Raw genomic sequence first — 57379 nt, 5'->3', positions numbered from 1 at the left:
GCTTGACCGCCGCCTCGGCGAGGTCGGGGGTGGTCAGACCGTGCTCGGCGGAGAAGCCGTTGGCCGCGACGAACAGGACGTCGGCGCGGATCTCGCCGTACGCGCGCAGCGCCCAGGCGTCCACGGCGGCGCGCGTACGGTGCCGTACGCGCCCTCCGACCAGGTGGAGCTGGACGCTGGGGTGGTCCGCTAGGCGGGCCGCGATGGGCAGGCTGTGGGTGACGACGGTGAGGGACGCCTCCAGCGGCAGGGCGGCGGCGAAGCGGGCCACCGTCGTACCGGCGTCGAGGATCACCGTGCCCTCCGTGGGCAGCTCGGCGAGGGCCGCCTTCGCGACGCGGTCCTTCTCGTCGGCCGCCGTCGACTCGCGCTCGGCGAGGTCCGGCTCGAAGTCCAGCCGCCCGGCCGGGATCGCACCACCGTGCACACGGCGCAGGAGCCCGGCGCGGTCGAGGGCCTTCAGATCCCGGCGGATGGTCTCCGCCGTCACCTGGAACTCCTCGGCCAGCGACAGGACGTCCACTCGGCCGCCGTCACGAGCCAGCCGGAGGATCTCCTGCTGCCGCTCCGGTGCGTACATGTCCGTTCGCCTCCGAACTGTGCCCGAACTTGTGGTTTCGCTGGGAGGCTACGCCCGCATTTCCGGAAAGTAAACAGGTTCGGGCTTGATCGGGCACGAACGGGCTTCTGAAGTGGAGAAGTGCGGAACCCAAGAGGCCCGGCACAGAAGCGCCGGGCCTCTCACCCCTCCCCCGTCGTCATGACACCAGCGCCGGCTCCTTCTCCTCGGTCCGCGTCGGCTCCTCGGCCGCTCCCTCCACGTGCTGGGCCGGGCGGCCCGGGAGCGCGAACATCAGCAGGAAGATCGCGCCCAGCACCGCGGCCACCCAGCCCAGCGCGTGCTGGAAGCCGTCCCCGTAGGCCGCCGCGACCGCCTGCGGAGTCCGCGCGGCCTCGGACAGCCGGTCGTCGACGACTCCGAAGAAGACCACCGAGACCAGGCCGAGGCCCAGCGCGTTGCCCATCTGCTGCACCGTGTTGATCAGGCCCGACGCCGAACCGGCGTGCTCGCGCGGCACCTCGGAGAGGATCGCGTCCGTCAGCGGCGCCACGATCAGGCCCATGCCGACGCCCATCACGACCAGGGGCAGCGCCATCTGCCAGGGGGCGATGGACAGGCCGTAGCGGTTCGCCTCCCAGATGTAGATCAGCACGCCGAGCGCCATCACCAGCGCGCCCGCCTGGAGCACCTTGCGGCCGAAGCGCGGGACCAGCTTCTGGACCGACATGCCGGCCGCCGTCGAGACCGCGATCGAGAACGGGATGCCGGTCAGGCCCGCCTTCAACGGGCGCCAGCCCAGGCCGAACTGCATGTACATCGTCCAGACCAGGAAGAAGATGCCGAGCGCCACGCCGAAGACGGTCTGTACGGCGATGCCGGCCGCGAAGCTCTTCACCTTGAACAGGGAGAGCTCGATCAGCGGGGAGCCGTCGCGGGTGCCCTTCCTCTTCTCGTACGTCACCAGCGCCCCGAGGACGACGAGCGCGCCCGCCATCATCACGTACCCCCACGTCGGCCAGCCCAGCTCACGGCCTCGGGTCAGCGGGTAGAGCAGCATCAGCAGGCCCAGCGTGACGAGGAGGACGCCGACGAGGTCCAGCTTCAGGGCCCTGGGTGCCTTGGACTCGGTGATGAAACGGCTGCCGAGGATCAGGCCCGCGATGCCGACCGGGAGGTTGATCAGGAAGATCGGGCGCCATTCGAGGCCGAAGAGGTTCCACTCGGTGAGGAGGGCGCCGAGGAGGGGGCCGGTGACCGCGCCGAGGCCGACTACCGCGCCGAACAGGCCGAAAACCTTGCCGCGTTCGTGCGCCGGGAAGGTGGCGTGCACGATCGACAGGACCTGCGGGACCATCAGGGCCGCCATCGCGCCCTGGAGGATGCGGGAGGCGACCAGCATTTCCGGGTTCGCGGCGAAGCCGCACAGGGCCGAGGCGAGGGTGAAGCCGCCGATGCCGATCAGGAACAGTCGCTTACGGCCGTGTATGTCGCCGAGACGGCCACCCGTGATCAGGCCGGCGGCGAACGCGAGGGCGTAGCCGGCGGTGATCCACTGGATCTGGCTGAACGTCGCGCCGGCCTCGCGCTGGATCGACGGGATGGCGATGTTGACGATCGTGACGTCCACCAGGTCCATGAAGGCCGCGGTCATCACGATGGCCAGGGCGAACCAGCGACGACGGTCGCCTGCGGGGTCGCCTGCGGGTTCGCCTGCGGCGGGCTGAGCGGCCGGGCTGGGGTGGGGTACGGGTGCTGCTTTTGTCTCGGCTGAGGTCATGGGTCGAAGTTAGGCCTGCAGTAGGTCAGATCGTGTCCTATTTCTGCGGCATCCTCGGATTCATGACTACGGATACTCCGGCACGGCTGCTGACGCTCCTCTCGCTTCTTCAGACGCCCCGCGAATGGCCCGGCGGCGAGCTCGCCGATCGGCTCGGGGTGTCCCGGCGTACGGTTCGGCGGGACATCGACCGGTTGCGGGAGCTGGGGTATCCCGTGCAGGCGAGCATGGGGGCGGACGGGGGGTACCGGCTGGTCGCGGGCAAGGCGATGCCGCCGCTCGTGCTGGACGACGAGGAGGCCGTGGCCATCGCGGTCGGGTTGCGGGCGGGGGCGGGGCACGCCGTCGAGGGCGTCGACGAGGCGTCGGTCCGGGCGCTGGCCAAACTGGAGCAGGTGCTGCCGGCGCGGCTGCGGCACCGGGTGAGCACGCTGCAGGCCGCGACCACGCCGTTGACCAGTGGGGACGGGGCGAGTATCGCGCCCGAGACGCTGACCGTGATGGCGTCGTGTGTGGCGGGGCGGGAGCGGTTGCGGTTCGCGTACCGGGCGAAGGACGGGGTGGGGTCGCGGCGGGTGACCGAGCCGCATCGGCTGGTGTCGACGGGGCGGCGGTGGTACCTCGTGGCGTACGACCTCGATCGGGGGGACTGGCGTACGTTCCGGGTCGACCGGGTGAGTGAGCCGTTCGCCACGGGGGTGCGGTTCGCTGAGCGGGAGTTGCCGACGGGGAGTGCGGCGGAGTATTTGCGGCAGTCGATCCGGCCTCGGCAGGAGACGTACGAGGTGGTGGTGACGTTCGCCGCGGGGGTGGAGGTCGTGGGGGCTCGGTTGCCTCGGTGGTTGGGGGTGCCGGAGGCGGTGGGTGAGGGTCGGTGTCGGGTGCGGGCTGTGGTGAGTGAGCCTGTGGAGTGGCTGGCTGTGCGGTTGGCGATGGTGGGGTGTGAGTTCTCGGTGGAGGGGCCGGGGGAACTGGTGCGGTGCGTACGGGAGTTGGGGGGGCGGTTGAGTCGGGCGGCGGGGTGACGTGAGGCCTGCGGGTGCCTCCGGCGGTTCGGGCGGGGATGCCTGCGGGTGCCTCCGGCGGTTCGAGCCGGGATGCCTGCGGCGGCCCGTTGCGGTTTGGTGGGGGTTCGCGTAGCGCGGTTCGGTGAGGGGGTGGGTCGGGGCCGTGCCGGGGGGTGTCCGTCCTCGGTCGGGCGGCTCGGTTGCCTTGAGATGTGCTGTGTGTTGACGCCCGCCGCTGCGGGCGGACACCCCCCGACACGTCCCCTTGCCGCCGTACGCGGGTGCGGGCGCGTCCCGCCCCCGCCATCCCTTTCGCGCCGTGGACGGCTGCGGGTGCGTCTCGCCCCCGCCATCCCTTTCGCGCCATGGGCGACTGCGGGCGCGTCTCGGACACCCCGACATTCCCCCTCGCGCCGCGGTCGCCTCAGGGTGCGTCCACTGCAACCCCCTAGGGGCGCGGGGAACTGCGCGACCAACCACGACGCACCCGCAGACGACCTATCACCCGCGCCAGCCAATGCCCTTCACACCGCCCACTGCAACCCCCAGGGGCGCGGGGAACTGCGCGACCAACCACGACGGGCCCGCAGGCGACCTACTGCTCGGGCCCGCCCATGTCCTTCCACGGGAAGTTCCTCAGCGCGGCCAAGTTGGCCTCGGCCAGGGCTGCTGGGCCCTGGGGGCCCTCCGCGGGGGCGTCGCCGGAGGCCCAGGTTTCTACGGCTACCCGGACCGCGGCGGCGGCCACGGCGGCGGGGAAGTTCAGCGCGGCAACGTTGTCCTGGCCTGTTCTCGTCGCCAGGGCCCCGGCGAGGGCCCGTTCGGAGTCGTGGCAGGCCTCGGACCAGACCTTGCGCAGGGCGGGGTTGGAGATGGCGAGGCGGACCAGGGTGCGGACCCATTGCCAGGAGGACTCCGAGATGCCGGCGCCCGGGGTCAGGGTGTGGTGGAGGGCGTGTTCCAGGGCCTGGGGGACGGGGAGGTCGGCGGGGGCGTCGCGGACCGCCTCGGTCCAGCGGGTGGCGCCGGCCGTGTAGAGGGGGGCCACCGCCTCTTCCTTGGTGGCGAAGTAGCGGTAGAAGGTGCGCGGCGCGATACCCGCGGCCTGGGCGATGTCCTCGGCTCGGGTGGCCCGCAGCCCCTGCTTCACGAACAGGGCGGCCGCGGCTCGGGCGATCTCCATGCGGGTCGCCGCCTTGCGACGCTCCGTGAGGGAGGGGGAGGTGCTCACGCTCGGCAGGCTATGCCCATGTGGCACAATCTGCCATTCGGGTGGGCCACCCCGTGGTTCAGGTACGGGGTGGCCTGCCCTTCCAGCGTGTGAGGCGAGGTGGAGCCGGGCCCGGCACCCAGGGGGGATGGGCGCCGAAGCCCGGCTCGGGGAGAGTCCCGGCGCCGGGGGGAGTGCGTCGGGACGTGGTCGGTGGGGGTGGTGCGGGGTCGGGGCCCCGGGGATCCAGGGCCCGAACTCCCTTGCCCTAAGGGCTTGTTCCCGGGGGTCTGGCGGTTGAAGCGGCGTTACATCGCCATGTTTGCGCGGTCTTTCGCCACCCGGCGTACGCGAGCGGAGCCGGTCGCACGCCCCCGGTCCGCTACGCCGCCGCGTCGAAGCCCGTGCTGCGGGCCAGCTTCTTCAGCTCCAGCAGTGCGTGCTTCTCGATCTGGCGGATGCGCTCGCGGGTGAGGCCGTGCTCCTTGCCGACCTCGGTCAGCGTGCGCTCGCGGCCGTCGTCGATGCCGTAGCGCATCTTGATGATGGAGGCGGTGCGCTGGTCCAGGCGGCCGATCAGGTCGTCCAGTTCCTCGCTGCGGAGGAGGGTGAGGACGGACTGCTCGGGGGAGACCGCGGACGTGTCCTCAAGGAGGTCGCCGAACTGGGTCTCGCCCTCGTCGTCCACCGACATGTTGAGGGAGACCGGGTCTCGGGCCCAGTCCAGGACGTCGGTGACACGGTCCGCGTTCGAGCCGAGTTCGGCGGCGATCTCCGCGGGCTCCGGGTCACGGCCGTGCTCGCGGTTGAACTCGCGCTGGACCCGGCGGATCCGGCCGAGCTCCTCCACCAGGTGGACAGGGAGGCGGATCGTGCGGGACTGGTCGGCTATCGAGCGGGTGATGGCCTGGCGGATCCACCAGGTCGCGTACGTCGAGAACTTGAAGCCCTTGCGGTAGTCGAACTTCTCCACCGCGCGCACCAGACCGGCGTTGCCCTCCTGGATCAGGTCGAGGAGGGGCAGACCGCTGCGCGGGTAGCGGCGGGCCACCGCGACGACCAGGCGGAGGTTGGAGCGGATGAAGATGTCCTTGGCCCGCTCGCCGTCGGCGACCAGGGCTTCCAGTTCCTCGCGGGTGGCGTCCGCCTTGGCCTCCTCGTATCCGTCGAGGACCTGCCTTGCGAACACACCCGCCTCGATGATCTGCGACAGCTCGACCTCTTTGGCCGCGTCGAGAAGCGGCGTGCGCGCGATCTCGTCGAGGTACATGCCGACCAGGTCGCGGTCCGCGATCTCGCCGCCATGGGCGCGAACACTGCTTGCCGCGTCGACGGCCTCGCCTGTGGCGGACTGACGACGGGCGACGGCACGGGTTGCCATGCGTGCTCCCTTGCGAAGTGGGGCGGGCGGGTGGTTCGTGAACGGATGGGACTCTTCTCGAGTGCCCGCCGTTCGATGGAAACAACGACTGGAATCAGGACAGAATTCCCAACCCGCCCCCCTATTTTTCTGATCTTGCAGTACCCTGTCCGGCCACATGAGGAGGCACGATGTCGTCGGGACGCACAGAGATGCAGGTCAGGCCGGGAGCCGAGGGTGACCTCGAAGCCCTCACCGACATCTACAACCACTATGTACGTGAGACGCCCATCACGTTCGATACTGCCGTCTTCACGCCGGAAGAACGCCGCCCTTGGCTGCTCTCCCACCCTGAAGACGGCCCGCACCGGTTGATGGTTGCCGTGGAGGACGGTCCCGCAGGCGACTCACAGCGGATTCTGGGCTACGCCACATCCAGTGCCTTCCGACCGAAGCCCGCCTACCAGACCTCCGTGGAGGTCACCGTCTACGTCGCCCCGGACGCCGGGCGCCGGGGCATCGGCACCCTTCTGTACAAGGCGCTGTTCGAGGCCCTGGCGGACGAGGACGTGCATCGCGCCTACGCGGGGATCGCCCAGCCGAACGAGGCGTCCACGCGTCTGCACGAGCGGTTCGGCTTCCGGCACGTCGGGACGTACCGGGAGGTGGGCCGCAAGTTCGGCCGGTACTGGGACGTCGCCTGGTACGAGAAGGAGCTCTGAGCGACCGGGGGGCTCAGCCGAACTGCACCGAGCGCTTCGCCAGGCCCATCCAGAAACCGTCGATCACCGACTTCTGCGGGGTCTGAAGTTCGCCCGCCGCGTCCGCCGCGCCCATCGTCACGAACAGCGGGGCGAAGTGCTCGGTGCGCGGGTGGGCGTAGCGGCCGGCCGGGGCCTTGTGGAGGAAGTCCAGGAGCGAGTCCCAGTCACGGGTCTCCAGCGCCCGGCGGCCCCAGTCGTCGAACTCCACCGACCAGGCGGGGATGCCGCCCTGGCGCAACGCCGCCAGGTTGTGGGTGAAGAAGCCGGAGCCGACGATCAGCACGCCCTCGTCACGCAGCGGCGCCAGCTTGCGGCCGATCTCCATGAGCTTCACCGGGTCGAGGGTCGGCATGGATATCTGGAGGACAGGGATGTCCGCGGCGGGGTACATCTCGACGAGCGGAACGTAGGCGCCGTGGTCGAGGCCACGGTCCGGGATGTCCTGGACGGGCATGCCGGGGGCGCGCAGCAGCTTCCGCACGGACTCGGCGAGTCCGGGAGCGCCGGGGGCCGTATAGGTCACCTGGTAGTAGTGCTCGGGAAATCCCCAGAAGTCGTAGACGAGAGGAACGGTCTCGGTGGCACCGATGGCGAGCGGAGCCTCCTCCCAGTGGGCGGAGACCATGAGGATCGCCTTCGGGCGGGGCAGTTCGGCGGACCATGCGGCGAGCTCGGCGGGCCAGATCGGGTCGTCCGCGAGCGGCGGTGCGCCGTGGCTGAGGTAGAGGGCAGGCATGCGCTCCTGCGTGGCGGCGGACATGGCGGCGACTCCCTCCGGGGGCTTGAAGCCGATTTGCTTCAAATCTAAAGCTTCCCTGTAGAAGACCGTACGCCCAGGTAGTTAAAAATTCAAGGAGAGCTCTCGTACAGTGGAGTACATGAATACGGCATCGACCTCGGAACCACGCTGGCTCAGCGACGAGCAACAGCGCGTCTGGCGCTCCTACATCGACGCGACCACGCTTCTCGAGGACCACCTGGACCGCCAGCTCCAGCGGGACGCCGGCATGCCGCACGTCTACTACGGCCTTCTGGTCAAGCTCGCCGAGTCACCGCGCCGCCGGCTGCGGATGACCGAGCTGGCGATGTACGCCAAGATCACCCGCTCCCGCCTCTCGCACGCCGTCGCCCGGCTGGAGAAGAACGGCTGGGTACGGCGCGAGGACTGCCCCGACGACAAGCGGGGCCAGTTCGCGGTGCTGACCGACGCGGGCCAGAACGTGCTGCGGCAGACGGCGCCGGGCCATGTGGAGGCCGTACAGCAGGCGATGTTCGACCGGCTCACCCCCGAACAGCAGAAGGCCCTCGGCGAGATCATGCGGATCGTCGCCGAGGGCCTGCAGCCGAGCGAAGCAGGTGCGGACCTGCCCTGGCTCCGCTGAACCGCTCATTCAGGGAGCCGGGGCAGATCCTGGTGGCCGACGTACGGAGCGTCCCCATCCCCGTACGTACGCCAGGTCCCGAGAGTGACGGCCGGACGGTCGTCGTCAGTGCGCGACGACCGGCACCGCCAGTTCCTCCGCCGCGCCCTCCTCGGAGGACGCCACCGTCGTACCGCCCGGGCGGCCGGCGTTGACGAGGGTCAGGGCGATGGCCGCGGCCACCACCAGGATGCCGACGGCGAACCAGATGGCGCTGGTGTAGCCCTGCACCATGCCCTCCAGCTGGACCAGCTGCTGCTGGGACCGGCTGGCGGCACCGCCGATGTGGTCGGCGATGTAGGACGTGGTGGCCGAGGCGGCGATCGTGTTCAGCAGGGCCGTACCGATCGCGCCGCCCACCTGCTGCGAGGTGTTGACCATCGCGGAGGCGACACCGGCGTCCTGCGGCTTGACGCCCAGCGTGGCCAGGGACATGGCCGGCATGAACGCCGTACCCATGCCGAGGCCGAGCAGCAGCATCGCGGGCAGCAGCAGCGCCGCGTACGACGAGCCGATCTCCAGCTGGGTCAGCAGCAGCATGCCGAGCGCGGCGACCAGGAAGCCGGGGCCCATCAGCAGCCGCGGCGCGACCCGGGTCATCAGCCGGGTGCCGATCTGGGTGGAGCCCGTGATCATGCCCGCGATCATCGGCAGGAAGGCGAAGCCGGTCTTGACCGGCGAGTAGCCCTTCACGATCTGCAGGTAGTAGGTCAGGAACAGGAACAGGCCGAACATCGCGATGATCGCGAGGCCGAGCGAGAGGTAGACACCGCCGCGGTTGCGCTCGGTGATCACGCGCAGCGGCAGCAGCGGGGCCTTGACCTTGGACTCGACGAGGACGAAGGCCAGCAGCAGCACGCCGGAGGCGACGAACATGCCGACCGTCATCGAGTCGCCCCAGCCCTCGGACTCGGCGCGGGTGAACCCGTAGACCAGCGAGACCAGACCGAGGGTGGACAGGATCACGCCGGGGATGTCGAGCGCGGAGCGGTTGCGGCCGCCCTCGGGCTCACGGATGACGTACCAGGCACCGGCCGCGGCGATGATGGCGAACGGGATGTTCACGAAGAACGTCCAGCGCCAGTCCAGGTACTCGGTGAGGAAACCGCCGAGGATCAGACCGACGGCACCGCCACCACCGGCGATGGCGCCGTAGATGCCGAACGCCTTGGCGCGCTCCTTGGCGTCGGTGAACATCACCGCGAGCAGGGAGAGCGCGGCGGGCGCGAGCAGCGCGCCGAAGGCGCCCTGGAGCGCGCGGGCGCCGAACATCATCGCCTCGTTGGTGGCCGCGCCACCCAGCGCGGAGGCCGCGGCGAACCCGCCGAGACCGATGACGAAGGCCCGCTTGCGGCCCCAGAGGTCGGCGATCCGGCCGCCGAACAGCAGCAGGCCACCGAAGGCCAGGGCGTAGGCCGTGACGACCCACTGCTTGTTGCCCTCGGATATCCCCAGGTCCTGCTGGGCGGAGGGCAGAGCGATGTTCACGATGGTCGCGTCGAGGACGACCATGAGCTGGGCCAGCGCGATGAAGACGAGCGCTTTCCAGCGGTTGGAATCGGCGGCACCGAGGGTGCTGCCTGGAGCCTTTGCGGCCGTTTCGGACATGGGGGTACCCACTTCGGGACTTCGTGACGGAAAAAGTGAAAGAAAAGGGGACGGCTCGTCGGCTGTGACGACCGGTGAGATGCGGTTCGGTGAGTTGGTTACGTGGTGATGCGGTGACGTGATGACTGCCGTGGAGCCCTGAACTGATCGGTCAGCGGTCCGTCGGCCCGGTCAGGCCTGACGCAGGTCCTCCATGGTGAGTGCCGTGCCCGGCAGGACCGAACGGGCCGGGGCCCGCAGTCCGTCCAGGAACAGCTGCAGATGACGGTGGACATAGCGGTCGGCCATGCCGCACCCGGTTCCCGCCGGGGGCCTGCTGAGCTGGGCCGCGGCGATCATGAGGTCGCCGACGTCCACGTCGGAGCGGAGCTGGCCGGCCGCCTTGGCGCGGTCCATGATCGCCCCGACGAGGCTCTCGCACCGCTCGCGCGACGCCTCCAGGTCCGGGTGGTGCTGGTCGAACGTGCTCTGGACCATCGGGCACAGCGCGCTGATCCGCTCGTCGGCCGCGGTGTGCACGAAGCGCTCCAGCGCCTCGAAGGCGTCCCCGGTCTCGGTGAGCGCGAGCTCGGCCGCCGCCACCGTACGGTCCATGACGGAGCAGACGACCTCGCGGACCAGCGCGTCGCGGTCGGGGAAGTTGCGGTACACCGTGGCGTTGCCGACGCCGGCCCGGCGGGCGATCTCGTCGAGCGGCACGTCCGGGCCGAACTCGACGAACATCTCCCGGGCGGCGGTGACGATCCGCTCCCGGTTGCGCAGGGCGTCGGCGCGCGGCCGGGGCGCCTTGCGCGTTACGGGGGTCACGGTCTGCACGGCGTACTCCTGATGCTGCTGATGGTGCTGGATGGCGATCCGGGGAAGCTGTCCCCGTTTCGCTCGGACACAGGGCTAAACGGGGAGAGGGTCCCCGGTTATTTCCCGCCCCGCGGAAGATTTCATGTGACCTGAGTCACAAGCAATTGGCCGAAGAACCCACGTTCGGTCTCTTCCAGCGCGCGCCCGCACAGCCCTCGACACAGGGTGATCGAGAGGGTGCAGCGCGCAGTCCGGCGGCTGCCATGGACTGAAGGGCCCATGCATGCAGCCGAGCCGTCGGATACGTCCCCGCCGTGTGGCCGCCCTCGCCTCCGTGACCGTCCTGACCCTGGCGGTCAGCACCTCGGCAGGCACCGGACACCTCACGGCGGGTACCTCGACGGCGGCCGGAGCGAGCCCGATGCCCCCGGTCCCCCCCTCCGCACTCGGCCCCTGCCTGATCAGCGGCCGACCCACCATCCAGATGTCGGAGGGCATGCCCACCACTCGCGGCTACGCCCGCTCCACCGGCACCGTCCGCGCCCTCACCCTGATGGTCGACTTCTCCGACGCGCCCGGCCCGGGCAAGGCCCTCGACCGTTTCGCGGAGTTCTTCCCGCAGACCCAGAACTGGTTCCGCACCAGCTCCTACGGCCGCCTCGACTACCGCCCCGAGACCCCGATCCCCCGCTGGCTCCGGATGCCCAAGTCGTTCCGGGCGTACGGCATAGAGCGCGGCGCACCCTTCGACCCCGGGTACCGCAAGCTGGTCCAGGACATCGTGGTCGCGGCCGATCCCAAGGTGGACTTCCGCTCGTACGACTTCCTGAACGTGCTGGTCACCCCGAACGCCGGCCCCTCCGCCCTGGACACGGTCCTGTCGGTGACGTTCGCGGGCAACGCGGAGGCTCCGGTGGCCGACGGCGTCTCCGTGACCAACGCGTCCTTCGTCTACTCCCGCCAGGACGACGGCTCCGGCACCTACCACCGCACCGGCTACCGGGTCCTCCCTCACGAGAACGGCCATGTCTTCGGCCTGCCCGACCTCTACACCGCCGAGGGCGGCGGCGCGGTCGGCCACTGGGACATCATGAGCGAGGACTGGGGGGCCAACAACGACCTGCTCGGCTGGCACAAGTGGAAGCTGGGCTGGCTGGACGCCTCCCAGGTCCGCTGCGCGGCCACGCCCGGCACCGCCGAGTACGCCCTCACGCCGCTGGCCCGCGAGGGCGGCCCGAAGCTGGTCTTCATACCGCTGGACCGCCGCACCGGCTACGCCGTCGAACTGCGCACCCGCGAGGGCAACGACGAGGCCGTGTGCCGTCCCGGCGTCCTGATCTACAAGGTCGACGCCGACGTCGACACCGGGATGGGCCCGGTGAAGGTCCTCGACTCCCACGAGGACAGCGGCGGCTGCACCCGCAGCCCGAACGTCCACGCCGAACTCTCGGACGCGACGTTCGTGCCGGGGGAGGAGTTCCGGGACGAGAAGCGGGGAGTGCGGGTGGAGGTGGTGGGGGCGGAGCTGGACGGGGGGTATCGGGTGCGGGTGACGCGGGGGTAAGGCCATTGCGCATTCGGCCCGTACGTCGTCTGGCTCATCCAGCCCGTCCGGCGTTCGAGGACGAGGCCCTTCGGGCCGACGGGGGTCCAGGGGGCGGAGCCCTCTGCCGGGGTGGAAGGGACGGCGCCCCTTCAAGGATGGGAAGGGTAGGGGCGGCGCGGGCGAGAACCACTTACGGTTGGCCCTGCCGAGACCGCCGTACCGGAGACCCGATGCCCGCGAAGACACCCCTGGACGACCACCCCGTACCCACCGAGGCGGTCACCCCACTGATCCGCGGCGTCACGGTGCTCCGGCACCTGACAGACTCCGGCGGCACACTGAGCGCGAGCGGCCTGGAGCGAGCCACCGGCCTCGCCCGCTCCACGGTGGACCGAATCGCCGCCACTCTCGCCCGCATGGGTTACGTCCGCCTCGACGGCCGCGACGTCGTCCTGGCACCCCCCGTCATGGCACTGGGCAACGCCTACCTGTCCGCCCTCGGCCTGCCCGCCCTCCTCTCCTCCCACGCGGACGCGCTCGCCGACGAACTCGACGAATCCGTCTCCCTGGCGGTCGCCGACCGCGACGGCATCCGCTTCATCCACCAGGCAACCCGCCGCCGCGCGATGTCCCTCAGCTTCCGCATCGGCGACCTGCTCCCGGCCGAACGCACCGCACCGGGCCCGCTGTTCGCCACCGAGTGGACGGACGCACGGTGGCAGGCATGGCACGAACGCCGGGCGGCGGACCCGGAGGACCGCGGCTTCCCGGCCGTACCGCCCCGGGAGCACCTGTCCTCCGACGAGGACTTCGCCCGCCGGGCGGCGCGCGCACGGGAGGACGGCTGGGCGCTGGACGACCAGCTGATCGAGCCGGGGTTGGTGGCGGTGTCCGTGCCGGTACGTGCTCCACGCGACCCGCGTGACCCGCATACGGGGGGCGGCCGCATCGCGTGCGTGGCGAGCGTGGTGAGCCACACGAGCCGGCACACCGCCGCCGACCTGCGCGACACGCTCCTCCCCCGGCTGCGGACCACGGTCACGGAGATGGAACGCGAACTGCGCGAGGCACCGGACCCGCGTCCCGGCACGGCTCCGGCGGACCTCGCCGTCTGGACGGGGGCCTCCAAGCAGGAACTCGGCAGGGAGTTCGTCGAGTCGCTGGCGCGCGGTCTGACCGTACTGACCGCCTTCGGCGAGGGCCGGGCCGAGCTGACCCTGACGGACGTGGCCCGCGCCACCGGGCTGGCCCGGGCCACGGCTCGCAGGGCGCTCATCACCTACGAACACCTCGGCCTGGTACGCCAGTCGGGAAACCGCGGCTTCGCGCTGACCCCGCGCGTACTGTCCCTCGGCTACCCACCCCTCTCCCGCACCTCACTGGCCCAGATCGCGACCCCGCACCTGGCCGAACTGGCCGACCGCGTCCACGAGTCGGCGTCCCTCGCGGTACTGACGCCGTCGGGCGAGGAGATCCAGTACACCGCCCGTGCCGCCACCAGCCGCGTCATGAGCGTCAACGTCACCGTCGGCACCCGCCTGCCCGCGTACGCGACGTCCCTCGGCCGGGTTCTGCTGGCCGACCTCCCGCCCGGCGAACGGCAGTTGGGCGACCTGGCCCCGCTGACCCCGCGGACGACCACGGACCCCGCGACACTGCGGGCCGCCCTGGAGGACGTACGGACACGTGGATACGCCCTGGTGGACGAGGAGTTGGAGGCGGGACTGCGGTCGGTGGCGGTACCGGTGCGGGACCGTACGGGCCGGGTCGTCGCCGCGGTGAACGTGGCGATGCACGCCGCCCGGCGGTCGGTGGAGGAGTGCGTGCGGGACGTGCTGCCGGTGTTGGTGGAGACGGCGGGGCGGGTGGAGGGGGATCTGCGGGTGGCGGGGAGGTTCGCGCGGGTGGCGATGGTGTGAGGCCGGCCTGCGAGTCCTGCCTGTGGGGCCCGCCTGTGGGGCCCGCCTGTGGGGCCCGCCTGTGGGGCCCGCCTGTGAAGCCTGTTGACCTTCAGAGCCCGTTAGGCATTGAGGGGGCTCAGCCGTCGTAAGGCCTGACGGCGCGCCCCTCGCGCAGGGTCAGTCCCCACCAGGCGAGCTGGTCCAGCAGCACGGCGGCGGCCTTGCCGGTGCTGTCCTGGTCGTACGGATGGCCCTCGTCGTCGAACCGCTCCCAGGCCATGTGGAAACTGACGGTGTCGCGCAGGGTGACGGCGTGCAGTTCGGCGAAGACCTGCCGCAACTGCTCCACAGCGCGCTGCCCGCCGGCCATGCCCCCGTACGACACGAACCCGACCGGCTTGGCCCGCCACTCCCGGTAGACGTAGTCGATGGCCAGCTTCAGGGCGGCCGGGTAGCCGTGGTTGTACTCCGGCGTGACGACGACGAACCCGTCGAGGCCTTCGATGCGTTGGGCGAGGGCCGGCGCGTCGCCCGGGGCGTCGGAGCGCTCCAGGGTGAGCTTGAGTTGGTCGGCGAGGGCCGGTTCGGAGAGATCGATGACATGGGTCTCCATGTCGTCCCGCCGGCCGATCTCCGACACGAACCACCGGGCGACCGTGTCGGCGAGGCGGCCGGGGCGGACGCTGCCGATGAGGACACCGATCTTGAGCGGGGGCGTGGACGCCTGGGACGTGGGAGTGGACATGAGGGTGCCTCGATTCCGTGAAGTCGTGACTCCGTGAGGGGAGGTCGGTAGAGGCAACGTAAAATCTCAAGTTCACTTGAGGTCAACGCGGAACCTGGCCCGGTACTCGCTCGGCGTAGTGGCGAGGCGGCGCCGGAACGCCCGGATGAGGGTGTCGACGGTGCCGAACCCGCAACGGGAGGCGACGCGTTCCAGCGTGTCGTCGGTGGTCTCCAGCAGGCCGGCGGCTCGCTCGACCCGGGCCGACTCGACGTAGGCGTGCGGTGTCGTACCGAGTTCGGTCTTGAAGATCCGGGTGAGCTGACGTTCCCCGACGTGGAGGTGGGCGGCCAGGTCCGGGACGGTGAGGCGGCGGTCGAGGTTGTTCAGGATGTGATGCCGCAGATCCTCGACGCGCCGGGTCGTGGAGACCTGCTCCAACGGCACGCTGAACTGGGACTGTCCGCTGGGCCGCTTCAGATACATCACGAGCCGCCGGGCCACGCGCAACGCGACGCTCTCGCCGAGGTCCTCCGCGACCAGCGCAAGGGACAGGTCGAGGCAGGCGCTGATGCCCGCGCCGGTCCAGACCTCCCCGTGCTCACCCTGCTGACGGATGAAGATCGGATCCGGGTCGACCAGCACCGCGGGATGGTCGGCGGCGAGCCGTTGCGCGGTCGACCAGTGCGTGGTGGCCCGTTTGCCGTCGAGGAGCCCCGCGGCGGCGAGGATGTGCGCCCCGACGCACACCGAGGCCACCCGCCGGGCACGTCCGGCCAGCGCCTTCACCCGGGCCACCGTGCCGGGTTCGGCGACGGGGTGGACGCGCTGCTCGCTGTCGACCTCGACCGAGCCGGGCACCAGCAGGGTGTCGATCACCCGCGCGCCGACCTCGTCGAACGTGACGTCGGGCAGAATCCGCACCCCGGCCGCCGTGGTCACCGGCTCCAAGGTCTCGGCGGCCAGTACGACCTCGTAGCCGCCCTGTCCGGTGGCTTCCCCGGGGACGAGCGAGAACACCTCCGGCGGCCCGGTGACGTCGAGGAGGTCGACGCCTTCGAACAGCACGATCACGATCAACCGGTTCACGATCCCCACCCCACCCTGCGCCGCGCGCCCGCGTCCGCTCCCACACCCGCTCCGCCCCCGCCGGAGTCGGTTTCTGCAACTACCACGTCATTGCGGACGCTTCGGCCCGGACCGTAGCGTCACATACGGCTACAACGACCTCAACGAACTGTTGATCCCCACGCACCGAACCTTTCCCTGCCCCCTCCCCCTGGAGAAGACCGTGCCGAGCAAGACATTGCGCGACCTCGCCGGCGCCGACAGCACGCCGGCCGCCCTCGCGACCTCGACCCTCATCCTCGTCGACTACCAGAACACCTACACCCGCGGCGCTATGGAACTCGACGGCTGGCAGCCCGCCCTGGACGCCGCGGCGGACCTGCTGTCCCGGGCCCGCGCGGCCGGCTCCGCGATCATCCACGTCCAGCACGACGACGGCGAGGGCTCCCTCTACGACATCCGCCAGGACATCGGCCGCATCCACCCCAGCGTCGCCCCCGTCGACGGCGAGCCCGTGGTCGTCAAGCAGGCCCCGGACTCCTTCCACGGAACCGACCTCGGCAAGCTCGTGGACGAGGCCGGGAACGAGGCCGTGATCATCGCCGGCTTCATGACCCACATGTGCGTCGCCTACACCTCCGCCTCGGCCGCCCTGCGCGGCAACGTTCCCACGGTCCCGGCGGACACCTGCGCCACGAGGTCGATCGTCGACGTCAGCGCCGACGAGCTGCACCGTGGGGCGTTGGCGGCGATCGCGGATGCGTACGGGGTCGTGGTCGGGTCGGGGAGGGAGTTGGTGTGACGGGACGAGGTACGGGGGTCGGCTGGAGCCCCTTGACCTCAACCACGCTTGAGGAAGAACCCTTCCTCCCATGGACACCGAAGAGACGCAGCGTCGGCAGCAACGCCGGCTGCAGACCCTGACCGACCGCGCCGAGATCACCGACCTGCTGGACCGCTATCTGCGTTCCCTGGACGACGGCGTCCTCGACGAGGAGTGGGCGGCCGCCTTCCACACCGAGGACGTCACCGCGGAGATGCCCATCGGCACCGTCCACGGCCGCGCCGCCCTGCTGGCCCGCGTCCGCCAGGGTATGGCCCTGTTCGACCGCACCGTCCACCTCGGCACCAACAACGTCATCGAGATCGACGGCTCCCGAGCCACGGCCCGCGGCGCCCAGCTCAGCACCCACGTCCTGGCGGACGGCTCGGCCGACGTCTTCATCTCCGCCGGCCACACCGACACCGAACTGGTCCGAACACCCGACGGCTGGCGCATCTCCGCCACGTCCCTCCACGTGGTCTGGACCCAGGGGCCCCCTCCACGCCTCCCGGCCGAGCTCACCTCCGCGCCGCCAAGCAGCCACCCCTGACCTGCGCAAACGAGAACCCGCCCACGACCGATCCCGCATCCGCTGGGCTAGGCGCCGGATCTCCGCGAGATCCGTAAGTTCCTCGCCTTCGTTCTCTCCGCAAGATGTGACGGCCCGGATCGGGGCGGTCGCCCCACGTCGGTCGCTGTCCCCGCATTCAGCCGTCATCAGCTCGGCGACAAGCCCGCGGAGGAGAGCCCCTCGCGTTCGGCGCGGTTTCACCTTGCTGGTGCACCCCGGCCGCGTCGTGGTGAGCGCGCGCGGTGGTGGAGTCGACGCTGACCAGGGACAGAGCGATCTCGCCCCGCTTCGCGGCTTCCGCGATCAGGCCCTCCAGCAGGGCCTCGAAGACGCCGACGTCACGCCACTGTCGGGAGCGGTTGTGGACGGTCGGCCAGGCGCCGAACTCCTGCGGCATCTCCCGCCACTGCCCGCCGGTCTTGAGCCGCCAGATCCCCCCGAACTGCTGCCGCAGCCGCTCGGGATACGGGCCGTACTCGCCGATCGGTCGGTACGGCTCGATGAACTCCCATTCCTCGTCCGTCAGTTGCACGCGTGTCACGCAAGAAGGTCTACCGTTCCAGGCCCCGCCACGACAGCGAATCCCGCAGATAGATCACGACTCGATACGCGCCCTAGTGGATGGGCCCGGCGTACTCCCGCACAACCGCCGCCTCGCTCGCCGTCGTCCCGGCCCCCGGCTCGGCGCTCTTCTTCGCGAACCCGCGCCGGCCCGGCAGGATCGCGAGGACGATCAGTGTTCCGGCGGCCATGATGATCCCGCCGATGAGGCTGGTCTGGGCGACCCCGTGGGCGAAGGCCTGGTGGACGGCGTCCACGGCGGCCTGGGCCTGCTGGGGGCCGGCGGAGGGATCCTGCCCGACCCGCTCCGCGACGGCCAGGCCGGCGCCGACCGAGTCCTTGGCGGTCTCCATCGCCTCGCCCGGGAGCCGGTTGCCCACCAGGTCGGTCAGCTCGTCCCGGTAGGCCGTGCCCAGCAGCGAGCCCAGCACCGCGATGCCCAGCGCCCCGCCCAGCTCCAGCGCGGTGTCGTTGACACCGCCGCCGACGCCCAGCTCGGACTCGGGGAAGGAGCCCATGATCGTGTCGGTCGCCGGGGAGATGGCCAGTCCGAGCGCGAGGCCCAGCATCATCAGCGGCACCAGGAAGTCCCCGTACGTCGACCCCTTGTCGATCTGAGTGAGCAGGAACATGCCCGCCGTGCCGACGGCCAGGCCGGTCACGACCATCACCTTCACCCCCAGCTTCGGGGTGAGCATCCCGGTCAGCGCGGACCCGAGGAACACCGCACCGCCCAGCGGCAGCAGCCGTACACCCGTTTCCAGGGCGCCGTAGCCGAGGACGAACTGCAGGAACTGCGTCGAGTAGTAGATCACGGCGAACATGCCGAAGAAGAAGAACATCACCGCGAGCATCGAGCCGCTGAAGGGCCGCAGCGCGAACTTTCGGACGTCCAGCATCGGGTGCGGGTGCCGCAGCTCCCAGGCGACGAAGGCGACCAGACCGACACCGGCGACCACGGCGGCGATGACGGGGCCGACGCCCCATCCGGAGTGCGGGCCCTCGATGGCGGCGTAGATCAGGGAGCCGACCGTGACGATCGACAGCAGACCACCGACGTAGTCGATCCGGCCCATGCCCTCCGCCTTGGACGGCGGTACCAGGACGAGCGCGCCGAACACGGCGACGAGGGCGATCGGCACGTTGATCAGGAAGGTCGAGCCCCAGGCGTGGTCCTCGAGCAGCCAGCCGGAGACCAGCGGGCCGACGGCTACCGCGACCCCGGAGGTCGCGGCCCAGGCGGTGATGGCCTTGGCCCGCTCGCTCCGAGGGAAGGTCGCGACCACCAGGGACAGCGTGGCCGGCATCACGACCGCGGCACCGACACCCATGATCGCGCGGGCCGCGATGACCAGCGAGGTCTCGTCGACCATGCTCCCCATCACCGAACCGGCGGCGAAGATCAGCAGACCCAGCACCAGCGCGCCGCGCCGGCTGTACTTGTCGCCGATCGCGCCCAGCACCAGCATCAGCGCCGCGTACGGAACGGTGTAGCTGTCGACGACCCACTGCAGATCACTGCTGCTCAGGCCCAGGTCGGTGGTCATGTCGGGGGCGGCGACGATCAGCGACGTGTTCGCCATCACCGTGATCAGCAGGCTCAGGCACAGCACGAGCAGCGCCCACCAGCGCCGCGCGTACGGCCCGGTCATTTTCTCCACGGGGGTGTTTGCAAGGAAGGGCATCAATAGCTCCTGAGAGGGACGGGGCGGACGAGCGGAAGCTCTTATTTGCCCATCGATGTGCACACTAGTTTATTGCCCATCTATGTGCAACTATCGCGATGACTCCCTCCCCACACCCGCCCTCGAGGTACCGACGTGACGAGCCGACCAGCACGAATACCGACGACGAGGCCGAGACGATCTCCGGCCCGGCCCCACGAGACGCCGCCCCCTCCGGCGCCGCGTCGGGACGCGCGGGCCACCCGTGCCCGGATCCTCGACGCGGCCCGGCGGGAACTGACCCGCGACCCCGACAGCAGCCTGGAGGACATCGCCGGTGCCGCCGGTGTGGCCCGGCGCACCGTGTACGTCCACTTCGCCTGCCGCGCCGCGCTCGTCGAGGGCCTGGCCGCCGAGGCCGCGGAGGCGATCCGACGCGCCGTTGCGGGCGCCCCGGCCCCGACCCCCGACGCCGTCGCGGACCTGGCGCGATTCGTCCTCGTGATGTGGCCCGTCGGCGACCGCTACCGTGCCCTGATCCGGCTGGCCCGCGGCCATGACCTCGCACGCGCACGCGTCGACGAACTGCTGACCCCCGCCCGCGACATGGCCACGAGGGTCTTCGCCCACGGCCGCCGGCAGGGCGTCTTCCAGACCACCGTCCCGCCCGACCCGCTCGGCCGGGCCATCGAGGCCCAACTGCTGGCCCTGCTCGGCTGCGCCGACTGCGGCCTGTGGTCCGACGACGGCACCGGCGCCGCCACCGCCACCCTCATCGCCGCCGGAGTCGCCCCGGGCGCCGCCGCCGCGAAGGTCGATCAGGTACGGAAGTCCGGGTCGCTCCCGAGTCCCGTCTGAAACCCCGTGCCCGTACCCCACTCGCACTCACACATGGCCGCCCCCAACTCCCTGTCTCCTGAAGCCCTTCGGAGGAGGGCCGACGTACCGCCCCGCCCCCGAGCACGACCGTGACCAGGAGTGCGAGATTTCGTACTCGTACTCGCACGAACCCGCCGACGGTTCCGACCGCCCGCTGCCGGTGAGCGAACTCGCCCTGCGGATGGACGGGTTGACGAAGTCGGACGACGACAGCGAGGCCCGGGCGCGCTCGGCGGAGGCGATCGTCTTCCAGCCGTACGCGGACCTGTCCGACGCCCTGGGCCTGGAACTGACCTGGGGCTACGGTTGCGACCGGATCCCTTCAAGGACTTCAAGGTCGCGGGCCGCGTCGCCCTGCCGAGGCGGGTGAGAAGTTGCTCGGCCAGATCTTCGCCGAGCCGATCGCACCGCGGAACATCCCCGACGGCCTCCGACTGCGCTCGGTCACCACCAGGAAGGAGAACCTCACCGCCCGCTTCTCCGGCACGTCGGTCACCTTCCGCCGTGACGACGTCGAACGGTTCGGCCGGAGAGAAATCAGGTGCCGTCGGCGGGAAGAGCCGCAGCCAGCGCCGACGCAACCTCCTCGACCACCGCGCTCGCCCGATCCTCCGGCACGCCTGCCGCGATGAGGGTGGCCGTGGCGATCCGGTGCCCGTCGTCCTCCAGCGCGCCGGTGTTGACGGACTCCACCAGAGCCACGATCAACGCCATCAGGCCTGTGCTCTGCACGGCCGGCGGCAGATGGGAGTGGAAGACGCCGTCCCGCTGCCCGCGCTCCAGGATCCCGGTGACGGCCTCCCGGGCCGGCGCGAGCACCTCGGCGACGCGCTCGGAGCCGAGGTCCCGCCGGGTGAGCGCCAGCAGCATGCGGTAGCGGTCACCCACGGGCCACATCCGGAGTACGCACCGCGCCAACGCCTGCTCGGCCGACTCCCCCGGCTCCGGCCCGGCCTCCACCGTGTTCCGCAACGTCTCGGCGGCTTCCTCGGCGAGCGCCTCCACCAGCGCCGCCCGCCCCGGGAAGTGCCCGAAGAGGGTGCGCCGGACGACCCCGGCTGCCCGCGCCAGCTCCTCCAGCGTGACATCGGGGTTCCGCCCCAGCTCCTCACGGGCCGTGGCCAGGATGCGCGCCCGGTTGGACCGCGCATTACGGCGCAGCGGCTCGCGGCCCACGGGCTTGCTCACGGAGAACCTCGCAGCATCGAAGCACGGACGAACGGCCTCCCATTTTGTCACGCCGAGCCGAAGCCCCCGTATCACGCCCCAGCGGCCGCTGCCTCACGCGGGACCCGCCCCACCTCGTGTTCTGCTCCGGAGCGCTCAGTGGTTCGGAGCAACCGCCAGCTCGCGCAGGTGGGCATTGTTCTGCAGCGCCCACCGCATGGTCCGCGGCGGGTGCCCGAGCAGGGTTTCCAGTTGGTCGGTGACGACGTCGTACCGCCCGCCGGCGACCAGCCTGGTCAGGGTCCTCATGTGCGCCGCCACGTGCTGGGCCGCGGAGTCGCCCAGGGTTTCCCGCAGGAAGGTCTCGTCCACGAAGGCCTCGTGCCAGGCGTCCAATTCCTCGGGGATGTAGGTGACCTGGCGTCCCAGCGCGGCTGCGTAGTCCTCAGCGAACCCGTACATGTCCTTCAGCTCCGGACCGGTGAGCTCGTAGGACTTCGAGATGTGCGGTGCGGGGTCGACCAGTATCTTCACGCACACCTCTGCCACGTCGTGAGCGGCGATGGGCGCGAGCCGCTGGTTGCCGAAGGGCAGGCGCAGTTCACCGTTGCTCAGCGGGCCCTGTTGCATCCAGGTGATCAAGGCGTTCTCGACGAACAGGGTCGCACGCACGTTGACGGTCGGGAGGCCGGACCAGTCCAGCACCTGCTCGCAGACCCAGTGCGCCCGCTGCTGCGGTGACCAGTCCGTGACCAGTCCACCGAGCCAAGAACGCCGCTCCTCATCCGGTGTGGTCATCTTCTCGAGCGTCATGTACACCTGCTCGTAGTCGGACATGTGCACGAAGGCCTCGATGTCGCCCTGGGCTCGCGCCGCCGCGGCCATCAAGGTGAGGGCATCGGCGTAGTACGGCGACAGGCTCATGCTGAAGTAGATGCGCCGGACACCCTTCAGCGCGGCGGCCACGTCCGCGAATTTGAGCAGGTCGCCGACGAAGACCTCGGCCCCGGCCTCGCGCAGCGACTGCGCGCGCTCGTCATCCCGTCGCACGAACGCGCGCACCGGGTAGCCCTGTTCGAGCAGCATGTCGACCATCAGCCTGCTCACGCCACCGATTTGGCCGCCGGCGCCGGTGATCAGAATGGGATTGCGTTCCGTCATTGTTGTGTCCTCCATCTGGTGGGGGTGGGTCGGCCGTGCAGGAAGCCGAGGATGTGGAGTCGTCGAGGTGGGTGAGGAAGTCGAGGAGTGTGGCGCCGACCTCGGCGCGACGCTCCTGCCGCTTGCTTGCCGGCCATGACTGAAAACCGTCTGGAAGCTGATCAGCTTCCAGACCGGAAAACAGATCGGTTTCCTCGCCGATGAAGGTGAGGCGAGCGGGTGACGGGCTGAGATCTCACGGCTTCAAGATCATCGAGTGGCCGCTGTGCGGCTTGCCTCGGCGATCTCCTGGAGGGCGGCGTCGGTGTCCGCGATGGTCAGCATCCTGTTGATGTCGGCGCCGGCCAGTACGCCGGCCGCTGCGGAGGCCCCGACCTGGGCGACCAGATCGGTGGCGTTGCCGGCCACCCACACACCCGGCACCTCGGTGGCGCCGGCCGTGCCGGAGGCGAAACCGCGGCCCTTCGGCAGGTCCTGCACCGGCAGGCCCAGACCTTCCAGGCCCTTTGTGCGGGCCTGCAGCTGCGCGGCGACCGCGACGACGCGGCGGGCCACGACCTGCCCGTCGGCCAGGCGCACCCCGGCGAGGGCACCGCCGGTGTCGTTGACGACCTCGGTGACCGGGGTGTCGATGACGCGGATGCCGCGGGCGGCGAAGCGGGCGCGGCTGTCCTCATCCAGGTCGGTGCCGTGGGTGAAGTAGGTCAGGTCCTCGGTCAACTGGCGGAACAGATACGCGTGCTCGATGGAGACCGGTCCGGTGGCGAGGACGCCGATGGGCTCGTCGCGCACCTCCCAGCCGTGGCAGTACGGGCAGTGCACCACACTGTCCCCCCAGTGCTCGGCGAGCCCGGGCACCTCCGGCAGCACATCCTTCAGGCCGGTGGCCACCAGGATGCGGCGAGCGGTGATGCTGCGGCCGTCGGCCAGGGTGACGGTGAACCGCAGGTCCCCGTCCGCCGACGGGGCGGCAGGCTCGGCCGAGACCACCTCGCCGACCACGACGCGTCCGCCGTACTGGCGCACCTGCTCCCGGCCCCGTCGAAGGATCTCGGACGGCGGGGTGCCGTCCAGGGCGAGGAGGCCGTGCACGGCCTGGGCGGGCGCGTTGCGCGGGGAGCCGCTGTCGATCACGACGACCGAGCGGCGAGAGCGGGCGAGGATCAGTGCACCGTTCAGCCCCGCGGCGCCCCCGCCGATCACCACCGCGTCGACGGTCCCCTCGGCCAGTGCGTCGCTCGCGTACGGAGGAGTCGCCACAGCCATGGCCTCCTGCCTTTCCTTGTCCGTCATGGTTCGGTCAACCCTTCGAGTTCTGGGTGACTGGTGGAGGGGGTCAGCCCTTCAGGAAGCCCACGATGTGGTCGGCGACCGTCTTGGGCTGTTCGAGGTGCGGGAAGTGCCCCGCGCCGGGTATGACGATGCGTTCGAAGCCGTTCGTGAACAGGTCGTCCATGCCGTCGCTCACCTCCACGGAGAAGCAGTTGTCGTCGGCCCCGTGGAGGTAGAGCGACGGGACGGTGATGGCACCGAAGGCCCGGGCTTCCAGGGCTTGGGCCGCCTCGTCCGCGGGCGGCGGCGTGAACAACTGGCGGTAATAGCCCAAGATCTCGGTCAGCACTCCGGGAGCACCCAGGGTTTCCTTGAGCGCGGCACGCTCCGCGTCCGGCAGCTCGTAACCGGGTGACCATTCCCGCCAGAGCCGGTCGATGAAGGCGAAGTCGTCGTGCTCGACGGCCGCCTCCGCCAGGGCTGACTGGAAGAAGAACATGTACCAGCTGCGTCGCTGCTGGTCACCGTCGGTGACCAACGCGTTCATCGTTTGACGGCCATGGGGACCCGCCATGGTGACCAGCTTGCGGACACGCCTGGCATCGAGGCTCGCTGCCGCGTACGCCGCCGCGGCGCCGAAGTCGTGGCCGACGAGATCCGCCTGCTCGCGCCCGAGCGCTTCGATCAGGGCCAGGACGTCCTGGCCGGTCGAGGCAATGCGGTAGGAGCCGTCGGGAGCCGCGCCGCCGGGCCAGTATCCGCGCTGGGCGGGCGCGACCGCCCAGTACCCCTCCCGCGCAACACGGTCGAGGGTCCCGGCCCAACTGGCGGCATGGTCGGGAAACCCGTGGAGGAACACCACGAGCGGCCCGCTGCCGGCCTCAAGGATCGGAACCTCCAGCCCGCCTGCCTGAACCGTCCAATGACGGACGCGGTCGCTCGCCCGGGATCCCCTGGCCGGGGAGTCCTCGCCAGAGGACGGTCGCTGGGTCACCTGTGTCATGAGTTCAACCTCCAAGCCGCCTTCGCAGCGTCGCGGTCCGGCCATTGCGGACCAAGTAGCAAGTAAGCGGCGCAGGTGATCGCGTACGCGCCGAGCACCCAGCTCAGGTTCGACCGCGAGGACTCGCGGACACCGCCGCCGATGTAGGACAGCCCGACGTTCGTGATGTACAGATCCAGTACGGCGATGAAACTCGCCGTCGCCAGGATGGCGAGGACCAGACCGGGCCTTGCCGGCCTGGAAGGCGTCGCCACGCCGGGCGGCGCGGAGGAGTTCGAAGGCATGGGTTGCCCTCAATCGCGCCAGGCACGCACGCAGCCTGTCCGGGGAGCTCAGGACCGTTGTGGACTGAACAGTCAGAAACCTAGTGGTTCTGTACTTGGTTGTCAAATACGGCAGGTCGGCTTTACCTTCGATGTATGGCGAGACCACGAAGCTTCGACCCCGACCACGTCCTCCACGCCGCCGAGCGGCAGTTCCGCACCTCGGGCTACAACGGCACCAGCGTCGACGACATCAGCGCCGCCACCGGCCTGGGCCGCGGCAGCCTCTACGCCGCGTTCGACGGCAAGCACGGCGTGCTGCTGCAGGCCATGGCCGGCTACTTCGCCCGGCTCGGGGAGGGTCCGCGGAAGATGCTCGCCGGACCGGACGAGGGCGCCCTGGAACGACTGCACGCCTACCTGCTCCGCGCCGTCCACGGGGTACCACTCGCCCCCGACGTACCCCCCGCCGCCGACCGGACGGCCGCGGCCTGCTTCGCCGCCAAAATGGCCCTGGAGATCGGCGCCTCCGACCCCGAGGTGAAACGCCTGGCCAACGACTGCTTCTCCGTAGTCCGGACAGCGGTGGCCGACTGCGTGCGAGCGGCACAGCGCAACGGCGACATCGACCCCGACGCCGACCCCGACGACCTCGCCTACCTCCTGCTGACCATCATCCGCGGGACCGATGTCGTAGGCGCCTACGGCCACAGCCCCGACCGCCTCACCTCGATCGCGGAAACCGCGTTCGCACTCCTGCCCCGCCCCCGCCACCGCTGACAAGGGCACGGCCGACCTCGCTGCACCGGCATCCGATGCGGCCGGCCCACCTCGACGCCGTGATCTCGTGTGTTGGCGCGTGCTGTGGTGTTCCGGGGGTATGCGGGCGGCGCTCCTCGGTCCTCGGACGTGAGGCGGTTCCATGCATGCTGCTGCCCAAAATGAGGGCCAGGACCCGCTTGCCGACCGTCTGATCAGGGCCGGTGCCGCATTCGAGGGCAGCGCGGAGATCGCCGAGGCCCATGCCATGGCCCGCGACTTCCTCACCTCGGTGCAGGCCGTGCATGGGCTGTGCGCACCCGGCCCGTGTCTGCTGGGCCTGGAGATCGTCGAGGGCGCCGTCCAGATCCGCGCGTGGGACAGCAGCACCACGCTGCCGTCCATCCAGTACCGGAGGTTCATCGCCGAGCGTGGCCCGTGGTCCGCCGCCGAAACCGCGGTCCCGGTCTGAACGCGTCCGAAACGGCAGCCCGCCGTCGGTGCTCCAGACAACGAGAGTCGGCGCCCGACGCCCACGGCAACCCATACACATAGAGCAGAACGGTCCTATCGCCCTCGAACCATGTCCCCCTCGGCGTCCCCGACCATCCGCCGAGGCTGAGGAAACAGCAAGCCAGAGGCGCTCTTACAGACCATGCCGCTCACCCCCTCCGATACGGACGACGCCCACTGGCACACATCCGCTAGGCTGTCCCTGGTCGGTCGTTGGTACGGCGCCCTGTCTGCTCAAACCGCAGTGCAGAGAGCTCCACACCACGTCTGACCAGCGGGCTTGTTCTCCTTGCCGAAGATCCACGCCCTGGATTTTCGACAAGGTTTTCTACAAGCCCCCGCCTTCGTAGCTCAGGGGATAGAGCACCGCTCTCCTAAAGCGGGTGTCGCAGGTTCGAATCCTGCCGGGGGCACAAAGAAGCAGCAGGCCAGAGGCCCTGCCGTCCTGATGGGCGGCAGGGCCTTCGTTCTCACAGCACGCATGAGGCGGACGCCTGGAGACTGCCGTGAACAGTACGAAGGCCGACGCCACGGCAAGGGCGACGCGGCGACCGGACAAAAACACGTCTGCGAGCCTCTCGCCGCGAACGGCATCCGCCAGATCCATGTCGTTCGGCGGCCGGCGCTCAGTCGCGGTCTGCGCTGGGCCACGTGACGACGAACGCCGCCGCCCCGGCCGAGCCCCCGGCGCGGCCCAAACCGAACCCCGCCCCTCCTTCAGCCGGGTGTCCTGGGCGACCTCCGTGCAGACGACCATGGTGAGGCCGATCTCGGGGTGGCCCAGGCTGTCCGTCACCACGCCGGGCACGACTCCAACCGCCGACGGGAGGAGGGTGTGAGCGTCGTGCAGGCGTAATCACGTAGAGGCCGTGCCGCTACTTGAGCTCGTCGGCGGTGAAGTAGCCGTCCGTGACGAGGGTGTCGTAATTGGTCTTGTCGACGCTCGTGGGCTGCAGCAGGACTGCGGGCACGTCCTTGACTCCGTTGTTGTAACCCGTGGAGTCGTCCACCCACGGCACCCTGTCCTTGAGCAGGTCGTCGACCATGGTTGCGGCGGCCTCGGCGAGCCGGCGGACATCCTTGTAGACGGTCTGCGACTGCTGACCCGCGACGATCAACTTCACCGACGCCAGTTCGGCGTCCTGCCCGGTGATGACCGGGAGGGGCTTGATGCCGGAGCCGTAGCCGCCCGACTTCAGCGCGGCCAGGACGCCCCTCGAAATGCCGTCGTACGGCGACAGGACCGCGTCGATCCTCTCACTGCGATACCACTTGGTGAGGATGCCGCTCATGCGCTTTTGCGCGGTGGGCCCGTCCCAGCGCGGGGTGGTGATCTGTTCGAGTTCGGTCTCGCCGGACGGGACGACCAACTGCCTGCTGTCCAGGAACGGCTGCAGGTGAGTCATCGAACCGTCGAAGAAGTATTTGGTGTTGTTGTCGTCGGGAGAGCCGGCGAACAACTCGATGTTGAAAGGGCCTTTGCCGTCCTCCAGGCCGAGCTTTTCGATGATGTAGTGGGCCTGGATCAGGCCGACCATCTCGTTGTCGAAGGAAACGTAGTAGTCGACGTTCTTGGTGCCGAGTATGAGCCGGTCGTACGAGATCACCGGAATCTCCGCGTCGGCGGCCTGCTGCAGCACGCTGTTCAGCGACTTGTTGTCGATGGCCGCGATGATCAGCGCGGCGACGCCCTGCTGGATCAGTTTCCCGATCTGTGAGACCTGTGCCTTCGGGTCGTCGTCGCCGTAGACCAGCTTGGTCTTGTACCCCCTGGCCTTGAGGTCATCGACGACGCTCTTGCCGTCGGTGAGCCAGCGCTCGGAGGACCGGGTCGGCATGGCGATGCCGACGGTACCGCCCTCGGAGCTGTCCTCTGAGCCGCCCTCACTGTCCCTACCGCAGGCGGACAGGGTGAGAGCGATGGAGGCGCCTCCTGCGAGCACGGCTCTTCGATTGAACATCGTGACAGTTCCTTGTTCTTCTCGTCGGTGAGGAGTTGACGGTGTGCCAGACGTCGAGGAAAAAGCGGTGGAGCTTGCCGGGCCGTCGGCGGGCAGGTCGAGAACGAGCTGGACGCGCCGCACCCGTTCCCGGGCGGCATGGAAGGTCGGGTCCCGGACGGGTGCCGTTGGGGTAGGCCCCACGCGCCCTGGACGGACCGGACTTCAGACAGGGCCGTGCGCCGTGGCTGGTTCAGGTCGGTGCCGCGCCCCGACCAGATGCGTGCTTGTTCCGGCAACGCACAGGGCACTCGCCTTTCAACGTTCGAAATATAGCCACCTGTTCGAAATGTTGGCGCGACGGTAAGGGGAAGCAGGTGAGGTGTCAACGGTACGAACTGGATCGGTTACAGAAGGTGCGACTACGGGACTGATTGGGCGAGACGGAGGCAGCGGAACCGACCGCGGCAATCATGGACGCGGACCATGCCGCCCGACACTGGCTTCGACGTCCGACTCCAGGACGTCCCGCTCACCAATCGCCACCCGGAGGTCGTCGTGTACCGCGCCGACACGATCGACATCACCCCCCACCCGCCCTGAGCACGTGCGGCTGGTCGCGGAGGTGGTATTGCCCGGTTCGGAGACCGACCGGATCGTGAAGGTCGACCAGTACGCCAAGGCAGGCATCGGCTTCTCCCGGCGGATGGAGCATGCCGCGACAGGCGTTCCCCTCGTGTACACCTACGTTCTCGCCGCCGTGACGAACACCTACCGGGACTCAGACGTGTTCACCGGCATCCTCAAGGTCGTGGCCCCCTTCCCGGTAGAGATCGACCTCGGCCAGGTCCGACCCACGCATTGCTCAGCAGGCGCCGGCGCGTGAGCGATGCGTGGGCGGACGGCCCGATACTGGGCGGCATGAGCCGGTTCAAGTGGCTCGCCGTGCGGTTCTGACCAGGAGAAACAGCATCGCGCGCACTGTCAGGCACCACCCGGCAAGGATTCGATCTCACTCCTGAAGCGGGTGTCGCAGGTTCGAATCCTGCCGGGGGCACCACGCATTACCGCTTTGAGTGGACGCAGACCAAGACTTGGGTTCCCGTGTGGACTGTGGTCGGTTGGGCCGGAAGACCGGTCCGCACACGACCGGTCCCGAGACGCAGGTGGTCGGAGTGCGCTGCGGTCAGCCCGCGGCCACGGGTGCGGAGTTGAGTGCGCGTATCAACTGCGGGGTGAGCAGTTCGCCTGCGCGGTCGGCGAGGACGGCCATTTCGTAGCCGGCCAGGCCGACGTCGCATCCCTCGGCGGCGAGTACGCCGAGGCAGCTGCCGTCGCGGATGCGACCGACCATGAGGAAGCCCCCGAGCATCTCGATCATGACGAGCTTCATGCCGTGGAAGCCGTGTGCCGTCGCCGCGTTCTGGGCGAGGCTGGTGATACCGGAGACGACCGCGGCCAGATGGTCGGCGCGATCCCGGCCGAGGCTGTCCGAGGCGGCCATGAGCAGACCGTCGGAGGAGACGGCGACGGCGTCGGTGACGCCGTCGGTGGTGCGTACGAACTCCGAGATGAGCCAGCCGAAGCTCTGGACGGCGGTGGTCACGATGACACTCCTTGTGTGCTTCTGGCCTCGGCACGGGCGACACCTGCTCGGAAGCCGTTGAGCAGGGAGGAGACAGCCGGCCTGGCGGGTGGGGGTGTGGCGGAGCTGTTCTGCGCGGGGGCGAGCAGGCGCCCGGGAAGGGCAAGGAGTGCGGACAGGCCGCCCCCGGTGGTGTCGAAGAGGTGGACTTGCGCGCCTTCACCGAGGCGGTGGGCGAGCCGGCCGACGACGAGGTGGCCGAGGAACCGGGTGGGTGCGGCGAGAAGGGCTTCCTCACCGGCGTCGCGGAAGCGGGCGCCCGCACGTTCCTTGTCGGCTTCGGACATGCCGATGCCGTGGTCGACGACTGCGAAGCAGTAGGTGTCGTCCTCGGTGTCGTACCAGCCGTGCACTTCGACCGGTTCGGTCGGGGGCGAGAAGTTCAGCCCGTTCTCGATGAGTTCGGCGAGGAGGTGGGCGACATCGGCGACGGCGTGCCCCCGCACCCGCACCGGCTCCACGGCCGCGATCCGGACCCGCCGGTACTGCTCCACCTCGGCGACGGCGGACTGGACGACTTCCAGGCCGTCGGCGGACGCTGCCGAGGGCCGCGGCGGATTCTGCCCGGCCAGGACCAGCAGACTTTCGGCGTTGCGCCGCATCCGGGTGGCGAGGTGGTCGAGCTCGAAGAGTCCGGCGAGGGCGTCCGGGTCGAGTTCCTGCCGTTCCAGGCGGGTGATGAGGCTGAGCTGGCGCCGCACGAGGTTCTGGTTGCGGCGGCCGAGGTTGGCGAGCGATTCGGTGGTGTTGCGGCGCAGGCCGGCCTGCTGGGCGGCCAGATGGAGCGCTGTCTGTTCCACCTGGCGCAGGGACGCCGCCACCTCGGCGATCTCCGCCGCGCCAGCCAGCGCCCGCGCCTCGCGGGCATCCGGGGCATCCGCCGGCGGGAGGAACTCTTCGTGCTCCTGCGGGGACCGCTGGATACGGGCGACGGTCGCGGGCAGCCGATGCCGCGCCACGTCGTGGGCGGCCTCGGCGAGCGCGCCGAGCGGGCGCGTGAGGGAACGTGAGGCAAAGGCGGCGAGACCCGCGACGAGGGCGGCCATGAGCGCTCCGGCGACGAGGTAGGCGCCAAGGGCCAGCTCCGCGTCGTGACTGAGCCGGTCGGCCCGACCCCGTACTTCGTCACCGACCGCCTGCTGGACGGCGTACAGATCGTCGACGAGTACGGTCATCGCGTCCCACCAGACGCCGGGGTCGGCGCGCAGCGCGGAACCGTCCGCGGCGCCTTCCGCCTGATTCTCGTAGGTGGTGGCGAGTTGGGCCTCCTCGGTGCCGAACACGTTCTTCAGAGCCGCGCGCCGGGGCGCGGAGGCGACCTCCCGGAAGCGGGCGAGGGCGGTGATGCGCGTGGCGCGCGCCTCGGTGAAGGCGAGGTACTCGCGGCCGCGGAAGGCACCCTCGGCGAACACACCGTTGAGCAGCCCGCGTTCGAGAGCGACGGACTCCTTCGCCGCGGCCAGTTCCCGCAACGCCGCGAGTCCGTCACCCAGTTGACGGTCTGCGCGTGCCGCGGTCGCCGCCACGGGGTCGACGGCGTTGAGGGCGTCGACGGCGGCAGTGTAGAAGGTGAGAGTGGCGGTCCGGGCGGCGGCGTCCGTGCCGACGGTCGCTCTGTCGGCGGCGGCGCGGATGGCGGCCAGGCGCCGCAAGTGCCGCTGGATGACATCCTCGACGGCGCGTTCGGGGCGCATTCCGCGCAGCGCCGTGTCGACCTGCCTGCGCGTAGCGGCCAGTGGTTTGCGGAACCTCTCCTCGCCGCCCAATAGGCCATTCGTCAGGCCGCGTTCCCGTTGCAGTTGGTGGACCAGCGCTTGGACCCGCAGACTGAGGCCGACCTCGGCACGGGTCGTCCGCGCGTCACCCAAGGCCTCGGCACGGCCGTGAACGGCCAGCCCGGCCACCGAGAGCAACAAGCAGATCGGGACCGTGATGACCACCGCGACACGGCCTCTGATACTGCGCCAGCCAGGCATCGGCCGACGTCCGGAAATGGTTCGGTCACGGTGGTGGCGCCCGGAACCCCCCTTGCGTAAACGGCTTTTGGCGATTGCGCCGAGCCTGCCAGGCAACGGTCGGAATGGCCTCCACACCCTCATGGTGACGAAGTTAGTCCGGCCTCCGTATCGGCCGGTTTCCGCACTGTTAGACCCCGTCGGGACTTCAGTTGCGCCACCCTCACACCGCAGCACAGGAGCTTGTGACCGAGCGGGACGAAAGAGGTGCTCGGTGTCAGAGGCAAGGGGTGCCGCACCGCGCTGGGTGGAGGGCGGTGCGCACCGCCCTCCACCCAGGAGCGTCTCCAGGGGCTGGTTGACCGCCCGACAGGCAGAGGACTCTCCCAGTCGTCGGGGCGAGGTCAACGTTCGCCCGCGTGAAATCCAGAGGTCAGTTGTAGACGTTGAATTCCGCGATGGACCACCAGCTACGCGCAACATTCCCGGTGTTCACGACCTTGATGTGGCGAGCCGTCTGCGCCGGGAAGGAAACGAGGTGGACTCGTTGGCCGTCTGTCACGGAAGAGACCTTGGCCCAGTCGGTTCCCTCTGCGGATACGTACACGTCTACGCCTCGCGCATAGTCGCTGACACTGCCGCCGACATCCAGCACGATCTTGTCGAACGTCTGCGTCTGCCCCATGTCCACTTGGATCCAGAGGCCATCGTACTGCCCCGTTCCGGAGCTGTACCGGGTGTCGGAATTGCCGTCCAGCATGTTTCCGGGCGCATCCGACTGACTTGCGTCGGAAGCCTTTGCGGTCCAACCCGTCCGCGGCAGCGCAGGACCCAGATCCATGACGTCGAACGAAGATCGACCCGCATTCACTCCGCTGGTTCCCTTCACGGAAACCATGACCTTCCCCGAGGGAAGTCCCTTCGGAACGTAGGCGCTGATGCTCGTGTCCGACCAGCTGTCTATTTCGGCATAGCTTGATCCGAAATAGACCGTACCCAGCCCCTGCGCGTCACCGAAGCCAGATCCGCGAATCGTGAACTTGGAGCGCGGCATGCCTTGCTCCGGAGTCAGGCTGCTGAAGACCGGCGTCGGGAAGCTCGACAGCTTCCTGGTGGTGAACATCGCCGAGGTCCCGCTTGGCAGCGTATAGGCGTACGAGCCGTCGGTGGACATCTTGAAACTCTTGCTGTCGGCGGTCCCGTTGAACACTACGGTGACCTGTGCCCCTTCCTTGCTGGTCCAGGTCTTCAGTTGCAGGCCGTTTGATACCGCCGTCGGAACTGTGATCGAACCGGTTCCACGCGAAGACCCGTACACCTCGATATCGCCGATTGCCCACCAGAAACCGGATGCCGCAGTGCTGACGACGCGAATGTACCGCGCCGTCCGGGCGGACAACGTGACGGCCACCTTTCCTATGCCTCCGCTGCCGCTCGCGATCGCGCTACCCCAATCAGCACCGTCGTTCGACACGTATATCTGGTACTTGGTGACGTAGTCGAACGAGTTGTTCACCCCGGTGTCGAGGACGATCTTGTTGAAGCTCGTGGGGCTTCCCAGATCGATCTGGAACCAGTCGCCGCTCGTCGTCCCGTGCCCGAGACTCCATGTGGTGTTGACGTCGCCGTCGATCGCGTTCGCGGCCACACCCCAATCCGGCTGCGCCGAAGCCGTGGCGGTCCACTTGCTACGGCTCAGCGCCCTTCCTGTCGTCTGGATGGAAGCGCCGATCGGAAGGGAGTACGTGAGCAGCCTGTTTCCGGTGCGGATGGAATTCTGGTGGGGCAGGAGTGCCGGATCGTACGTGACGGTGACCGGGCCGGATGGCGACTTGAACGTGAAGTCGTGTGTCGGGTCCGAGACCTTGGTCGCTGCAGGGGTGCGGCCGCGCTGCGCAGGACCGGAGTAGGTGAAAGTGACGGCGTCGCCGGCGTTGAGGGTGTAGTCGAACGACTGCGTCCCGTCGGCGACGCTGAAGGTCTTCGTGGCGCTTCCCGAGTTGTGCGCGATCAGGACCTTCGATCCGTCCGGGTTCTGGAACGCGACGTTCTCTATGCTTCCGTCCCCGAAGGTGTTCGAGTAGATCCGCCGTGCTCCAGGCTCGACGAACTTGCTGGCGTGAGCGAGGGCGTAGTAGTCCACGTTGTAGGACACCCGTCCGTCGGCCGGATCTATCGTGAGCAGGCCCCGGCACATGGGTATACCGCCGGTGTCGCTGTTGAGCGGACCCAGATCGGGGTCGAGCGCGATGTTCCACAGCATCACCCCGTTCGCCCAGTTGCGCACGCCCTTGATGATCCACGTACCCAGTGCCTCACCGAACGCTGTCTGCTTGCTGTCCTGCCAGACACCTCCGGTGGCTTCCGTGATGTAGTTCTCTTTGCCCGGGTAGTCGTTGTGGACCACAGTCTGGGAGGTCGGGTCACCGCTGTAGATGTGCCATCCGGTTCCCGCGGTGTACTGGGAGGCAGCGGGGTCGCTGAAAATCGTCTCGGGATACGAGGGCACATCCCAGTTGTGGTCCCAGGCCAGGATCTTGGTGGAGATTCCGTTGGCCTCGAAAGCCTTGCCGATCTCCTGAATCAACTCGGATTCCTGGTAGGCGGACAGGAACATGCCGGGCCAGGAGGGTGTGCCCATGGGTTCGTTCTGCGGCGAAATGTAGGAGATGGGCACGCCGGCCTCGCCGTACGCCTGGATGAACCTTACGAAGTAGTTGGCGAGCGCGGACGTGTACTCACCCTTGAGAGTGCCTCCAATCATGGAGTCGGATGTCTTCATCCAGCCTGGTGGGCTCCACGGATTGGCCATCACCTTGATGGACGGGTTGAGCGAGAGAGCCTGCCGCAGTGCAGGAATGATGTACGGCTCATCATGCTGAATGGTGAAGTTGGACAGCGTCGGATCCGTCTGGCCCGCAGGCATGTCGTCGTAGGAGTAGTTCCCGGACGCGTTGAAATCCGTGGCGCCCATCGGGGAACGGAGCAGGCTGAGGCCGATGCCCTTCGAGGGGTGAAACAGCTTCTGCATCAGCTTGGCCCGCTCAGCCTCTGCCAGCTTGTCGATAAGCCAGGCGGAGGAGTCGGTCATGGCCGCACCGAAGCCTTGGACTCGCTGGTACTTGACGCTGTCGTCGATCTTGATCGTGAGCGGGTTGGCCGTTCGCCTCGTCTCGAAGCGCACGGCGCTTTGGCGGGCGACCCACCTGTCGGCCGAGACGTCTGTCAGCCAGACGCTCACGGAGTTGTCGTGTGTGACCTCCTCCCGCTGCGGGGCGGCGACGGCGTTCCCGGACACCTGGGTCCAGGCGGCCGCGACGCCGATGGCGGTGGTGAGGAACTGGCGTCGTCCGAGACCGTATGAACTCATCGAAGTCCTCCTTCGGACCGGTTGTGCGAGTGCTTTGCAATGCGAGTGGGGGGAGGAGTGTCCGACTTGTGGTCGGCTCTACGGCGACGGCAGTGGACGTCGGCGCGGGGCTACGCGCCGGTGCCCGGTTCCTTGATCACGAGCGGGTGCAGCTGCCACGCGTCGACCGCGTAGCCGAGGCGCGTCCCCGGTGCGGTGCGGGCTTGAATGCGCCACGGTCCCTGCCCGGTCGGGTAGAAACGCAGGGTGAGGGCCTGGCCGGTGGTGGTCAGGAAGACCTCGGCGATGGAGTGGTCGACGACAACACGCAGTTCGACCGGCCGACCGACTGGACAGGGCATCCGGTACGAGCCGCCGCGTGCCCTGAGGTCCAGTGAGGCGTGATCGCGGTCGACGACCAGTTCGCCCGCCTCGGTGTCGAAGCGGATGTCGAGGTACTCGGAGCCGTCCGGGGTGGTGAGCAGTCGCAGACCGGCTTCTGCGGTCGCCTCCATACGTGCCGTCAGGTCGAAGGCCCGGTCCACGCTGCCGAGGTCCACTGACCGCGGGCCATACGTCTCGCCCTCGGCGTGCATGACGTGCCTGCCGCGCAGGGCGAGCAGTTCGGTGGCGGGCTCCTGACGCAGGGTGCCGTTGTCGTCGACGTGGATTTCACGGGGGAGGGTGAGGACGCCGGCCCATCCGTCCGCGACGGCCCAGGCTTCGTCGCGGGCCTCCCACGACCAGCCCCACAGCAGCCACCGGTCGCCCGGCGCGCGCAGGAGGGCAGGGGCGTAGCAGTCGGGGCCGTGGTCGGTGGGTACCGCCGGGCCGGCCGTGAAGTGGCCGTCGTGCTCTTCACCGATCAGGGCTGCGACGCTCTGCGGGCCCGTCGGTAGGTTCCACGCGCTGAAGATGAGGGCGCCGCGTCCGTCGGCCGCCGGGAGGTACTGGGGGCATTCCCAGCCCTCACCGGTGAGCAGGTCCGTGCCGCTGATCGGCTCCTTCTCGCGGGCCGCGAAAGGCCCTCGGTACGTCCAGGTCTCCAGGTCGGGCGAGTCGTACAGGAGGGCGGCGGCGCGGCCGTCCGCGAGGGCGGCGCCGACCAGCATCCGCCAGCCGTCGCCGTCCTGCCAGACGTACGGGTCGCGGTACATGGTGCACCCCTCGGGCAGCTCAGGGATGAGCAGTTCGCGCCGCGGGCTGAAGGTCCTGCCGCCGTCGTGGGAGATGGCGCAGGTGACCGGTTGGTGCTGGGGGGAGCGCTCCACGAGGTGGGCGGAGTAGAAGGCGACGAGCCGGTCGCCGTCGGAGACGGCGTTGCCGGAGAAGCAGCCGTCGCCGTCCACGCCGCCGGGCGTCGGGGACAGGGCGATCGGCAGCGGCTCCCAGCTCAGCAGGTCGGGGCTGCGGAAGTGCCCCCAGTGCAGGTTCGCGTGTGTCGCGCCGTACGGGTTGTACTGGTAGGAGACGTGGTAGTGACCGTCGTGGAAGACCAGCCCGTTGGGGTCGTTGAGCCAGTTGCGGGGCGGGCGCAGGTGCGCCACGGGGTAGTGCTCATCGCGGGGTGTGGTGGACACACGCGTGCCTTTCGATATTGCAGATGGTGCCCGCCCCGCCGGCCCTCTGTTCGGCGGGGCGGCAGGCCGGCGGGGCGGGGGTCTTCGAGCCTGTATGCGGGCTTCAGGTCCGGATACGGGCTTCAGGGCCGGATGCAGGCTTCAGGCCCGGATGCGGAATTCCGCGCTCAGTTGCCGCTCCCGTCGTGAGCTGGGGCCGACGCGGATCGCGAACTCACCTGGTTCGACCACTCGTTGGTTGTCGGCTGTGACGAGTGAGCACTGTGCGGCGGGGATGCCGATGCGGACGTCCAGGCTTTCGCCGGCAGGGATGTCGACCTGGGTGAACGCCTTGAGCTCCTGCTCGGCCCACGTGACGGTGGTGGTCAGGTCGCTGATGTATGCCTGGACGGTTTCCCGTGCCGGGCGGCTGCCGCTGTTGGTGAGTCGCACCGTGGCGTTGACGGTGCCGTCGGCGGTGACGTCCGGGGTGTGCACGACCAGGTCGGAGTAGGTGACGTTGGTGTAGGTGAGGCCCTCGCCGAACGCGAACAGGGGGTCCTGGGTGAGGTCCGCGTAGCGGTTCCCGTGCTGGCCTCGCACCTGGTTGTAGAAGACCGGTTGCTGTCCGACGTGGCGGGCGAAGGAGACCGGGAGCCGGCCGCTGGGTTCGATGAGTCCGAGAAGGAGCTCGGCGACGGCGCGGCCACCGCGCATGCCCGGGTTGAACGCCTCGACGAGTGCTGCGGCGTTCAGTGCCGAGTCCGGGAGGGTGCTCGGCTTGGACTGGGCGAGTACGACGATCATCGGTGTGCCGGTGGCGGCGACCGCGTCCAGCAGTGCGATCTGGCCGCCTTGGAGGTCGAGCGTCGCCGTGGAGCGCACCTCGCCGGTGAGGTCGATGCTGTCTCCCACGACCACGACGGCGTAGTCCGCGGCCTCCGCGGCTGCGGTGGCCTCCCGAAGTTGTGCCTGGTCGACCGGGGCGGGGGTGAAAACGGCCGGCTGTGGCTGGCCGTCGGGTCCGAGGGACCACTCGGAGGTGGAGGCGGGGTCGGCGATGTCAGCTCCGCGGGCGTACGTGATGGTCCAGTCGGCGGGTGCGACGGCGCGAAGGCCGTCGAGCACTGTCTCCACCGACTCGCGCGGATGTCCCTCGGGCATCCAGGGGACCTGGCCGGTGGCGCCCGCCCAGTCGCCGAGCATGGCTTCCGTGCTGTCGGCGTTGGGGCCGATCACCGCGATCGTCCGAGGCACGCCCCCACTCGCGGCGCGGCCGGATCCGTCCGCCGTCAGCCCGCCCTCGAGGGGCAGGATGCCCTCGTTGCGCAGCAGCACCAGGGAGCGTCGGGCGGTCTCGAGGTTGAGGTCGGCGTGCTCGCGGCAACCGATCACCTGTGCCTGCCGCTCGGGGTCGGGGGTGCGGGGGTCCTCGAAGAGCCCGAGTTCGAACTTCAGCCGCAGAACCCGCCGCACCGCGTCATCGATCTGTTTCTCTTCGATCAGGCCGCGCGCGACGGCCTCCTGGGCGCCCTCGAAGAACGCGGGGGTGGCCATGATGAGGTCGTTGCCGGCGTTGACGGCGACCGCCGCCGCCTCGGCGTGGTCGGCGCAGGTCCGCTGGTCGTAGACCATCCGGCCGACGTTGTCCCAGTCGGTCACCAGCGTGCCGGTGAAGCCCCACTCGCCCTTGAGCACATCGTTGATCAGCCATTCGTTCGCGGTGATGGGCACCCCGTCGATCGACTGGTACCCGAGCATGAAGGCGCGGCAGCCGGCCCGAACCGCCTGCTCGAACGGGGGCAGGAACCACGAGCGCAGCTTGCGCGGGCTGAGATCGGCTTCGCTCGCGTCGCGCCCGCCGAGGGTCTCGGAGTAGCCCGCGAAGTGCTTGGCGTAGGCCAGCACGGCGGTCGGGTCGCTGAGGCCCTCGCCCTGATAGCCGCGGACCATCGCCGCCCCGAGTTCGCCGATCAGGAACGGGTCCTCGCCGAACGTCTCGTTGATCCGGCCCCAGCGCAGGTCACGGGTGATGCACAGCACCGGGGAGAACGTCCCGTGGATTCCGGTCGCCGCGATCTCGGTCGCGGCCGCTCGTGCCACCCGATGGAGGAGGGACGGGTCCCAGGTGCAGGCCATGGCCAGCTGGGTCGGGAAGATCGTCGCGCCCGGCCAGAACGAGTGGCCGTGGATGCCGTCGTCGGCTGTCAGCAGCGGAATGCCGAGCCGGGTCCGCCGGGCCAGTTCCATGGCCTGAGGCATCAGGTCGGGTGACACGTGCAGGACCGATCCGGCGAGCTTGGCCGACACGATGTCCTCAAGGTCCCCGTGTTGCGCGTCGAGCATCAGCAACTGCCCGACCTTCTCCGGCAGGGTCATCCGCGGCAGCAAGTCCTCGATCCTCGCTTCCACGGGAGCTTCCTGATCCAGGTACGCCGCAGAGCGGACCGGCTGTCCCACTGTGTTCTCCAAGTGATGAGTCGTACGGGGTAAGAGAGTTGATCGGCTGCGGCGGACGCTTGCCGCAAGGACACCGCCGCCCGCCGCTGAGCGCTCCGCTGGAAAGGCCGCGATGCGCCGTCGTTCGTCTGCGGACTCGTCGTGGCTGGTCGCGCTCACGGGGCGGGGCCGCGAACCGATACAGCCCCCGCGCCCCTTTGCGGCGCGGCCGAACCGCACTCAAGGCGGCGGGACGGGAGCGAGCCCGGTGTCACTTCAGGCCGGTGGTGGCGATGCCGGCCACGAACTGGCGCTGGAAGATCAGGAAGACGATCATCACCGGCAGCAGGACGACCACGGCACCGGCGAGCAGGATGCCGAAGCGGGTGAAGGACTGTCCGCTGCTGGCCAGGGCGAGGCCGACGGGGAGGGTGTACTGGCTCTCGTTCTGGGCCACCACCAGCGGCCACAGGAAGTTGTTCCAGGAGCCGAGGAACGTGATGATCCCCAGGGTGGCGAGGGCCGGCTTGGTCAGCGGCAGGATGATCTTCCAGAAGATGGCCAGTTCGCGGCAGCCGTCGACGCGGGCGGCGTCGATCAGCTCGTCGGGCAGGGTGGAGATGAACTGCCGCATCAGGAACACCCCGAAGGGGCCGGCCAGGAACGGCAGGATCAGCCCCAACAGGGAGCCAGTCAGCTGCATGTTGGCCACCAGCACGTACAGCGGTACGAAGGTGACCAGGCCGGGGATCATGAGCGTCCCCATGACCAGCAGGAAGACGGCGCGCTGTCCCCGGAACTCCAGCTTGGCCAGGGCGTATCCGAGCATCGAGCAGAAGATCAGGTTGCCCGCGGTGACGGCCAGGGCCACGATCACGGAGTTGGCGAACATGCTCGTGAAGTCGAGCGAGCTGAACAGCTCACCGTAGTTGGCGGTCGTGGGCGCCGTGGGTATCAGGACCGGTGGCACCCTGCGGATGTCGGCCTCGGGCTTGAAGGAGCCGGAGAGCATCCACAGGAACGGCGCGATCATCAGCAGCAGGGCGCCGGCGAGCGGCAGATACAGCCAGGGCTGACCCCAGCTCCGGCGGATGCGGCGGCGCCTCAGCACGCGGTCCGTGCCCGGCTGTGCCGTGGGAAGGGTGGAGAGGGTGCTCATGGGTCGTCAGTCCTTGTCTCGCAGCACGCGGAACTGCAGCACGGTCAGCGCCACGATGAGGACGAAGATGACGTAGCTGGCGGCCGACGCCATCTCGTAGTTGCCGTTGCCGAACTGCTTGTAGGCGTACAACGTGGCCGACAGCGTGGAGTCCAGCGGTCCCCCGTCGGTCATCACGAACGGCTCGTCGAAGAACTGCAGGTAGCCGATGCCCGTGGTCACGGCGGTCAGCAGCAGGGCCGGACGCAGGAGCGGGAAGGTGACCCGCCAGAACCGCTGCCAGGCGCCGGCGCCGTCGAGTTCGGCCGCCTCCATCAAGGACTGGGGGACGGACTGCAGGCCCGCCAGCATGATGATCATGACGGTGCCGAGGTTGCGCCACACCGCCATCACGATCATGACGGGCAGCGCGAAGCGGGTGTCCGCCAGCCAGGCCGGTCCGTCGATCCCGAACCAGCCCAGGACGAGGTTCACCAGTCCCGCGCGAGGTTCGAGGAGCGTCTTCCACACCACGGCGACGGCCACGATGCTGGTGATCACCGGCAGGTAGAAGCCGACCCGGAAGACGGCCCTGAAGCGCCGGATGCCGCGGTCGAGGGCGACCGCCGCGGCGAGCCCGGCGGCCAGCGTCAGGGGCAGGGCCACCAGGACGAACACGGCCGTGTTGCGCAGGGCCGTGAAGAACTGCTCGTCCTGGAAGAGCCGCACGTAGTTGTCGAGGCCGATGAACGACACGTTCAGCGGTGTGCGCAGGTCGGCGCTGCTGGTGTCGGTCAGGCTCATCAGCAGCGACCACACCAGCGGCAGCAGCATGAAGGTCGCGAACAGGGCGAGGAAGGGCGCGGCGAGGATCCAGGCGGCCCGGGCCTGTCTGCCGCGCGCCATGCCCCGGAACGGGGCGTGCCGGCGTACGGCACGCCGCTCCGGCCGCGCGGTGCTCTGCTGGTCGTTGTCGCTCCGCCCGGGGAGCGTTTTCGTGGACATGGATGTCATCCGTCCGTACGAGGGGTGCTCATGGCGGTGGCGCTCAGCGGCCGGTGCCGATGCTGGTGGCCTTGGACTGCAGCGCCTTCTGCACGTCGGCGACGGTGGCCTTGCCGAGGGCCAGCTTCTCCAGCTCGGAGTCGATGGCGTCGGCGATCTGCTGCCAGGTCGTGATGGCGGGCGGCGCCTTGCTGACCTTGAGCTGCTCGTCGAACGGCTTCATGTTCTCGTCCGCGCTCAGGTTCCCGTCCGTCCACGCCTGGGGCGAAGGGGGCAGGCCGCCGGTGGCCTTGGCATAGGCCGCGAGGTTGGCGGGCTCGGTCAGGAACCGGGCGAACTTCCAGGCCGCGTCGGGGTTCTCGGCCTCCTTGAACACGGCCAGGTCGGTGCCGCCGGCGAACCCGGCGGGCTGCTCGGAGTAGGGCACCGGCATGGTCTTCCACTTGCCGTCCAGTTCCGGGGCGTCCTTGTGGAAGCTGGCACCGGCCCACGCGGCCTCCTGATAGGTGGCGATCAGCCCGTCCCGGAAGTTCTGCACGTTGTCCGACCTGTCGGTGGGCGCCAGGCCGTCCTTCGGGACGCTCGCCCAGTACTCCAGCGCCTTGGCGACCTCGGGCGTGTCGAAGGTGAACTTCTTGGTCTTGGCGTCGTAGATGTCACCGCCCTGCTGCCAGACCATCGGCACCCAGAAGACCCAGGAGTTGAAGCCCATCACCAGCCCGGTGGCGTTGCGCAGCTTGGGGTTCTGCTTGCCCGCGGTGGCCTGGATGGCCTTGAGGTCCTTCAGGTATCCCTCCCGGTCGCCGGCCAGGGCGCCCTTGATGCCGGCCTTCTCGGTGAGGTCGGTCCGGTAGTAGACCACCGTGGTGTCGGCGGTGAACGGGACGCCGTAGGAGGCGCCCTTGTACTTGGTGGTGTCCCACTGGCCGGGGTAGAAGTCCGACGACTTGATCGACGTCGGGGTGGCCTGGAAGCCGTTCATGGCGGCCATCTCGGCCATCCAGGTACTCCCGACCATGGACATGTCCGGCGTGTTGCCTCCGGCTATCGCGGTGGTCAGCTTGTCATGGGCGCCGTCCCACGGGACCGAGGTGATCTTGACATCGGCGTCCGGGTTCTCCTGCTCGAACCTCTTGGCCATGTCCTTCAGGGCGGGTTCGATGTCGCCCAGGTTCCACATGACCACCGTCCCCTTGGCCTTGCCCGCGCCGATCTCGGCGGGCGCGTCCTTGCCTGGGGCGGAATCCTCGCTCCGGCCACAGCCGGTGGCCACCAGGGCCGCCGTGACGGTGACGCACAGGGTCTGGACGGTTCTGACAGCGTGACGGGTTGTTATGCGCATGGTGCGGCTCCTAGCCGTTGAGCGATACAGAGGCGGGGGGCGGCGAAGGGTGGGAGCGGGCGGACGCCCGGATGGATCACCGCATGAGGGGAGACCGTCTGCGGTGGCAGCGGCATCGGCGGTCAACCGTGGGTGGCGGCTGGAGCATCGACGCGGAGTGGGTGGCGGCCGGGCGGGTGTGCCAGGCGCACCGTTCGGTGTCCGGATCGGGCACGCACGGGCGGAGAGGTGCGGGTGGGCGGTGCCGCGTGAACGCAGGCGAGCCGCAAGGGGTTGTGGGGAAGCGAGGGCGGAGTGGTTCGCCGAGGTTTCAGGGACACGGGGCGGTGCGTCGCTGGCAACGCACCGCCCGGCTGCGAGGCACCATCACCTGCGCAGCGCGATGCCGTCACGTCAGTTCGAGTGTGGTTCTAACGTCGAGCCACGGATCACGAGGCTGGTGGGAATGATGCGCGAGGGGGCTGCCTCCGGCGATCTGCGCACGTGGTCGAGCAGCAGACGGGCAGCTGCCTCGCCCATTTCCCGCATCGGCTGGCGGATGGTGGTCAGTGCCGGATAGGTGTACGACGCCAGCTCGACGTCATCGAACCCCACCACGGCGACATCCTGCGGAATCCGCAGGCCGGCCTCGTGCAAGGCGGCGAGCACGCCGGCCGCCGAGGGGTCGTTGTGCCCGAAGACCGCGTCGAACTCCCCACCGTCCGCGAGAGCCCGCGCGATGGCGCTCCGACTGCTCTCGAACAGGAAGTCGCCGCGGATGATGTGGCGTTGGTCGAGCTCGATCCCGGCCTGCGCATAGACGTCGACGAAGCCGCCCAGCCGTTCCCGAGTACAGCCGTACTCCTCGGGACCGGTCACCACCAGCGGGCGACGGCGGCCGAGGTCCAGCAGGTGGCGTGCCGCCTGCTCACCGCCCTCCCGGTTGGTGGTGGCCACGTAGGGGAATCCCGGCCGCTGGAAGCGGTCGTCGATCAGCACCACCGGCAGCCCGGCTTCGTGCAGTTCCGTGATGGATGCCAGGGCTCCCTCGGGCTCGATCACCAGCAGACCGTCGAACGACTTGGCGGCGACCTGCAGACCCAGCCTGCGCAGTGACTCCTCACCGCGGTTGACGGTCAGCATGCGCAGTCCGAAGCCCTCGGTCTCCAGCGTCTCGACGACCGCCTGCACGATGCCGGCCCAGGCCCAGGCCATGTCAGGGACCAGCATGCCGATCATCTGTGTCGTGCCGCGTGCGAGCCCCACTGCCCCGGCGCTCGGCACATAGCCGAGCTCCGAGATCGCCTGGCGGACCTTCAGGACGGTGTTCTCGTTGATCTCGCCCTTGGCGTTCAGCACCCGCGAGACCGTCGTCTTGCTGACCCCGGCGTGCGCGGCGACGTCAGCGATGGTGACTCCCATGTCACCTCCCTCCCTTCCTGCAGAGGCGGAAGACTTCCTCCCGCACCGAAGGTGCCGATCGTACAGAGTCATGTGGAACCGCTACCGGAATCGGTTCCGGAACCGGTTCCGGTAGCGGTTCCGGCAGTGAAGCACCGAGAGGCTCGACCGGTCAACACACCGGAAACAACTCGTTCACACGAATTTCGACCCGCGACCGCTCCCCGGTCTCGACGAGGCCGCGGAAGTCTGCCGGTTCGCCGCCCAAATCGCCGCCCTGACCTGGCCGTTTACTCACCCCGGCCCGCCGCGGAAGGACGCAATCACGTCCGGACCGTTGACGCGGTCACCGGACTGCGCCTCATAATCGGGCACTCGATGTCATCGATGACACAAGTCATCGATGACACCCTGGGCGGCGGCGTGGACGTCGACGCCTGCCTGGGATGTCACTTTCAGTTCGTCCGCGCCGGGGCCGCAGTCGGTGCTGCGCCGACGAGCCGCGGGACTAGGAGACACCATGAGCGCTGCACGCGTATCCCGGCATGCCCGCATACGGATGATGGCGGCGGTGGCGACCGTCTGCGCCCTGTCGGCAGCCCCGCTGGCCCCGCAGGCCGTCGCGGCCGACACCCCGACGTACACCGAGACCTACAGACCCCAGTTCCACTTCACTCCGGAGAAGAACTGGATGAACGACCCCAACGGCCTCGTCTACTACAAGGGCGAGTACCACCTCTTCTACCAGTACAACCCGAACGGGAACGCCTGGGGCGACATGTCCTGGGGGCACGCGGTGAGCAAGGACCTCGTGCACTGGGAGGAGTTGCCGCTCGCCCTGTCGCACGACGCCGAGGAGATGGTCTTCTCCGGCAGCGCGGTCGTCGACTGGAACAACACCACCGGGTTCGGCACGAAGAGGAACCCGCCCATGGTGGCGATCTACACCAGCGCCTACAAGGACGGCGGCGAGCAGGCCCAGTCGCTCGCCTACAGCACCGACCGGGGCCGCACCTGGACCAAGTACCAGGGCAATCCCGTCATCGACATCGGCTCCACCAACTTCCGCGATCCCAAGGTCCAGTGGTACGCGCCGACGAAGAGCTGGCTGATGACGGTGTCGCTGTCCGCCGAGCACAAGGTGCGGTTCTATTCGTCCAAGAACCTCAAGGACTGGGAGCTGCAGAGCGAGTTCGGGCCGGCCGGTGCGACCGGTGGCGTGTGGGAGTGTCCGGACCTGTTCCCCCTCGCGGTCGACGGAGACAGGAAGAAGATCAAGTGGGTCCTGGTCGTCAACATCAACCCCGGTGGCATCGCGGGTGGTTCGGCTGCCCAGTACTTCGTCGGCGACTTCGACGGCAAGAAGTTCACCGCGGACGACAAGGGCACCTACACCCCGCCCACCGGCACGGTGGTACAGGACTTCGAAGGCGCCGGCTTCGGTGAGTGGACAACGACCGGTACCGCGTTCGGCCAGGGACCGGCAACCGGGTCGGTGGACTGGCAGGGGGCGGTCTCCGGCTTCGACGGCAAGGGCCTCGCCAACAGCTTCCACGGCGGTGACGGCGCAACGGGCACCCTGACCTCACCCGAATTCACCGTTGGCAGCCCCTACTTGAACTTCAAGATCGGTGGCGGGCGGCATCCGCACGAGGCCGGAACCGTCCTGGACGGGACGCCGCCCGAGGGCACGGTCCTCGCCGACTTCGAAGGCGGAACGTACGGCGACTGGACGGCGACCGGGGACGCCTTCGGAGCCGCACCGGCCACCGGCACCCTCCCCGGCCAGCAACAGGTCTCCGGCTTCCTGGGAGACGGGCTGGCCAACACCTTCCTGAACGGCGACGCCGCCACCGGCACCCTCACCTCACCCGAGTTCACCATCGACAAGAAGCACATCAACTTCCTCATCGGCGGCGGCAACCACCCGGCCGGCTCCGACAACCCCACCGCCGTCGAACTCCTCGTCGACGGCCAGGTCGTCCGCAGCGCCACCGGAAAGGACGCGGAAGCGCTCAACTGGGCTTCCTGGGACGTCAGCGACCTCGCCGGCAAGAAGGCGCGGATCAAGATCGTCGACAACAACGGCGGCGGCTGGGGCCACCTCAACGTCGACCACATCGTGATGTCCGACGCCTTGGCCACGCCTGTCTCCCAGGAGACGTCCGTCAACCTGCTCGTCGACGGCAAGATCGTCCGCAGCGCCACCGGCACCGACAGCGAGAGCCTGGACTGGGCCTCCTTCGACATGCGCCCGTACGTCGGCAAGAAGGCGCGGATCCAGGTCGTCGACATGAACACCGCCGGCTGGGGCCACGTCATGGCCGACCAGTTCACCGCCGCCGACAAGCCCGCCAAGTCCGCCGTCCAGCTCGCCGACTGGACCGACTACGGCAAGGACTACTACGCCGCGGTGTCCTGGGAGAACGCGCCGGGCGGCAAGCGCTACATGATCGGCTGGATGAACAACTGGGACTACGCCGGCGCCATCCCCACCTCCCCCTGGCGCGGCGCCCAGAGCATCCCCCGCGAGATGGCCCTGCGCACCGTCGACGGCCGCGTCCGGCTGACCAGCAAGCCGGTGAACAGCGTGAAGTCCCTGCGGGAGAAGCGCCCGACAACCGCGAACGGCGTCACGGTCAAGAGCACCTCCAAGCCCCTGATCGCCCCGGCGGGCAAGGGCGAGGCGCTCGACATCGAGGCGACCTTCTCCCTCAAGGACGCCGAACGCTTCGGCCTCAAGGTGCGCACCGGAGCGGGCGGCGAGGAGACCGTCATCGGCTACGACACCACGGCCGAGGAGCTGTACGTCGACCGCACCCGCTCCGGCGCCGTCGACTTCCACAACGCCTTCTCCGACGCCTTCTCCAACAGCGTGCAGACCGCGCCCCTGAAGCCCAGGAACGGCAAGGTCAAGCTTCGCATCCTCGTCGACCGGTCGTCCGTCGAGGTCTTCGGCGGCAGCGGCGAGGCAGTGATCACCGACCAGATCTTCCCCGACCCCTCCAGCACCGGCGTCGAGGTCTTCGCCGAGGGCGGCGCCGCCACCCTCGAGCGCATGCAGGCGTGGCAGCTGAGGTCCATCTGGCGGTGACGGGTCAGAGGTCCGTACGCCCGCGAGGGGCCGCGTACTCCACGCTTGTCACGGATGCGCGGCCAGCGGGTCGAGGAACGTCAGCACGGAAGCGTCCTCCTCGATCAGCGGAGTGAGGGCGGCGTTGAACGGGGCACCGTACGGGGCGTCCAGGTGTGCCCTGAAGGCGTCCTCGTCCCGGTAGACCTCGAAGATCCAGTAAGCGCGCGGGTCGGCGGCCTTGGTGAAGACGTCGAAGGTCAGGTTGCCTTCCTCTTCGCGCACCTTCAGCGCGTAGTCCCGGATCAGGCGGGCGACTTCGCCCTCCGCCCCCTCTCGGGCGGTGAACTCGGCGAGCAGGGTTTTCGTCACGGTTTCCTGTCCTTTGTCGACCGGGGGCAGTCGGGGTGCTGCTTTCTCATGGAACGCGCTGCCGAAACGGGCACGTCGCGGGCTGCCGCCGAACGGCTCCGGGCGGACGACGGCCACCGGCGTTGCCGATTTGTGTCGGGTGCAAGGCATTGACGTTGCCCGCAGGCGGAGTCCATCATCCTCGCCAAGCAGTGTCAACGATGACATAAGTCAACGATGACATCCGGGGCTGCATGCCCCGATGCCGGCCGCCCGCCCCGCAATCCAGCAGGAGTTGTTCATGTCACGCATCTCTCGTCTGCCGTTCTCCTTGCTCAGATCCGCTGCCTGCATGGGTGTCGCGGCCCTCACCCTGACCGCCTGTGGATCCGGATCCGAATCGGGCACCGCGAGCACCGGATCGGGCAGCGTCAAGGTCGGTCTGATCACCAAGACCGACACCAACCCGTTCTTCGTGAAGATGAAGGAGGGCGCGGAGCAGGCCGCCAAGGAGAACGGTGTCGAACTGTCCACCGCGGCGGGCAAGTTCGACGGGGACAACGCCGGTCAGGTCACCGCCATCGAGAACATGGTCGCCGCCGGAGTGAAGGGCATCCTGATCACGCCGAGCGACTCCAAGGCGATCGTGCCGGCGGTCGAGAAGGCCAAGGCCAAGGGCGTACTGGTCATCGCTCTGGACACGCCGACCGAGCCGGAAAGCGCGGTCGACGCCCTCTTCGCCACCGACAACCTCAAGGCCGGCGAGCTGATCGGCGAGTACGCCAAGGCCGCCATGAAGGGCGAGCCGGCCAAGATAGCCACCCTCGACCTCGCACCGGGTGTCTCCGTCGGCGTCCAGCGGCACAACGGCTTCCTGAAGGGCTTCGGCATCGAGGAGGGCGACCCCTCCGTCGTCTGCTCCCAGGACACCGGCGGCGACCAGGCCAAGGGCCAGACCGCGATGGAGAACTGCCTGCAGAAGTCGCCCGACATCAACGTCGTCTACACCATCAACGAGCCTGCCGCCCTGGGCGCGTACACCGCGCTGAAGGCCAAGGGCCGGGAGAAGGACGTACTGATCGTCTCGGTCGACGGCGGTTGCACGGGCACTCAGGCCGTCAAGGACGGCAAGATCGCCGCGACCTCGCAGCAGTACCCGTTGAAGATGGCCGCCGAGGGCGTCAAGGCCGTCGCGACGTACGCCAAGGACGGCAAGAAGGCGTCCGGTTACACCGACACCGGCGTCACTCTGATCACCGACAAGGCGCAGGACGGGGTCACGTCCAAGGACACCGCCTACGGCTTGGAGAACTGCTGGGGCTGAGCCACCACCTCCAGCTGCCGCCGTTCGACACCCCTCAGCGGGGCGGCCGCCCCCCTCCTCCCCGACCGGGGACGGCCGCCCCCTCGTCCTCCCGCCGTCCGACAAGGACGCACCAGGACTTGAGTCTTCCGACAAGGACCTCGCATGACTGCCACGTCCACGCCACCCTCCACGTCCACGCCGTACGCCGAGCTCAAAGCACCGACCACGATCCGCAGACTGCTCACGCAACCGACCACCGGCCCACTGGCCGCCCTCCTCCTGGCCTGTGTCTTCTTCTCCCTCTCGACCGACCAGTTCCTCACCGGAGGAAACTTCTCGCTGATCGTGCAGCAGGTCATGGTCGTCGGCACCCTCGCCATCGGCCAGACCCTGATCATCCTCACCGCGGGCATCGACCTGTCCTGCGGAGCCGTGATGGCGTTCGGCAGCATCATGATCGCCAAGATGGCCGCCGAGGGCACCCTGCCCCCGCTCGCCGCCATCGCGCTGGGCCTGGTCGTCTGCGGCGGCTTCGGCCTGCTCAACGGGGCGCTGGTGCAGAAGATCCCGCTGCCGCCGTTCATCGTCACCCTCGGCATGCTGAACGTGGCGTTCGCGCTGACCCACATCTACTCCGAGGAGCAGACGGTCACCAACCTGCCCGGCCCGCTGACCGCCCTGGGGCAGACCTTCCCGCTCGGCAACACCGACATCACCTACGGCTCGCTGGTCACCATCGCCCTGTTCCTCCTGCTCGCGTACGCGCTGAGCAGCACCAGCTGGGGCCGACACGTCTACGCCCTGGGCAACAGCCCGGAAGCGGCCCGGCTGAACGGCATCCGCACCTCCCGTCTGACCATCGGCGTGTACACCGTGGCCGGCCTGCTGTACGGCATCGCCGCGCTGCTGCTCATCTCCCGGACCGGCGTGGGCGATCCGCAGGCGGGGCAGACCGACAACCTCGACAGCATCACCGCCGTGGTGCTCGGCGGTACCAGCCTCTTCGGTGGACGCGGCTCGGTGCTGGGCACGTTCATCGGTGTCCTCATCGTGGGCGTCTTCCGCAACGGTCTGCAGCTGATGGGCGTCGCCTCGATCTACCAGACCCTGATCACCGGCGTGCTGGTGATCCTCGCGGTGACCGTCGACCAGATCTCCCGGAAGAAGGCCCGATGACCGCCACCGGCTCCCCCACCCCTGTCCTGCAGGCCCGAGGTCTGGTCAAGCGCTACGGCCATGTCACGGCCATCGACGGCGCCGACTTCGACCTGCTGCCCGGTGAGGTCCTCGCCGTCATCGGCGACAACGGCGCCGGCAAGACCAGCCTGATCAAGGCCCTCACCGGCGCGGTGGTCCCGGACGCGGGCGAGATCCGACTCAACGGCAGGCCGATCACCTTCTCCGGCCCGCAGAGCGCACGCGCCCACGGCATCGAGACGGTCTACCAGGACCTCGCCGTCGCGGCCTCCATGGACATCGCCTCCAACATGTTCCTCGGCCGCGAACTACGCCGCCCCGGCATCCTCGGCAGCGCTTTCCGCATGCTCGACAAGAAGCGCATGCGCCAGGAAGCCGCAGAGCACATGGCCGACCTGAAGATCGGCCTGCGCTCGCTGACCCAGTCGGTCGAGACCCTCTCCGGCGGACAGCGGCAGGCCGTCGCGGTCGCCCGCGCCGTCGCCTGGGCCCGTAGCGTCGTCGTCATGGACGAACCCACCGCCGCCCTCGGCGTCAAGGAGTCCGGACAGGTCCTGGACCTCATCCGCCGCGTCCGCGACAAGGGCATGCCGGTCGTCCTGATCAGCCACAACATGCCCCACGTCTTCGAGATCGCCGACCGGATCCACGTCCACCGCCTCGGCAGGCGCGCCGCCGTGATCAAGCCCTCGGACTACTCCATGGCGGAGGTCGTCGCCATCATGACCGGCGCTCTCAGCGTCGACGAGGCCGGAGGTACTGTCGTAGCGGATTCCGAGGCGGCGAAGGCCGCGGGAGTTCAGGCCAACTGAAGCACGCACAGGATCCGGCCGAGGCCGCGGCCGGAACCGACGAGACAGGAGACTGTTTCCTCCATGGCAGCGAACCGCCGCCCGACCATGGCAGACGTCGCCCGAGAGGTGGGCGTCAGCGCCAAGACCGTCTCCCGAGTTCTCAACGAGGACGGATACGCCTCGGCCGAGACCAGGGAACAGGTCCTCGCCGCCGTGGCCAAGCTCGGTTTCCAGCCGAACCTCATGGCACGCAACATCCGCGTCGGCGGCCCGGACACCACCATCGGCCTGGTCATCCCCGACCTCGCCAACCCCTTCTTCGGAGCCGTGGCCCGCGGCATCGAGGACACCGTCCGCGAACGCGGACTGACCCTGCTCATGGGCTCCTCCGCGGACGACCCCGACCGCGAACGCGCCCTGACGGCCAAGTTCCTCGCCCGACGGGTCAGCATCCTGATCGTCGTGCCGGCCGTCGGCGCCGACCACTCCGACCTCAAATCGCACCGTACGGCGGGTCTGCCCATCGTCTTCCTGGACCGCCCGGGAGTCGGCCTGTCCACGGACAGCATCGTCAGCTCCAACCGCGCGGGGGCCCAGAACGGCGTCGCCCATCTGATCGCCCACGGGCACCGCCGCATCGGATTCGTCGGCGACCTGCCCGTCAAGCTCTACACCCGCCGCGAACGCCTCGCCGGATACCGCGCGGCCCTGCAAGAAGCCGACATCCCTTACGACCGCTCGCTCGTCGCCAATGCCCATGACCAGCCGGGCGCCGAAGCCGCGACCGCCCAACTCCTCGAACTGGCCGATCCCCCCACCGCCCTGTTCGCCGGCAACAACATCATGGCGCTCGGCATCGTCGCCGAACTCGCGCGCAGCAAGCGCAAGGACGTCGCCGTCGTCGCCTTCGACGACGTCTCCCTCGCCGAAGCACTGGAACCAGCCCTGACCGTCGTCGCCCAGGACCCCGAAGAAATCGGCCGCAGCGCCGCGACCACCGCCCTGGCCCGCCTCGACGGCGACCGCTCCCGGGCTCGCACCATCACCGTTCCCACCCGGTTGATCGTCCGAGGCTCAGGGGAGCAACCCGCGCCGAAGCCGTAGGCAGCCGGCCCACCACGGGGTCCTCTTGGAACGGATTCTCCTGAAGAGGGTGTCAGGTTCGAATCCTGCCGGGGGCACCACGCGTCACCGCTCTGAGCTCGACTCGCTCGTGCATGGACTGGATGCCCACTCCGGGTGTCCAGGTCTCGGTGCAGTGGCCGCTGTCGGCGACGTCCCGGCGCTGTTCAACGGCCCCACTGCCACAAAGCTGTCGAACCCGTCCCCGTCGCGGCCCTACCCTTCCCGCATGGCCCATGGAAAGACCTCGTACGTCTGCCTGCCCTGCCAGGCCTCGTACAAGCAGCCCTACCCCGGCCACCACGACCGCGACCGGGTCTGTCCACGCTGCGCCGAACCACTGATCCACGTTGGCTCCGCCTTCGCGGCGCCCAGGAGGCGGGACACCAACGCGTGGCGTGCCCTGTCCGTGCTGCTGCACGCCGGTGTGCGCTTCCACAAGAGTTGCTGCGGCGGCCCCGGCTACCGCCCGCGCACCCTCAGTGAGGTGCACGAGCGGATGGCCTATGCACGGGCCACCGGAGAACCGTTCGCTCGGGCGCTGGTCCGCCGCGACCTGCCCTGGTAGCGCACATCCCTGGTAGCGCACCTCGTCCGCCGACGGACCGGTGGGGCTCAGCCCGGGCGGCGGATGTTCCGCGACGGCCCGTACGAACCGTCGCAGCGTCAGCCCCGTCGCGAACCGTCGCAGCGTCAGCCCCGTCGGACCGCCCCGAGCTGGGCCCGGTGCAGGTCCGGGGCGGTGAATCGCCGCGCCACCGTGCGCAGGACGCGGGCCATCGCCTGGGCGGGTGGGGTGGCGGGGCGTGCCGCGGCGCGGGCGAGGAGGATGCGGCGCGTGGGGGCCGGGACGTCGGAGGCGAACGGCAGGAGGCGTACGTCGCTGCGGCGGCTGGTGAGGGCCAGGCGGGGTGCGAGCGCGATGCCGAGACCGGCGGCGACCATGGCCTGCGCCTCCTGGTAGTCGTGCGAGGAGTAGGCGATGCGCGGCTCGAATCCCGCCTGGCGACAGCTTCGGCGCAGGACGTCGGCGACGGGGTGGTTGTCGGCGCGGATGATCCACTCCTGGTCGGCGAGGTCGCCGAGGCGCACGGAGGGGTGGGTGCGCAGGGGTGAGTCCGCGGGGACGACCAGCACCGTCGGGTCGTCCAGGAGGTGGGTGAGGGCGAGCGCCGGATCGTCGAGGCGGTTCCATTCGTAGTCCCAGAGCAGCCCCTGCTCCACCTCGCCGGTGTGCAGCATCTCCCGCAGCTCCGCGAGGACTCCGGCACGTACCTCGATGCGGATCCCGGTGTGGCGACGGCGGAAGCGGGTGAGTGCGAGCGGCAGCAGGGACGCGCTCGCGGTGGGGAAGGAACCGAGCCGCAACGTGCCCTGGTCGAGGGCGGTGAAGGAGTCCAGGTCGGCCTGGGCGGCGCGCAGTTCGCGGCGGATGGCCTGGCCGCGTCCGGCCAGCGCGGCACCCGCCGGGGTGGGGCGGATTCCCCGTGGCAGCCGCTCGATCAGGGGCTGCCCCGCCTCCTGCTCCAGCAGGGACATCTGCTGGGAGGCGGCGGAGGTGGTCATGCCGAGCGCTTCCGCCGCGGCGGTGAGCGAACCGCGTTCGGTGGCCTCGGTGAGCAGCAGCAGGCGGCGCACGTTGAGCATGCCGCCGACTTTAGCTGAGCTAAACCCAGGTGAAGCGAACTGCGATTGTTCCGAAGTCACGCCTCTGCGAAGGTCTCCGCAATCGCCGAGCGGTGCACCGGCCCGCGATACGCCCGTGACCGCTTCTCGGCCCTTTCCGTACCTCCGTTGATCCAGGAAGAGCCTCAGACGTGCACATTCCCGCGAGCCTGGTGCGTGGCGGCACAAGCAAGTGCTGGCTGTTCAACCAGGTCGATGTCCCTGCCGACCGCGGCGACCTGGAAAGGCTGCTGGTCGCCGCGTACGGCGCCACCGACCCCGTGGAGCTGGACGGGGTGGGCGGGGCGACCCCCACCACCTCGAAAGCGGCCGTGGTCAGCGCCTCATCCCGGCCCGGCGTCGACGTCGACTACCTGTTCGCCCAGGTCGGCATCGGCACGGGCGCGGTGGAGTGGACGAGCAACTGCGGCAACTGCGCCACCGGCGTCGCCCTGTACGCGGTGAGCAAGGGCATGGTCCCGGTCACCGGCGACCGGACGCGCGTGGTGATGCACAACACCAACACCGGGGCGGTCCTCGAAGGGGTCGTCGACACTGCCGGGGGCGTGGTGCACCACTTCGGCCGCCAGACGGTACCCGGCACCCGGGCCGGCGGGGTCGCGGTCGGCCTCACCTTCCGCGACCCCGCCGCCACCACCGCCTTACTGCTCCCCACCGGCCGGGCCGCCCAGGACCTGCGGGTCGGCGCAGCCGAGCCGGTACGGGTGAGCATGGTGGCCGCGGGAGCTCCGGTCGTCCTCGTCGACGCCGTCGGTGCCGGGCGTACCGGCGCCGAGTCACTGGAGCGGATGAGCGCGGACGTCCCTTGGCTGCGCACCGTCCGTCATACCGCCGCGCCCCTGATGGGGCTGCGCCTGCCGGGCGAGGAGCCCGGTGACGCGGTGCCCAAGGTGGGCCTGGTCGGCCCGCCGGTGCCGTACACCACCACCCTCGGTGAACCGGTCGGCGCCGAGGACTACGACGTGTCGGTGCGGATGCTCACCATGAACGCCCCGCACCCCGCGATCGGCCTGACCTCTGCCGTCGCCGTCGCGGCGGCCGGGCTGCTGGAGGGGTCCGTCGTATCCCGGGCCACGGGTGGCCCGACCGACGAGTGGTTGCGCCTCGGCACGCCCGCCGGTGTCGTCGCGGTCCGCTGCACCGACGTGCGGGACGGCCTGCCGCACCGGGTCACCGTGCGGCGCGCGGCCCGGCTGCTCGCCGACGCCCGCATCTACGTACCGGCGGCAGGCAGCCCGCAAGCCGCCTGAGCCGCGACGAACATCAGCTCGGTGGGGCCGGCTCCCAGCCGTCCGCACCGGGATACCCTCGCGCCTCCTGGGGCGCGCCACCCCGTCCCCACCGCACCAAGGACAAAGATGTCTGCTGAAGTGATCTCCATAGGCGCCCTGCTGGTGATGTTCGTCGTCGGCACCGTGCTGCCGATCAACCTGGGCATCCTCGCCTTCGTCGCCACCTTCGCCGTCGGCACGGCCTCCCTCGGCCTCACCGAGGACGAGATCTTCGAGGGGTTCCCGGCGAAGCTCTTCGTCACCATCGTCGGCGTCACCTACCTGTTCTCCGTCGCCCGCCGCAACGGCACCATCGACTGGCTCGTCGCCGCCGGGGTGCGGCTGGTACGCGGCAAGGTACAGCTCATCCCCTGGGTGCTGTTCCTGGTGGCCGCCCTGCTGACGGCGTTCGGTACGTTCACCCCGGCCGCAGTCGCGATCCTCGCGCCGATCGGCATGAACTTCGCCTACCGCTACAAGCTGAACCCGCTGGTCGTCGGCATGATGGTGATCAGCGGCGGACACGCGGGCGCGTTCTCCCCACTGGCCGTCTCCGGCGCCCTGGTGCTCGGCCTCGTCGACAAGACCGATCTGCAGGTCTCCGCCGTGGCGCTGTTCACCGCCAGCTTCCTGATCAACCTGGTGCTCTCGGTCCTCACCTACGCCCTGCTCGCCAAGCGTCCCGCGCCGCTGGCGGAGAGCGCCGCGGAGGCAGCCGACGAGGAGGACCTCGCCGTCTCCGGCAGGCCCGACTGGCGGCAGTGGCTCACGCTCGCCTCGCTGGTGGCCCTCGTCGTCGGCGCTCTCGGCTTCCACCTGGAGATCGGATTCCTCGCGCTGGCCGCCGGCGCCCTGCTGGCCCTGGTGGACATGAAGCGGCAGGAGAAGGCCGTGGACGGGGTCAGCTGGTCCACCCTGCTTCTGGTCGCGGGCATGATGACGTACATCGCGATGCTGGAGAAGGCCGGCGTCATCGAGGAGATCTCCGAACGCGCCGCCGACCTGGGCGCCCCGCTCGTCGTCGCCCTGCTGCTGTGCTTCACCGTGGCCATCACCTCCGCCTTCGCCTCCTCCACCGCGATCCTCACGGCGATCATCCCCATCGCCGTACCGCTGCTGCTCTCCAGCCACCTCAGCGGTCCCGGGCTGATCGCCGCCCTCGCCGTCTCCACGACGATCGTCGACACCTCGCCCTTCTCGACCAACGGGGCACTCGTCCTCAGCAACGCCCGTGGCGTGGACACCCGCCGCTTCTACCGCCAGGTCATCGGCTACACGGGCGGAATCGTCGCCCTCGGCCCCGTCGTCGCCTGGGGCGCCCTGGTCCTCCCCTGGTCCTAGCGGAAAGACGGACGCCGGACAGCGCGGGGCACGGGGAAATCCTTCGAAACATTCGAAGGTTTGATTCGGAGTTTTGATCAAGCGATTTGATCGTCGCCGATCATTATCGACTCGCGACACCGGAACCCCTGATGAGCAGGCAAGACGCCGACCTATAACCCAATTGCCGCATCGAATGTTTCGCGGCACACGCCGAAACTATTGACAGTTGGCAGGGCCATATCAAAACTGTTCGCCGTTGGCAGAGCGCGATGAGGACGAGGAGGAAGCACGCCCATGAACGACGGATCCGCGAACCCGACGCGTCGCAGCGTCTGCGGCCTGCTGCTGGCCACCGGGGCCACGTTGGCCCTGCCCGGCACCGCCGAGGCGGCCACGGTCATCACCACGAACCGGACCGGCACCGACAACGGGTACTACTACTCGTTCTGGACGGACAGCCAGGGCACGGTCTCCATGACCCTGAACTCCGGCGGAAACTACAGCACTTCGTGGCGGAACACCGGGAACTTCGTCGCCGGCAAGGGCTGGAGCAACGGCTCACGCAGGACCGTGACCTACTCCGGCAGCTTCAACCCGTCCGGCAACGGCTACCTGACTCTGTACGGGTGGACATCGAACCCGCTCGTCGAGTACTACGTCGTCGACAACTGGGGCACCTACCGGCCCACCGGGACCTACAAGGGCACTGTCACCAGCGACGGCGGCACGTACGACATCTACCAGACCACCCGCTACAACGCCCCGTCCGTCGAGGGCACCCGCACGTTCAACCAGTACTGGAGCGTCCGGCAGTCGAAGCGGACCGGCGGCACCATCACCACCGGCAACCACTTCGACGCCTGGGCCCGCGCCGGCATGCCCCTGGGGAGCTTCAGCTACTACATGATCCTCGCCACCGAGGGATACCAGAGCAGCGGGAGTTCCAACATCACGGTGCGATAGGCCTGTTCGGGGATGGGCAGGGGGCAGGGGACGGGGGGAAGGGTCTGGGTCCGTGGGCCCATCCCGGCTCCCTGACCCTCCTCCCTCCTCCCTCCCCCCTTCCCCCTGCTCCCCCTCCCCCTGCTTCTCCAAAGTCCCCAAGCTGGAGGCCCCCTCCTC

The 57379-nt window shown here is 69.3% G+C and carries 47 protein-coding genes, 1 tRNA gene and 3 pseudogenes (1 of these 51 cut by a window edge); 23 read left to right on the top strand and 28 right to left on the bottom strand.

Translation table 11 applies throughout. The annotated features are described in order from the left end of the window. On the bottom strand, positions 1 to 580 hold the 5' portion of the coding sequence (locus ACFZBP_RS23400) for a DeoR/GlpR family DNA-binding transcription regulator (protein ID WP_383447846.1). It extends 182 nt beyond the left edge of the window; only the first 580 of its 762 coding nucleotides appear in the window; its start codon is at positions 578 to 580; its stop codon lies off the left edge, out of view. Between the two features lie 178 nt (positions 581 to 758). Next, positions 759 to 2339, bottom strand: a complete 1581-nt coding sequence (locus ACFZBP_RS23395) for a DHA2 family efflux MFS transporter permease subunit (RefSeq protein WP_391415767.1) — start codon at positions 2337 to 2339, stop codon at positions 759 to 761. Positions 2340 to 2401: 62 nt separating this feature from the next. On the opposite strand from ACFZBP_RS23395, the gene ACFZBP_RS23390 reads away from it, so the two are divergent. Next, entirely contained in the window at positions 2402 to 3364 is a 963-nt protein-coding gene (locus ACFZBP_RS23390) for a helix-turn-helix transcriptional regulator (RefSeq protein WP_383447840.1), read from the top strand. 577 nt (positions 3365 to 3941) lie between these two features. Here ACFZBP_RS23390 and ACFZBP_RS23385 read toward each other — a convergent pair. Together ACFZBP_RS23385 and ACFZBP_RS23380 are read right to left on the bottom strand one after the other, a co-directional pair. Further along, positions 3942 to 4529 carry a TetR/AcrR family transcriptional regulator gene (locus tag ACFZBP_RS23385; protein WP_383448519.1) on the bottom strand — a complete coding sequence of 196 codons (588 nt, stop codon included), beginning with the start codon at positions 4527 to 4529 and terminating at the stop codon, positions 3942 to 3944. A gap of 409 nt (positions 4530 to 4938) precedes the next feature. Further along, entirely contained in the window at positions 4939 to 5937 is a 999-nt protein-coding gene (locus ACFZBP_RS23380; protein ID WP_062722278.1) for an RNA polymerase sigma factor RpoD/SigA, read from the bottom strand. Between the two features lie 170 nt (positions 5938 to 6107). Between ACFZBP_RS23380 and ACFZBP_RS23375 the strand changes: the two genes are divergently transcribed. Next, the gene (locus ACFZBP_RS23375; RefSeq protein WP_391415764.1) at positions 6108 to 6638 is read left to right on the top strand and encodes a GNAT family N-acetyltransferase; all 531 of its coding nucleotides are present in this window, start codon (positions 6108 to 6110) and stop codon (positions 6636 to 6638) included. Positions 6639 to 6651: 13 nt separating this feature from the next. On the opposite strand, the gene ACFZBP_RS23370 is transcribed toward ACFZBP_RS23375, so the two are convergent. Further along, positions 6652 to 7440 (bottom strand): dioxygenase, encoded by a 789-nt coding sequence (locus tag ACFZBP_RS23370; protein WP_391415762.1) that lies wholly within the window; start codon positions 7438 to 7440, stop codon positions 6652 to 6654. 118 nt (positions 7441 to 7558) lie between these two features. On the opposite strand from ACFZBP_RS23370, the gene ACFZBP_RS23365 reads away from it, so the two are divergent. Next, positions 7559 to 8062 (top strand): MarR family winged helix-turn-helix transcriptional regulator, encoded by a 504-nt coding sequence (locus ACFZBP_RS23365; protein WP_383447827.1) that lies wholly within the window; start codon positions 7559 to 7561, stop codon positions 8060 to 8062. 105 nt (positions 8063 to 8167) lie between these two features. On the opposite strand, the gene ACFZBP_RS23360 is transcribed toward ACFZBP_RS23365, so the two are convergent. After that, the gene (locus ACFZBP_RS23360; protein WP_391415759.1) at positions 8168 to 9709 is read right to left on the bottom strand and encodes a DHA2 family efflux MFS transporter permease subunit; all 1542 of its coding nucleotides are present in this window, start codon (positions 9707 to 9709) and stop codon (positions 8168 to 8170) included. Between the two features lie 171 nt (positions 9710 to 9880). Then, the gene (locus ACFZBP_RS23355; protein WP_391415757.1) at positions 9881 to 10525 is read right to left on the bottom strand and encodes a TetR family transcriptional regulator; all 645 of its coding nucleotides are present in this window, start codon (positions 10523 to 10525) and stop codon (positions 9881 to 9883) included. Positions 10526 to 10790: 265 nt separating this feature from the next. On the opposite strand from ACFZBP_RS23355, the gene ACFZBP_RS23350 reads away from it, so the two are divergent. Next, positions 10791 to 12071, top strand: coding sequence for a M6 family metalloprotease domain-containing protein (locus tag ACFZBP_RS23350; protein ID WP_391415755.1), 1281 nt, complete (start codon positions 10791 to 10793; stop codon positions 12069 to 12071). A 212-nt stretch (positions 12072 to 12283) separates the two neighbouring features. Continuing rightward, positions 12284 to 13972, top strand: coding sequence for an IclR family transcriptional regulator C-terminal domain-containing protein (locus ACFZBP_RS23345; RefSeq protein WP_391415753.1), 1689 nt, complete (start codon positions 12284 to 12286; stop codon positions 13970 to 13972). A 118-nt stretch (positions 13973 to 14090) separates the two neighbouring features. On the opposite strand, the gene ACFZBP_RS23340 is transcribed toward ACFZBP_RS23345, so the two are convergent. Together ACFZBP_RS23340 and ACFZBP_RS23335 are read right to left on the bottom strand one after the other, a co-directional pair. After that, a complete protein-coding gene (locus ACFZBP_RS23340) occupies positions 14091 to 14699 on the bottom strand; it encodes an NAD(P)H-dependent oxidoreductase (RefSeq protein ID WP_391415751.1) in 609 nt (202 codons plus the stop codon). A 72-nt stretch (positions 14700 to 14771) separates the two neighbouring features. After that, positions 14772 to 15776 (bottom strand): helix-turn-helix domain-containing protein, encoded by a 1005-nt coding sequence (locus ACFZBP_RS23335; RefSeq protein WP_391415749.1) that lies wholly within the window; start codon positions 15774 to 15776, stop codon positions 14772 to 14774. A gap of 193 nt (positions 15777 to 15969) precedes the next feature. Here ACFZBP_RS23335 and ACFZBP_RS23330 point away from each other — a divergent pair, with 193 nt between their 5' ends. Both ACFZBP_RS23330 and ACFZBP_RS23325 read left to right on the top strand, forming a co-directional pair. Continuing rightward, a complete protein-coding gene (locus tag ACFZBP_RS23330) occupies positions 15970 to 16548 on the top strand; it encodes an isochorismatase family protein (protein WP_391415747.1) in 579 nt (192 codons plus the stop codon). 70 nt (positions 16549 to 16618) lie between these two features. Then, a complete protein-coding gene (locus ACFZBP_RS23325; protein WP_391415745.1) occupies positions 16619 to 17119 on the top strand; it encodes a nuclear transport factor 2 family protein in 501 nt (166 codons plus the stop codon). Positions 17120 to 17351: 232 nt separating this feature from the next. On the opposite strand, the pseudogene ACFZBP_RS23320 reads toward ACFZBP_RS23325, so the two are convergent. Together ACFZBP_RS23320 and ACFZBP_RS23315 are read right to left on the bottom strand one after the other, a co-directional pair. After that, positions 17352 to 17681: pseudogene (locus ACFZBP_RS23320) on the bottom strand (transposase); the annotation flags it as partial. Positions 17682 to 17754: 73 nt separating this feature from the next. Next, on the bottom strand, positions 17755 to 19386 hold the full coding sequence (locus ACFZBP_RS23315) for a DHA2 family efflux MFS transporter permease subunit (protein ID WP_391415743.1): 1632 nt from the start codon (positions 19384 to 19386) through the stop codon (positions 17755 to 17757). A 135-nt stretch (positions 19387 to 19521) separates the two neighbouring features. Here ACFZBP_RS23315 and ACFZBP_RS23310 point away from each other — a divergent pair, with 135 nt between their 5' ends. Then, a complete protein-coding gene (locus tag ACFZBP_RS23310) occupies positions 19522 to 20223 on the top strand; it encodes a TetR family transcriptional regulator (protein ID WP_391415741.1) in 702 nt (233 codons plus the stop codon). A gap of 181 nt (positions 20224 to 20404) precedes the next feature. Then, positions 20405 to 20614 carry a hypothetical protein gene (locus ACFZBP_RS23305; protein WP_391415739.1) on the top strand — a complete coding sequence of 70 codons (210 nt, stop codon included), beginning with the start codon at positions 20405 to 20407 and terminating at the stop codon, positions 20612 to 20614. Positions 20615 to 20781: 167 nt separating this feature from the next. Here ACFZBP_RS23305 and ACFZBP_RS23300 read toward each other — a convergent pair whose 3' ends face one another. The 5 genes from ACFZBP_RS23300 to ACFZBP_RS23280 all read right to left on the bottom strand — a co-directional run bounded on the left by ACFZBP_RS23300 (position 20782) and on the right by ACFZBP_RS23280 (position 25131). Next, positions 20782 to 21432 (bottom strand): TetR family transcriptional regulator, encoded by a 651-nt coding sequence (locus ACFZBP_RS23300; protein ID WP_391415737.1) that lies wholly within the window; start codon positions 21430 to 21432, stop codon positions 20782 to 20784. A 135-nt stretch (positions 21433 to 21567) separates the two neighbouring features. Continuing rightward, entirely contained in the window at positions 21568 to 22572 is a 1005-nt protein-coding gene (locus ACFZBP_RS23295) for an NmrA family NAD(P)-binding protein (protein WP_391415735.1), read from the bottom strand. A 249-nt stretch (positions 22573 to 22821) separates the two neighbouring features. Next, positions 22822 to 23838 carry an FAD-dependent oxidoreductase gene (locus ACFZBP_RS23290; protein ID WP_391416095.1) on the bottom strand — a complete coding sequence of 339 codons (1017 nt, stop codon included), beginning with the start codon at positions 23836 to 23838 and terminating at the stop codon, positions 22822 to 22824. A 70-nt stretch (positions 23839 to 23908) separates the two neighbouring features. Next, complete coding sequence (locus ACFZBP_RS23285; protein WP_391415733.1) at positions 23909 to 24847, bottom strand: alpha/beta fold hydrolase; 939 nt, start codon at positions 24845 to 24847, stop codon at positions 23909 to 23911. Next, positions 24844 to 25131, bottom strand: coding sequence for a hypothetical protein (locus ACFZBP_RS23280; RefSeq protein WP_391415731.1), 288 nt, complete (start codon positions 25129 to 25131; stop codon positions 24844 to 24846). Before ACFZBP_RS23280 ends, ACFZBP_RS23285 begins: the two co-directional genes overlap by 4 nt. Positions 25132 to 25266: 135 nt before the next feature. On the opposite strand from ACFZBP_RS23280, the gene ACFZBP_RS23275 reads away from it, so the two are divergent. The 3 genes from ACFZBP_RS23275 to ACFZBP_RS23265 all read left to right on the top strand — a co-directional run bounded on the left by ACFZBP_RS23275 (position 25267) and on the right by ACFZBP_RS23265 (position 26795). Beyond that, positions 25267 to 25890, top strand: a complete 624-nt coding sequence (locus ACFZBP_RS23275; RefSeq protein WP_391415729.1) for a TetR family transcriptional regulator C-terminal domain-containing protein — start codon at positions 25267 to 25269, stop codon at positions 25888 to 25890. 142 nt (positions 25891 to 26032) lie between these two features. Then, entirely contained in the window at positions 26033 to 26341 is a 309-nt protein-coding gene (locus ACFZBP_RS23270; protein ID WP_391415728.1) for a hypothetical protein, read from the top strand. Between the two features lie 381 nt (positions 26342 to 26722). Further along, a tRNA-Arg gene (locus tag ACFZBP_RS23265) sits at positions 26723 to 26795 on the top strand. Between the two features lie 462 nt (positions 26796 to 27257). On the opposite strand, the gene chvE is transcribed toward ACFZBP_RS23265, so the two are convergent. Beyond that, on the bottom strand, positions 27258 to 28343 hold the full coding sequence (gene chvE, locus ACFZBP_RS23260) for a multiple monosaccharide ABC transporter substrate-binding protein (RefSeq protein ID WP_391415726.1): 1086 nt from the start codon (positions 28341 to 28343) through the stop codon (positions 27258 to 27260). A 474-nt stretch (positions 28344 to 28817) separates the two neighbouring features. On the opposite strand from chvE, the pseudogene ACFZBP_RS23255 reads away from it, so the two are divergent. Next, positions 28818 to 29208, top strand: a pseudogene (locus ACFZBP_RS23255) (Uma2 family endonuclease); the annotation flags it as partial. 300 nt (positions 29209 to 29508) lie between these two features. Here the strand turns inward: ACFZBP_RS23255 and ACFZBP_RS23250 are convergent. The 9 genes from ACFZBP_RS23250 to ACFZBP_RS23210 all read right to left on the bottom strand — a co-directional run bounded on the left by ACFZBP_RS23250 (position 29509) and on the right by ACFZBP_RS23210 (position 44155). After that, positions 29509 to 29928 (bottom strand): roadblock/LC7 domain-containing protein, encoded by a 420-nt coding sequence (locus ACFZBP_RS23250; protein ID WP_383447793.1) that lies wholly within the window; start codon positions 29926 to 29928, stop codon positions 29509 to 29511. Then, on the bottom strand, positions 29925 to 31907 hold the full coding sequence (locus tag ACFZBP_RS23245; RefSeq protein ID WP_391415723.1) for a nitrate- and nitrite sensing domain-containing protein: 1983 nt from the start codon (positions 31905 to 31907) through the stop codon (positions 29925 to 29927). The genes ACFZBP_RS23250 and ACFZBP_RS23245 overlap by 4 nt, the downstream gene beginning before the upstream one ends. A gap of 448 nt (positions 31908 to 32355) precedes the next feature. Next, entirely contained in the window at positions 32356 to 35292 is a 2937-nt protein-coding gene (locus ACFZBP_RS23240) for a discoidin domain-containing protein (protein ID WP_391415721.1), read from the bottom strand. 110 nt (positions 35293 to 35402) lie between these two features. Further along, positions 35403 to 36851: a GH32 C-terminal domain-containing protein gene (locus ACFZBP_RS23235; RefSeq protein ID WP_391415720.1), complete on the bottom strand. Its 1449-nt coding sequence runs from the start codon at positions 36849 to 36851 to the stop codon at positions 35403 to 35405. Between the two features lie 141 nt (positions 36852 to 36992). Further along, a complete protein-coding gene (locus ACFZBP_RS23230) occupies positions 36993 to 39290 on the bottom strand; it encodes a glycoside hydrolase family 3 N-terminal domain-containing protein (protein WP_391416093.1) in 2298 nt (765 codons plus the stop codon). Between the two features lie 250 nt (positions 39291 to 39540). After that, positions 39541 to 40428 carry an ABC transporter permease subunit gene (locus ACFZBP_RS23225; RefSeq protein ID WP_391415719.1) on the bottom strand — a complete coding sequence of 296 codons (888 nt, stop codon included), beginning with the start codon at positions 40426 to 40428 and terminating at the stop codon, positions 39541 to 39543. A gap of 6 nt (positions 40429 to 40434) precedes the next feature. Next, a complete protein-coding gene (locus ACFZBP_RS23220; protein ID WP_391415717.1) occupies positions 40435 to 41412 on the bottom strand; it encodes an ABC transporter permease subunit in 978 nt (325 codons plus the stop codon). Positions 41413 to 41455: 43 nt separating this feature from the next. Further along, on the bottom strand, positions 41456 to 42754 hold the full coding sequence (locus ACFZBP_RS23215; RefSeq protein ID WP_391415715.1) for an extracellular solute-binding protein: 1299 nt from the start codon (positions 42752 to 42754) through the stop codon (positions 41456 to 41458). A gap of 393 nt (positions 42755 to 43147) precedes the next feature. Next, entirely contained in the window at positions 43148 to 44155 is a 1008-nt protein-coding gene (locus tag ACFZBP_RS23210; protein ID WP_391415712.1) for a substrate-binding domain-containing protein, read from the bottom strand. 499 nt (positions 44156 to 44654) lie between these two features. Here ACFZBP_RS23210 and ACFZBP_RS23205 point away from each other — a divergent pair, with 499 nt between their 5' ends. Then, positions 44655 to 47228 carry a GH32 C-terminal domain-containing protein gene (locus ACFZBP_RS23205; protein ID WP_391415710.1) on the top strand — a complete coding sequence of 858 codons (2574 nt, stop codon included), beginning with the start codon at positions 44655 to 44657 and terminating at the stop codon, positions 47226 to 47228. Between the two features lie 48 nt (positions 47229 to 47276). Here the strand turns inward: ACFZBP_RS23205 and ACFZBP_RS23200 are convergent, their stop codons facing one another. After that, positions 47277 to 47579, bottom strand: a complete 303-nt coding sequence (locus ACFZBP_RS23200) for an antibiotic biosynthesis monooxygenase (RefSeq protein ID WP_391415707.1) — start codon at positions 47577 to 47579, stop codon at positions 47277 to 47279. 280 nt (positions 47580 to 47859) lie between these two features. On the opposite strand from ACFZBP_RS23200, the gene ACFZBP_RS23195 reads away from it, so the two are divergent. The 6 genes and pseudogenes from ACFZBP_RS23195 (at position 47860) to ACFZBP_RS23170 (ending at position 52545) form a co-directional block, all read left to right on the top strand. After that, on the top strand, positions 47860 to 48882 hold the full coding sequence (locus ACFZBP_RS23195; protein WP_391415705.1) for a substrate-binding domain-containing protein: 1023 nt from the start codon (positions 47860 to 47862) through the stop codon (positions 48880 to 48882). A gap of 144 nt (positions 48883 to 49026) precedes the next feature. Continuing rightward, a complete protein-coding gene (locus ACFZBP_RS23190) occupies positions 49027 to 50040 on the top strand; it encodes an ABC transporter permease (RefSeq protein WP_391415703.1) in 1014 nt (337 codons plus the stop codon). Next, positions 50037 to 50873, top strand: a complete 837-nt coding sequence (locus tag ACFZBP_RS23185; protein WP_391415701.1) for an ATP-binding cassette domain-containing protein — start codon at positions 50037 to 50039, stop codon at positions 50871 to 50873. Before ACFZBP_RS23190 ends, ACFZBP_RS23185 begins: the two co-directional genes overlap by 4 nt. A 63-nt stretch (positions 50874 to 50936) precedes the next feature. After that, positions 50937 to 51959 (top strand): substrate-binding domain-containing protein, encoded by a 1023-nt coding sequence (locus ACFZBP_RS23180; protein WP_391415699.1) that lies wholly within the window; start codon positions 50937 to 50939, stop codon positions 51957 to 51959. Then, positions 51953 to 52039, top strand: a pseudogene (locus tag ACFZBP_RS23175). Before ACFZBP_RS23180 ends, ACFZBP_RS23175 begins: the two are co-directional and overlap by 7 nt. Before the next feature lie 167 nt (positions 52040 to 52206). Then, complete coding sequence (locus ACFZBP_RS23170) at positions 52207 to 52545, top strand: deoxyxylulose-5-phosphate synthase (protein ID WP_391415697.1); 339 nt, start codon at positions 52207 to 52209, stop codon at positions 52543 to 52545. Between the two features lie 125 nt (positions 52546 to 52670). Here ACFZBP_RS23170 and ACFZBP_RS23165 read toward each other — a convergent pair whose 3' ends face one another. Beyond that, a complete protein-coding gene (locus ACFZBP_RS23165) occupies positions 52671 to 53624 on the bottom strand; it encodes a LysR family transcriptional regulator (RefSeq protein WP_383447784.1) in 954 nt (317 codons plus the stop codon). Between the two features lie 170 nt (positions 53625 to 53794). Between ACFZBP_RS23165 and ACFZBP_RS23160 the strand changes: the two genes are divergently transcribed. From ACFZBP_RS23160 to ACFZBP_RS23150, 3 genes are all read left to right on the top strand, one after another. Further along, entirely contained in the window at positions 53795 to 54913 is a 1119-nt protein-coding gene (locus ACFZBP_RS23160; protein ID WP_391415695.1) for a PrpF domain-containing protein, read from the top strand. Between the two features lie 108 nt (positions 54914 to 55021). Next, entirely contained in the window at positions 55022 to 56275 is a 1254-nt protein-coding gene (locus tag ACFZBP_RS23155; RefSeq protein WP_391415693.1) for an SLC13 family permease, read from the top strand. Positions 56276 to 56551: 276 nt separating this feature from the next. Further along, complete coding sequence (locus ACFZBP_RS23150) at positions 56552 to 57220, top strand: glycoside hydrolase family 11 protein (RefSeq protein WP_383447769.1); 669 nt, start codon at positions 56552 to 56554, stop codon at positions 57218 to 57220. Positions 57221 to 57379 lie beyond the last annotated feature (159 nt).

It is taken from the genome of Streptomyces sp. NPDC008086 (assembly GCF_042957325.1).
Classification (GTDB): Bacteria; Actinomycetota; Actinomycetes; order Streptomycetales; family Streptomycetaceae; genus Streptomyces.
The sequence above is the reverse complement of the archived record's forward strand: the minus strand, read 5'-3'. Positions and strand labels throughout refer to the sequence as shown.

Coding starts and splice junctions, on each gene's coding strand:
- ACFZBP_RS23395 (WP_391415767.1), bottom strand. CDS start 2,339: ATGACCTCAGCCGAGACAAAAGCAGCACCCGTACCCCACCCCAGCCCG.
- ACFZBP_RS23390 (WP_383447840.1), top strand. CDS start 2,402: ATGACTACGGATACTCCGGCACGGCTGCTGACGCTCCTCTCGCTTCTT.
- ACFZBP_RS23385 (WP_383448519.1), bottom strand. CDS start 4,529: ATGGAGATCGCCCGAGCCGCGGCCGCCCTGTTCGTGAAGCAGGGGCTG.
- ACFZBP_RS23380 (WP_062722278.1), bottom strand. CDS start 5,937: ATGGCAACCCGTGCCGTCGCCCGTCGTCAGTCCGCCACAGGCGAGGCC.
- ACFZBP_RS23375 (WP_391415764.1), top strand. CDS start 6,108: ATGTCGTCGGGACGCACAGAGATGCAGGTCAGGCCGGGAGCCGAGGGT.
- ACFZBP_RS23370 (WP_391415762.1), bottom strand. CDS start 7,440: ATGTCCGCCGCCACGCAGGAGCGCATGCCTGCCCTCTACCTCAGCCAC.
- ACFZBP_RS23365 (WP_383447827.1), top strand. CDS start 7,559: ATGAATACGGCATCGACCTCGGAACCACGCTGGCTCAGCGACGAGCAA.
- ACFZBP_RS23360 (WP_391415759.1), bottom strand. CDS start 9,709: ATGTCCGAAACGGCCGCAAAGGCTCCAGGCAGCACCCTCGGTGCCGCC.
- ACFZBP_RS23350 (WP_391415755.1), top strand. CDS start 10,791: ATGCAGCCGAGCCGTCGGATACGTCCCCGCCGTGTGGCCGCCCTCGCC.
- ACFZBP_RS23345 (WP_391415753.1), top strand. CDS start 12,284: ATGCCCGCGAAGACACCCCTGGACGACCACCCCGTACCCACCGAGGCG.
- ACFZBP_RS23340 (WP_391415751.1), bottom strand. CDS start 14,699: ATGTCCACTCCCACGTCCCAGGCGTCCACGCCCCCGCTCAAGATCGGT.
- ACFZBP_RS23325 (WP_391415745.1), top strand. CDS start 16,619: ATGGACACCGAAGAGACGCAGCGTCGGCAGCAACGCCGGCTGCAGACC.
- ACFZBP_RS23315 (WP_391415743.1), bottom strand. CDS start 19,386: ATGCCCTTCCTTGCAAACACCCCCGTGGAGAAAATGACCGGGCCGTAC.
- ACFZBP_RS23295 (WP_391415735.1), bottom strand. CDS start 22,572: ATGACGGAACGCAATCCCATTCTGATCACCGGCGCCGGCGGCCAAATC.
- ACFZBP_RS23290 (WP_391416095.1), bottom strand. CDS start 23,838: ATGGCTGTGGCGACTCCTCCGTACGCGAGCGACGCACTGGCCGAGGGG.
- ACFZBP_RS23285 (WP_391415733.1), bottom strand. CDS start 24,847: ATGACACAGGTGACCCAGCGACCGTCCTCTGGCGAGGACTCCCCGGCC.
- ACFZBP_RS23280 (WP_391415731.1), bottom strand. CDS start 25,131: ATGCCTTCGAACTCCTCCGCGCCGCCCGGCGTGGCGACGCCTTCCAGG.
- ACFZBP_RS23275 (WP_391415729.1), top strand. CDS start 25,267: ATGGCGAGACCACGAAGCTTCGACCCCGACCACGTCCTCCACGCCGCC.
- ACFZBP_RS23270 (WP_391415728.1), top strand. CDS start 26,033: ATGCATGCTGCTGCCCAAAATGAGGGCCAGGACCCGCTTGCCGACCGT.
- chvE (WP_391415726.1), bottom strand. CDS start 28,343: ATGTTCAATCGAAGAGCCGTGCTCGCAGGAGGCGCCTCCATCGCTCTC.
- ACFZBP_RS23240 (WP_391415721.1), bottom strand. CDS start 35,292: ATGAGTTCATACGGTCTCGGACGACGCCAGTTCCTCACCACCGCCATC.
- ACFZBP_RS23225 (WP_391415719.1), bottom strand. CDS start 40,428: ATGAGCACCCTCTCCACCCTTCCCACGGCACAGCCGGGCACGGACCGC.
- ACFZBP_RS23220 (WP_391415717.1), bottom strand. CDS start 41,412: ATGTCCACGAAAACGCTCCCCGGGCGGAGCGACAACGACCAGCAGAGC.
- ACFZBP_RS23215 (WP_391415715.1), bottom strand. CDS start 42,754: ATGCGCATAACAACCCGTCACGCTGTCAGAACCGTCCAGACCCTGTGC.
- ACFZBP_RS23210 (WP_391415712.1), bottom strand. CDS start 44,155: ATGGGAGTCACCATCGCTGACGTCGCCGCGCACGCCGGGGTCAGCAAG.
- ACFZBP_RS23205 (WP_391415710.1), top strand. CDS start 44,655: ATGAGCGCTGCACGCGTATCCCGGCATGCCCGCATACGGATGATGGCG.
- ACFZBP_RS23195 (WP_391415705.1), top strand. CDS start 47,860: ATGTCACGCATCTCTCGTCTGCCGTTCTCCTTGCTCAGATCCGCTGCC.
- ACFZBP_RS23190 (WP_391415703.1), top strand. CDS start 49,027: ATGACTGCCACGTCCACGCCACCCTCCACGTCCACGCCGTACGCCGAG.
- ACFZBP_RS23185 (WP_391415701.1), top strand. CDS start 50,037: ATGACCGCCACCGGCTCCCCCACCCCTGTCCTGCAGGCCCGAGGTCTG.
- ACFZBP_RS23180 (WP_391415699.1), top strand. CDS start 50,937: ATGGCAGCGAACCGCCGCCCGACCATGGCAGACGTCGCCCGAGAGGTG.
- ACFZBP_RS23170 (WP_391415697.1), top strand. CDS start 52,207: ATGGCCCATGGAAAGACCTCGTACGTCTGCCTGCCCTGCCAGGCCTCG.
- ACFZBP_RS23165 (WP_383447784.1), bottom strand. CDS start 53,624: ATGCTCAACGTGCGCCGCCTGCTGCTGCTCACCGAGGCCACCGAACGC.
- ACFZBP_RS23155 (WP_391415693.1), top strand. CDS start 55,022: ATGTCTGCTGAAGTGATCTCCATAGGCGCCCTGCTGGTGATGTTCGTC.
- ACFZBP_RS23150 (WP_383447769.1), top strand. CDS start 56,552: ATGAACGACGGATCCGCGAACCCGACGCGTCGCAGCGTCTGCGGCCTG.